Origin of the sequence: Pseudomonas sp. P7759 (assembly GCF_013386445.1) — a bacterium.
In the GTDB taxonomy this organism is placed as follows: Bacteria; Pseudomonadota; Gammaproteobacteria; order Pseudomonadales; family Pseudomonadaceae; genus Aquipseudomonas; species Aquipseudomonas azotoformans_A.
In genome coordinates this window covers 402,058-459,728 of sequence record NZ_JACART010000006.1, presented here as the reverse complement: position 1 = coordinate 459,728, position 57,671 = coordinate 402,058, and the positions used below count along the sequence as shown (strand labels likewise).

Below are 57,671 nucleotides of genomic sequence, written 5' to 3'. Positions count from 1 at the left end.
CGTTGCGGCGAGCCATGGCGCGCGACGGTCTGGCGCCAGGCCAGGGCCAGCACTTGTTCGAGAATCGCCTCGGCGAGCCAGGTGAGGTAGTCACTGACTTTCATCAGCGGCAGGCTGCCAGCGATTTCCGAAGCGGCCACGCGCAGGCGGTGGGCCAGCTTGAAGTGACGCAAGGCTTCCATCTGTTGCTCAAGATCGTCTTCCGGGATGCGCGTCAGACGCTCGCGCAACTCGGCGGCCAACTCAGGCGCCAATGGCGGTTTGAACAGGCGGCCTTCGTTGAGCAATTCGTCGAGCAACAGCGGGAAGCGAGTGATCTGCTCAGCGATCCACGGGCTGGCGGCGCACAGGGTCAACAGGCGACGCAGGGCGTCGGGGTTTTCCGTGAGCAGCACCAGATAAGCGGAACGCCGCGCGACAGCTTCGACCAATGGCAGCACGCGCTCCAGCACCAGGTCCGGGTTGGCGTGTTCCACCGCTTGGGCAAGCAGGCGCGGAATAAATGCATCCAGCCGCTCACGCCCCAAACGCTGCATGGCACGCAATTGCGGGCTGTTGCGCAGACCGGCCAACGCCTTGAGCGCCTTGGTCGCGTCGGTGAAGCCGCCCTCGGCCAATTGGCGGCAGGCGGCTTCTTCATCTTGGGATTCTTCCCACAGCGGCAACCACTCACCGCCCACCACCAACTCGCTTTCTTCGCCCTCTTCTTCGTCAGGATCGGCAATCACCTGGCGGAAATGCCAATCCACCCGACCGCGCCAGTACATCAGCCGTTCGTGGAAGGCGGCCCAGTCGGCAAAACCCAACATAAAGGCAATACGCGCCTGGTCTTCCGGGCTGTCCGGGAGCATTTGCGTCTGCCGGTCGGCAATCGCCTGGATCGCGTGTTCGGTGTAACGCAGGAATTCGTAGCCATTGCGCAATTCGGCGATCACCGCCGGCGGCAGGTAGCCCTGGCCTTCCAGCGTACCGAGCACTTTGAGCAACGGGCGCTGTTGCAGGCTCAGGTCACGACCGCCGTGGATCAGTTGGAAGGCCTGGGCGATGAATTCCACTTCACGGATGCCGCCCGAGCCCAGCTTGATGTTATCGGCCATGCCCTTGCGCCGCACTTCCTGCTGGATCAGCTGCTTCATGGTGCGCAGCGCCTCGATGGCGGAAAAATCCAGGTAGCGGCGGTAGACGAACGGTCGGAGCATGTCGAGCAGTTGCGCACCGGCCACTTGGTCGCCGGCAACAACCCGCGCCTTGATCATGGCGTAGCGTTCCCAGTCGCGGCCCTGGTCCTGATAGTACTGCTCCAGCGCATTGAAGCTGAGCACCAGCGCGCCGGCCGAACCGTAGGGGCGCAGGCGCATGTCGACACGGAACACAAAGCCGTCGACGGTCATCGGGTCGAGGGCCTTGATCAGTTTTTGACCCAGGCGGATGAAAAACTCCTGGTTGTCCAGGGAGCGTTTGACACCCACCGTTTCGCCGCCCTCGGGGTAGGCGAAGATCAGGTCGATATCCGACGACAGGTTCAGCTCCACCGCGCCGAGCTTGCCCATGCCCAGGATCACCATGTGCTGCGGCTCGCCGCTGCGCCGGCCGGTGGGCGTGCCGAACTGCACGCAGTGGCGTTGGTACAGCCATTGGTAGGCCTGGTCGATGCTGGCGTCGGCCATGTCGGAGAGGTCGCGGCAGGTTTGCACCAGGTCCGCCTGACGGGTCAGATCGCGCCAGATGATGCGCACCTGCTGGCGCGTACGTTGGCGACGCAGCACACGGCCCAGCTCATCTTCTGTTTCGGCTTGTTGCACGGCGCCAGCAATCTGCCCGCACAGCTCACCAGGGGCAAAACCACGGTCCAGCTCGCCCCACGCCACCAGTTCGAGCAACATCAAAGGGTCACGAACACTCTGTTCAATGACGAAATCACTGGCCGCGCAGACGCGGGCGAAGTCGGCCCACCGTTGCGGCGTCCACGCAGAAAGTCCATGATCGTCGTCCAGCGCGGCCACTGCGTCACGAAATGACTGCTCGGCCCGCTGGGCTTTTGGCAAGAGAATCGCCGGTAGTTCGGCGAGTGTTGGAAGGCTCATGGTCTATCCTTGTTCGGCGCGTAAATGGCGTGTGGCTGTGAACGCAAGAACCACGCTCTATGAAGGACTGTCGAACAAAGGTTAGAAATAGCTGAAATTAATTTCATTTTGGCAGCCAACATCAAACATTCACCTTTTCTTGTTCGCAAAAGATCAACAATAACGATTATGCTCACCAGCCAGACCGAGCCATACGCTCAGTCTTGTGTAGTTTTACTACTCGTATATACATTCGAAAGGCTGAAATGGCCGACGATTTGTAGTAAAACTACAGGACGCCGAAGCAACCTTCGGCCATCCAAGAATTTATGTCGTCTGCCCACAAGGCCAGTCGCAAACTTCAGGCAACCGATTCTGGTAGCCTTTCCGCCCTGGAGCAAGCCATGCAAGACCTCGATCCCGTCGAAACCCAGGAATGGCTGGACGCCCTGGAATCGGTTCTCGACAAAGAAGGCGAAGACCGTGCTCACTACCTGATGACCCGTATGGGCGAACTCGCGACCCGCAGCGGCTCGCAACTGCCTTACGCCATCACTACGCCATACCGCAACACCATCCCTGTTACCCACGAAGCACGCATGCCTGGCGACCTGTTCATGGAACGCCGCATTCGCTCGCTGGTACGTTGGAACGCCATGGCGATGGTAATGCGCACGAACTTGAAAGATTCGGACCTGGGCGGTCACATCTCCAGCTTCGCTTCCAGCGCAACCCTGTATGACATCGGCTTCAACTACTTCTTCCAGGCCCCGACCGACGAACACGGCGGCGACCTGATCTACTTCCAGGGCCACACTTCTCCAGGCGTTTACGCCCGTGCGTTCATGGAAGGCCGCATCACCGAAGAACACATGAACAACTTCCGCCAGGAAGTGGACGGTAACGGCCTGTCGTCGTACCCGCACCCTTGGCTGATGCCTGATTTCTGGCAGTTCCCGACCGTTTCCATGGGTCTGGGCCCAATCCAGGCGATCTACCAGGCGCGCTTCATGAAGTACCTGGAAGCCCGTGGCTTCATCCCTGAAGGCAAGCAGAAAGTCTGGTGCTTCCTGGGCGACGGCGAGTGTGACGAGCCGGAATCCCTGGGCGCCATCTCCCTGGCTGGCCGCGAGAAGCTGGACAACCTGATATTCGTCATCAACTGCAACCTGCAGCGCCTCGACGGCCCGGTTCGCGGCAACGGCAAGATCATCCAGGAACTCGAAGGCGTGTTCCGCGGTGCTCAGTGGAACGTGACCAAAGTCATCTGGGGCCGCTTCTGGGACCCACTGCTGGCCAAAGACGTCGACGGCATCCTGCAACGTCGCATGGACGAAGTCATCGACGGCGAGTACCAGAACTACAAAGCCAAAGACGGCGCGTTCGTGCGTGAACACTTCTTCAACACGCCTGAACTCAAGGCAATGGTTGCAGACCTGTCCGACGACGAGATCTGGAAACTCAACCGTGGCGGCCACGACCCGTACAAGGTCTACGCGGCGTATCACGAAGCGGTCAACCACAAAGAACAACCGACCGTCATCCTGGCCAAGACCATCAAGGGTTATGGCACCGGTGCCGGCGAAGCGAAGAACACTGCGCACAACACCAAGAAAGTCGATGTCGACAGCCTGAAGTTGTTCCGCGACCGCTTCGACATCCCGGTCAAGGACGAAGAGCTGGAGAACCTGCCGTTCTTCAAGCCGGAGCCGAACAGCGCCGAAGCCCGCTACCTGGCCGAACGTCGCGCCGCACTGGGTGGTTTCGTGCCTCAGCGTCGCGCCAACAGTTTCAGCGTACCGACGCCAGACCTGAGCACCCTCAAGGCTATCCTCGACGGCTCGGGCGACCGTGAAATCTCCACCACCATGGCTTTCGTGCGCATCCTGGCGCAGCTGGTCAAGGACAAGGAAATCGGCCCGCGCATCGTGCCGATCATCCCGGACGAAGCCCGTACCTTCGGTATGGAAGGCATGTTCCGTCAGTTGGGCATCTACTCCTCCGTCGGCCAGCTCTACGAGCCAGTCGATAAAGACCAGGTGATGTTCTACAAGGAAGACAAGAAGGGCCAGATCCTCGAAGAAGGCATCAACGAAGCGGGCGCCATGAGCTCCTTCATCGCTGCCGGTACTTCGTACTCCAGCCACAACCAGCCGATGCTGCCGTTCTACATCTTCTACTCGATGTTCGGCTTCCAGCGCATTGGCGACCTGGCGTGGGCAGCAGGCGACAGCCGTACCCGTGGCTTCCTGATCGGCGGCACCGCTGGCCGGACCACGCTGAACGGCGAAGGCCTGCAACACGAAGACGGTCACAGCCACATCCTGGCTGCCACCATCCCGAACTGCCGCACCTTTGATCCAACCTACGGCTATGAGCTGGCGGTGATCATCCAGGACGGCATGAAGAAGATGACCGAAGAGCAGCAGGACGTTTTCTACTACATCACCGTGATGAACGAGTCCTACCAGCAGCCAGCCATGCCGGCTGGCGTGGAAGAAGGCATCATCAAGGGCATGTACCTGCTCGAAGAAGACACCAAGGAAGCAGCGCACCACGTACAGCTGATGGGCTCCGGCACCATCCTGCGCGAAGTGCGCGAAGCGGCGAAGATCCTGCGTGACGAGTTCAACGTCGGCGCCGACGTATGGAGCGTGACCAGCTTCAACGAACTGCGTCGCGACGGCCTGGCCGTAGAGCGTCACAACCGCCTGCACCCTGGCCAGAAGCCACAGCTCACCTTCGTTGAAGAGTGCCTGAACGGCCGTAAAGGTCCGGTGATCGCTTCGACCGACTACATGAAACTGTTTGCTGAACAAATTCGCCAGTGGGTCCCGTCCAAGGAATTCAAAGTCCTGGGCACCGACGGTTTCGGTCGCAGTGACAGCCGCAAGAAGCTGCGTCACTTCTTCGAAGTCGACCGTCACTTCGTGGTGTTGGCAGCCCTGGAAGCCTTGGCTGACCGTGGTGAGATCGAACCCAAGGTGGTGGCAGACGCTATCGTCAAGTTCGGGATCAACCCGGAAAAACGCAACCCACTGGACTGCTGAGGAGACTTTTTGTGAGCGAACTCATTCGCGTACCTGACATCGGCAGCGGTGAAGGTGAAGTAATCGAGCTGTTTGTGAAGGTCGGCGACACCGTCGAAGCCGACCAGAGCATCCTGACCCTGGAATCGGACAAGGCGAGCATGGAAATCCCTGCTCCCAAGGCCGGCGTGGTCAAGAGCCTGAAAGTGAAGCTGGGCGACCGCCTGAAAGAAGGCGACGAGCTGCTGGAACTGGAAATCGAAGGTGCCGCTGATGCGGCCCCTGCGGCGGCGCCTGCTGCCGCTGCTGCACCTGCGCCTGCTGCTGAAAAGCCGGCTGCCGAGGCCGCTCCGGCCCCGGCTGCTGCACCTGCCGCTGCCAGCGTCCAGGACATTCACGTCCCGGACATCGGTTCGTCGGGCAAGGCCAAGATCATCGAGCTGCTGGTCAAGGTCGGCGACACCGTCGAAGCCGACCAGTCGCTGATCACCCTGGAGTCCGACAAGGCCTCCATGGAAATCCCTTCGCCGGCTGCCGGCGTGGTGGAAAGCATCGCGGTCAAGCTGGAAGACGAAGTCGGCACTGGCGACTTCATCCTCAAGCTGAAAGTACAAGGCGCTGCACCGGCTGCTGCGCCCGCTCCGGCCGCCGCTCCCGCCGCCAAGGCTGAAGCTGCACCGGCTGCTGCTACGCCTGCGCCTGCTGCAAAAGCCGAGGCAGCTCCAGCGCCTGCTGCTGCCGCGCCTGCGCCAAGCGGTGCCAAGGTTCACGCTGGCCCTGCCGTGCGTCAGCTGGCCCGTGAGTTCGGCGTTGAGCTGAACGCTGTGTCGGCCACCGGCCCTCACGGTCGCGTGCTGAAGGAAGACGTGCAGGTCTACGTCAAGGCCATGATGCACAAAGCCAAGGAAGCTCCGGCTGCCGGCGCTGCTACCGGTGGTTCGGGCATTCCGCCGATCCGTACCGTGGACTTCAGCCGCTTCGGCGAGACCGAAGAAGTGCCGATGACCCGCCTGATGCAAATCGGCGCGGCCGGTCTGCACGCCAGCTGGCTGAACATCCCGCACGTGACTCAGTTCGACCAGGCCGACATCACCGACCTGGAAGCTTTCCGCGTTGCGCAGAAAGCCGTGGCCGAAAAAGCCGGCGTGAAACTGACCGTGCTGCCGCTGCTGCTCAAGGCCTGCGCGCACCTGCTCAAGGAACTGCCGGACTTCAACGCTTCGCTGGCGCCAAGCGGCAAGGCGATCATCCGCAAGAAATACGTGCATATCGGCTTTGCCGTCGACACCCCGGATGGCCTGCTGGTACCGGTCATCAAGAACGTCGACCAGAAGAGCCTGCTGCAACTCGCTGCCGAAGCCGCTGCACTGGCTGCCAAGGCCCGCGACAAGAAGCTCACCCCGGACGACATGCAGGGCGCGTGCTTCACCATCTCCAGCCTCGGTCACATTGGCGGAACTGGCTTCACGCCAATCGTCAATGCGCCGGAAGTGGCGATCCTGGGCGTGTCCAAGGCCACCATCCAGCCTGTGTGGGACGGTAAAGCGTTCCAGCCGAAGCTGATGCTGCCCCTGTCGCTGTCCTACGATCACCGTGTGATCAACGGCGCCGCGGCTGCACGCTTCACCCAGCGCCTGAGCCAGTTGCTGAACGACATCCGCACCATCCTGCTGTAAGCACGAACAGGCCTCCCGTTCACCCGGGAGGCCTGGTTGCACCGATTTTCGAGCGCCACGCTCGTACCTCAACCCCGCCACTTGGCGGGGCTTTTTTTGCCCATTTATTGGACAACAAAAACAGGCTTGTACACCTTCCATCACCCCGACTGTAGAAATCCCCTCCGCGGCCGATAACCCCCTTATAGCACTTAGCCTTCATCCTCTCTTGTCAGCCCGCGCCGCATGATGCAACCTTGCCGCAGGCAACAGAAAAGAGGGCGTGAGCCCGGCGCCGTGCGCGTAATTTCAAGTGAGTTTCCCCCATGAAAAGCCAACCCGATGTCGCCCGTATGGCGGCCGAGGTAGTGACGCAGTTACCGGTGCCTTCGCGCCTCGGTATGCTGCGTTTCGAGCGGCTGAATGAGGCAAGCTGGGCCCTCCTTTATCTCGACCCCAATTGCGAGCGCCAATTCGGCCTGCCGGCGGTCGAGCTGTGTGCCTTGATCGGCACGCCTTACGCCAGCCTGATGGAGCCCCAGGCGCGTTATCAACTGCACGACGCCATCCAGCAACAACTGACCCAGAGCCCGCATTACCTGGTGCGCTACACCCTGCACACCAACGACGGGCCGCTGAGCCTGCTGGAGATGGGCGAATCCTATAAACAACACAATCGTCACCTGCTGCGCGGCTACCTGATGGTGGTCGACGGCTTGTTCAGCGAAGTCCCCGTTGCAGCCCCGACAGCCGACCTGGAGAACCAGAACAGCCGCCTGCAGATCGCCCTGGAGCTCAACCAGCGCGCCCAGCAGGAACAATTGCAGCATCTGGAACGGGTGCGCGCCCAGCAGGAGCTGATCCTGCTGCTGGCCCGCCAGCGCTACACGACCAACAACTCGCTGCAAGAAGCCGCCGAGCTGATCACTCGCAGTGCCTGTGATATCTACCAGATCGACTGCGCCAGTATCTGGAACCTCGAAGGTCAGCGCCTGGTGCCGATCTCGGCCTACCACCGCGCCGACGGGCAGCACCACCTGCCTGAGTCCATCGATGCCAGCTGCTTCCCGGACTACCTGGAAGCCTTGCACAGCAGCCGGGCGATCGACGCCACCAACGCGTTGCGCGACCCTCGCACCCGGGAAATGGCCGACAGTTTGCGCGACAAAGACATCCACGCCATGCTCGACGCGAGCATTCGCGTCGACGGCCATGTGGTGGGTGTGCTGTGCCTGGAACAAAGCGGCAGCACCCGCGCCTGGCAGGCTGACGAAATCGCCTTTGCCGGCGAGCTGGCCGACCAGTTCGCGCAGGTCATCAACAACCACAACCGCCGTACGGCGACCAGCGCCCTGCACCTGTTCCAGCGCGCCGTGGAACAAAGCGCCAACGCCTTTCTGCTGGTCAATTGCGACGGCGTGGTCGAGTACGTCAACCCAAGCTTTACCGCGATCACCCAGTACAGCGCCGAAGAGGTCCACGGCCATCGTCTGGCCCAGTTGCCGGCGCTGGAAAACCTCAGTGAATTGCTGTTCGATGCACCGTCAGCCTTGGCCAAGAGCAACAGCTGGCAGGGTGAATTCAAGAGCCGCCGCAAAAACCTCGAACCCTACTGGGGCCAGCTGTCGATTTCCAAGGTGTACGGCGACAACCGCGAGTTGACCCACTACATCGGCATCTACGAAGACATCACCCAGACCAAGCTGGCCCAACAGCGCATCGAGCGCCTGGCCTACACCGACAACCTGACCAACCTGGGCAACCGCCCGGCGTTCATCCGCAACCTTGATGAGCGCTTTGCCCGCGACAGCGACAGCCCGATCAGCCTGTTGCTGGTGGACATCGACAACTTCAAGCGCATCAACGACAGCCTCGGCCACCAGACCGGCGACAAGCTGCTGATCAGCCTCGCGCGGCGTTTGCGCAACAGCCTGAGTGCCGGTGGCAGCCTGGCGCGGTTTGCCAGTAACGAATTCGCGGTGCTGCTCGATGACACCGACCTGGAGAGCGGCCAGCAGGTTGCCAGCCAGTTGTTGGCGACCCTCGACAAGCCGATGTTCGTCGACAACCAATTGATCAGCGTCACCGGCTCCGTGGGCCTGGCCTGCGCGCCACTGCATGGGCGCGACCCGCAGACCCTGATGCGCAACGCCGGCCTGGCCTTGCACAAGGCCAAGGCCAACGGCAAGCATCAGGTCCAGGTGTTTACCGAAGCGCTGAACGCCGAGGCCAGCTATAAGCTGTTCGTCGAGAACAACCTGCGCCGCGCCCTCACCCAGAACGAGCTGGACGTGTTCTACCAGCCCAAGCTGTGCCTGCGCAGCGGCCGCCTGCTGGGTATGGAAGCGCTGCTGCGCTGGAACCACCCGGAAAAGGGCATGATCCGCCCCGACCAATTCATCAGCGTGGCGGAAGAGACCGGCCTGATCATCCCGATCGGCAAATGGATCGCCCGCCAGGCCTGCCGCATGAGCAAGCAACTGAGCGCCGGCGGCATGGGCAACTTGCAGGTGGCAATCAACCTGTCGCCCAAGCAGTTTTCCGACCCGGACCTGGTAGCCTCGATTGCCGCGATCCTCAAGGAAGAACAGCTGCCGGCCAACCTGCTGGAGCTGGAGCTGACCGAAGGCTTGCTGCTGGAAGCCACCGAAGACACACGCCTGCAGCTTGATCAACTGAAAAGCTTTGGCCTGACCCTGGCCATGGACGACTTCGGCACCGGCTACTCGTCGCTGAGCTACCTGAAAAAATTCCCCATCGACATCATCAAGATCGATCGCAGCTTCATCCACGAAATCCCGGACAACCAGGACGACATGGAAATCACCTCGGCCGTGATCGCCATGGCCCACAACCTCAAGCTCAAGGTCGTGGCCGAAGGCATCGAGACCGCCGAACAACTGGCGTTCCTGCGCCGGCACCGTTGCGATGTCGGCCAGGGCTACCTGTTTGACCGGCCGATCCCCGGTGCAGAGCTGCTGGCGATGCTCAAACGCTACCCGCGCGGGCCAATCGCCTGACAGCGCCGTAACACTCGGGCACACTGGCTGTCTGAATTCTTACCCAACTCAATCTGACTGAGAGGACTGATCATGGTCTTGCGCTCGGAAATTCTGGTGAACAAAAACGTGCTGCCCACTCAAGAACAAGCTCTGCCTGGCCGTGAAACCCCGATGAACCTGCCGGAAACGCATTTCGTCAACGGCAACCCGTTGCTCGGCCCCTTCCTGGATGACGTCGGCTTTGCGATCTTCGGCCTGGGCTGCTTCTGGGGTGCGGAGCGCAAGTTCTGGCAGCGCGATGGCGTGGTCAGCACCGTGGTCGGTTACGCCGGCGGCTACACGCCGAACCCGACCTACGAAGAAGTCTGCTCAGGCCTGACCGGCCACAGCGAAGTGGTGTTGGTGGTGTATGACCAGGCCAAGGTGAAATACGAAGACCTGCTTAAGATGTTCTGGGAACTGCACAACCCGACCCAGGGCATGCGCCAGGGCAACGACATCGGCAGCCAGTACCGCTCGGTGATCTACGCGACCACGCCGGAGCAATTGGCGGCGGCGCAGGCGAGTGCCGAGGCTTATCAGGGTGAATTGACCAAGGCTGGCCTGGGCACCATCACCACCGAAATTGACCAGGCGCCGACGGTGTACTTCGCCGAAGCGTACCACCAGCAATACCTGGCGAAGAATCCGCAGGGGTATTGCGGCATCGGTGGCACAGGTGTGACCTGCCCGATCTGACCCGATCTTGTGCTTACACAAATCCCCTGTGGTGAGCGAGCTTGCTCGCGCTGGGGCGCGCAGCGGCCCCAACAAGGCCGCTGCGGTTTCCAGATAGACCATAGTGACGGATTTTGGGGCTGCTACGCAGCCCAGCGCGAGCAAGCTCGCTCACCACAACAGCCCGGACGCTGCAGACTATTCAGCGATCAACCAATCCATCTGCCACCCGCCCTGAGTCTGCCCAAGCTGCTTGGACAACCACGGCAGCAGCTCGCGCAACTCCTCTTCCAAACCCCACGGCGGGTTGGCAATCGCCAGGCCTGAGCCCGTCAGGGTGTTGGGTGTGTCCAGCGGATGCACCAGCAATTCCACGCGCAGCAACTTCGGCGCGCCGGTGCCGGCCAGGTCCTGGTAGAAACGGCGCAACATGCGCTGGTCTTTCACCGGGTACCAGATGGCGGCGACGGTCTGGCGCATGCGGCTCACGGCTTCCTTGAGGGAAGCGGCGCAGCGTTGCATCTCGTCGAGTTTTTCGAACGGCGGGTCGATCAGCATCAACGCGCGTTTTTCCGGCACCGGCAGCAAAGCACGCGGCACATGCCAACCTTCACCCAGGTGCACCTTCACCCGACGATCACCTTTCATGTTGTCCTTGAGCAGCACGCCGTCTTCCGGGTGTTTTTCATTGAGCAACACGCGGTCCTGAGGCCGCGTGAGGCGGCGCGCCAGCTCCGGCGAGCCGGGGTAGTAACGCAACTGGCCGTCCGGGTTCATCTCGTGCAGCACGCGCATGTAATCAGCGGTCAACGGCGGCAGGTCACTTTGGCCCCACAGGCGCGCAATGCCTTCCAGGTATTCACCCGTGCGGTTGGCCTGGTCGCCCTGCAGGTCGTACAGGCCGATCCCGGCGTGGGTGTCGAGGTAGGCGAACGGCTGCTCCTTGCGCGACATCAGGGCGATGAGGCGGGTCAAGGTCAGGTGTTTGAAGACATCGGCGTGGTTGCCGGCGTGAAAGGCGTGACGATAATTCATGGTTGCTCCTGCGCAGGGGGCGAAGTTTACCTTTTACGCGGGCGTTGGTGCAGTGGGGTGTGCCGGGCGGTGCTTAAGTCGAAGGGGCGCGCTGGGTTCAACTCATCTCTGAAGCCAGATAAGCCGCCAAACCCTGATGGCTGACATCCCGGCGACGCGCGAAGTAGGCGACCTTGTGCCGCAGGGTCGTCGGCAGGAACGCGGTGTGGAGGTCGGGGCGCTGCTCTTCGAGCCCTTGCAGGAGGTTATCGATCAGGGTTTGCGGCGATTGCTCGGCCAGATGTTGCAGTAAAGGCGCAGGCACTCGCCACCACGGGCTCGCTTTGGCGGCTGTGACTGGGCCAGAAGTGACGTTCAGCGACTGGCCATTGATCACGTAGCGCTGGAACACCGGCAATAGCTCATCGCCCGCCTGCTGAAGAATCGGCAGGAATTGAGCACCATCCCAGAACCGTAAGAACACATCCTGACCATCGGGCAGGTAAACCTTGGTCAGTCCTTGCAGGTGTGCAATCACGGTTTCCAGCGGGTAGGTCGATATGGCCAACCACCCCCAATCCGTAGCATCAGTGGAGGCAGCCCATTCCAGGAAAGGGCTGCCCGGCTCGACGATGCCTACATAGGGCATGACCTCGTCCCATGCCGCATAGGCCGTGCCGGCCCAAACGGGGTGCAGGGCGGCCCCGGAGGCGAGCGCCCGCCAAGCGTCAAGGGGTTTGGCGTCGCTGGCAGCGCCCAGCACTGCAAACATTTGTTCGCCAGGCAGCAAAGGTTGATGCATCTTCGTAAATCCCTTTAAAAGTCAGATGGGGCCGCACTGGCCGTTTTTGCAACGCTCGCATTCCTCGCAAAACGGCGCGCTGCGCTTCAGGCTGGCCACTTGTACGCGGCTGAGCGGAGCGGGAATCACCGCCAGCAATGTTTCCTTCTGTCCAGGCGTTAACGGCGCTGCAGCAACAGCAGGCGCACCGCCAAGCTGGATCGGCACACTGCTGTAAATCCCGCCCGCAGACAGCGTGATCGACTGCCCGCCCGCCTGAATCGTGACGGTTGCGCCACCCTCGATCACAACGCTTTGCCCCGCGCCTATCTGAATGGTCTGCCCTGCCCTTACCTGCCGTGAGCCGCCCACCATCAAGTGGTCGTCTTGCTTCAGGTCGGTCAGACGGTTGCCATGGATGATGCGCTGCTCCTCACCTTGCATTTCGTGATGCGACTCACCGTCCACCTTTACCCGAAGGTCATGCAGCACGTGCTGCGTCCAATCCCGCTGGGCGCGCAGGTAGATTTCCTCGGCCCCCTTGCGGTCCTCGATGCGCAGCTCGTTGTAGCCACCCCCACCGGGACTGCTCTGGCTGCGGAAGATGCTGCGGGTCTTGTCCGCCGGCAGGTCGAGGGGAATCTGGGTGGCCGCATTGGGCAGGCAGCCCATGACCAGCGGCATATCCATGTCGCCGTTGACGAAGCCCACCAGCACTTCCATACCCACCCGAGGGATCAATACCGACCCATAACGATCATGCGCCCAGCCGCTGGCAACCCGCAGCCAGCAACTGGAATGGTCGTTGTGTTCGCCGTCGCGATCCCACGCCAACTGCACCTTGACCCGCCCGTATTCGTCGCAATGGATTTCGCTGTCGGCAGGGCCGGTCACCACTGCGTTCTGGTAACCCGCTATTTGAGGCCGAGACATAATCAGAGGTGTTCGAAACGCTATGTCCCAAGGCGTTACAACAAAGTCATTGCTGTAGCCTTGAGGCGACTCATCGCCCACAGACTCCTCAAGCACCTGAGGTTGGTGCCCTACATGGTGCACCTGGGTAACCAGCCACAAATCATTCCATTCCTGACGCGGGTGCCCAGTCATCCTCAAGAACTGCCCTGTCACCAACGCCGGCTGGTCACTAGCGCCACTGGCCTGGCAGTAATCGCTGCGATGACGCTCCAGCAGTCGTTGCGCCAGGTACTTGCCACGCTCACGATCCGTGAAGTGCCCAGGGTAGTGCTGGTCATCCAGGGTGGGCCGTAGCCGACTGGATGCTTCGCTTTCCAACGTCAGGCCCGGCTTCTGGAAATCGTAGTCCCGCAAGCTAACGCCAGTGGTACGCGTCTTCAGTCGCAGGATAAAGCGCTTGATCGCTGGCTCGTCGGCAACCATCCCGGTACCAGGCGAATACGGCGTGGCTTGATCCGGTCTGGCAAAAACGCTTTGATCGTCGCCAAATACCAACAGGTGCCGTTCGGGGCTGTGCTGGAAGTGATAGTGAATGCCCGATTCGGCACATAGACGCTGAATGAACTCCAGATCGGTTTCACCGAACTGAACACAGTATTCACACTGCGGATACTTGCCGCTCAGTTGAAACGCAAAGGCATCACTTTGGATAGCCTGAGCTTCCAATACCTGCGCAATGATCTCGGGCACCGTTTTCTTCTGGAAAATCCGCTGGTGCGTGCTGTGTTCCAGATAAGCCAACTGCGGCACCAGAGTGATCTGGTAACGGGTAAGGCGTCTGCCCGAATCGCCCTGCGCCACCCGATACACCAGGCCATGAATCCCATGACCATGGGCGTCAAACCCCAGGAACGCTTGGCGGTGTAGCAGGCTCTCAAGGTCTTGATCGGATTGTTCGCTGACCAACTCAAGGTCAAAGCGAAAAGGCAGGCTGATGAACTCATCCCCCATAAACCCGTGGACCTGGAATTCACTGGGCTCCCCATCGAGGGTCAGGGTAAAGGCGCTTTGATTGGCAGGAGCGAACATCCGGTGTTTCTCTGCTAGGTGTGGAGGACCGATTCTGCATCACGGCTCCCCCTGGCTGAGCATGCCCCGGATAAATCAGTAAAGCCCTACACAGACGCGTCTGAATCCTCTTCGGAGCGGCGTAAAACGCACGTAAAAAAAGGCCCGCAATCCGTAGGACGCGGGCCTTTCTTTCAACTCACCTGGCACTAAACGCCCAGCGAATTACTTATTGAGGTTGTAGTCTTTTTCCGCAGCATCAAAACGCTCGACCATACCGGCAGTCGGTGCGCCCATCTTGCTCACGAAGTAGATCGCCAGGCTGGCGAAGATGAAGCCTGGGATGATTTCGTACAGACCCAACAGTTCGAAGTGTTTCCACACAATCACAGTAATCGCGCCGACCAGGATACCGGCCAGTGCGCCGTTGCGGGTCATGCCTTTCCAGATCACCGAGATCAGCACCACAGGACCGAACGCGGCACCGAAGCCAGCCCATGCGTAGCTCACCAGGCCCAGTACGCGGTTTTCCGGGTTGGCAGCCATGGCGATGGCGATCAGTGCAACCAGCAGCACCATCAGGCGGCCGACCCATACCAGCTCAAGCTGGGAGGCGTTCTTGCGCAGGAAGGTCTTGTAGAAGTCTTCGGTCAGGGCGCTGGAGCACACCAACAGTTGGCAGCTCAAGGTGCTCATCACCGCCGCCAGAATGGCCGACAGCAGTACGCCTGCAATCCACGGGTTGAACAGCAGCTTGGCCAGTTCGATGAACACACGCTCGTGGTTCTCGGTCACGGGACCTGCCACTTCCGGATGCGCCGAGAAGTAGGCAATACCAAAGAAGCCTACGGCCACGGTGCCGCCCAGGCACAGGATCATCCAGGTCATGGAAATGCGACGTGCCTTGGCAATCGACTTCACCGAATCCGCCGCCATGAAACGCGCAAGGATGTGCGGCTGGCCGAAATAACCCAGGCCCCAACCCATCAGCGAGATGATGCCGATGAAGGTGGTGTTTTTCAGCATGTTGAAGTTGTCAGGGTTCTTGGCTTCGATCGCCAGGAACGTGGTGTCGACGCCACCGGTGGCCAGCAGCACGATGATCGGCGTGAGGATCAGCGCGAAAATCATCAGGGTGGCTTGTACGGTGTCGGTCCAGCTCACGGCCAGGAAACCACCGACGAAGGTGTAGGCAATGGTCGCTGCAGCACCGGCCCACAGGGCAGTCTCGTAGGACATGCCGAAGGTGCTTTCAAACAAACGGGCACCGGCGACGATGCCGGAAGCGCAGTAAATGGTGAAGAACACCAGGATCACCACGGCGGAGATGATCCGCAGCAGGCCGCTCTTGTCTTCGAAACGGCTGGAGAAGTAATCCGGCAGGGTCAGGGCGTCACCGTTGTGCTCGGTCTGGACCCGCAGGCGACCGGCAACGAACAGCCAGTTGAGGTAGGCACCGACGATCAGGCCGATGGCGATCCAGCTTTCCGACAAGCCAGACATGTAGATCGCGCCCGGCAGGCCCATCAACAACCAGCCGCTCATATCGGAAGCGCCGGCCGACAAGGCAGTCACCACGCTACCGAGGCTGCGACCGCCCAGGATGTAATCGGAAAGGTTGTTGGTGGAGCGATAGGCCATGAAGCCGATCAGCACCATTGCTGCGATGTAGATCACGAACGTGATCAGGGTTGGATTACTAACGCTCATAAGAGTGACGCCCTGGCTTTGTTTTTATGTAGCAGCGGTCTGTCAGACGGCCACCCACTGGAAGTAGGTAGACGTAGCTGCGTGCCGCGCATTTATGACTGACGTTTCCCCAGGAAAGCCGTCAGCCGATGAACCGACTCGTTGAGGTGGTTGCACCTTGGGCGCGAATGCTATTCAACAAAGCAAATAAGGTGCAACCAGTTTCGTGAGAATAAGTTGCACCTGGATATGTTTTGCGGAAAACAGCCTGTTTTTGCTCCTTTTCGGAGCAAGAACAGCCGATCTCAGAAGCAAACGCACCAAGGAGGAGCGGAATCCGTCGACGGTGTGTTTCTTTCCCGATCACGATCGAAATTTTCCTGAATAAAAAGGGTTGCACCCGGTTGCACCTATGCATGCGCAAAGCTAATCTTGCCGCCAGCTGATGCCACTCGGTAGTGGCACCCATGAGGATAAGAAAATGGCTACGACCACCCTTGGGGTCAAACTCGACGACCCGACCCGCGAGCGCCTGAAGGCTGCCGCGACCTCCATTGATCGCACGCCGCACTGGCTGATCAAGCAGGCGATTTTCAATTACCTGGAGAAACTGGAGGGTGGTGCAACCCTGACCGAACTCAATGGTTTGAGCAGCAAGGACGTTGACGACGCAGGCGAGGTCCAGACCGACCACGCCCACCAATGCTTCCTTGAGTTCGCCGAGAGCATCCTGCCGCAATCCGTATTGCGCGCCTCGATCACCGCCGCTTACCGCCGCCCTGAGCCGGAAGTGGTGCCGATGCTGATCGAACAGGCTCGCCTGCCAGCGCCAATGGCCGAAGCCACCAACAAGCTGGCCGCCTCGATCGCTGAAAAACTGCGTAACCAGAAGAGTGCCGGCGGCCGTGCCGGTATTGTTCAGGGCCTGCTGCAGGAATTTTCCCTGTCGTCCCAGGAAGGCGTGGCACTGATGTGCCTGGCCGAGGCGCTGCTGCGTATCCCGGACAAGGGCACCCGCGACGCACTGATCCGCGACAAGATCAGCACCGGCAACTGGCAGCCGCACCTGGGCAACAGCCCGTCGCTGTTCGTCAACGCCGCGACCTGGGGCCTGTTGCTGACCGGTAAACTGGTCGCCACCCACAACGAAGCGGGCCTGACCTCGTCCCTGAGCCGCATCATCGGCAAGAGCGGCGAGCCGATGATCCGCAAGGGCGTCGACATGGCGATGCGCCTGATGGGCGAGCAGTTCGTCACCGGCGAAACCATTGCCGAAGCCCTGGCCAACGCGAGCAAGTTCGAAGCAAAAGGCTTCCGCTATTCCTACGACATGCTCGGTGAAGCCGCGCTGACGGAACACGACGCGCAGAAGTACCTGGCCTCGTACGAACAAGCCATCCACTCGATCGGCAAAGCGTCCCACGGCCGTGGGATTTATGAAGGCCCGGGCATTTCCATCAAGCTGTCGGCCCTGCACCCGCGCTACAGTCGTGCGCAATACGAGCGCGTGATGGACGAGTTGTACCCGCGCCTGCTGTCCCTGACCCTGCTGGCCAAGCAATACGACATCGGCTTGAACATCGACGCCGAAGAAGCCGACCGTCTGGAGCTGTCCCTGGACCTGCTCGAACGCCTGTGCTTCGAGCCGCAACTGACCGGCTGGAACGGCATCGGTTTCGTGATCCAGGCCTACCAGAAGCGTTGCCCGTATGTGATCGACTACGTCATCGACCTGGCACGCCGCAGCCGCCATCGCCTGATGATCCGCCTGGTAAAAGGCGCGTACTGGGACAGCGAAATCAAACGCGCCCAGGTTGAAGGCCTGGAGGGCTACCCGGTCTACACCCGCAAGGTGTACACCGACGTTTCCTACATTGCCTGCGCACGCAAACTGCTGTCGGTGCCGGAAGTCATCTACCCGCAGTTCGCCACACACAACGCCCACACGCTGTCGGCCATCTACCATATCGCCGGTCAGAACTATTACCCCGGCCAGTACGAATTCCAATGCCTGCACGGCATGGGCGAACCGCTGTACGAACAGGTTGTAGGCAAGGTTTCCGAAGGCAAGCTGAACCGTCCGTGCCGTGTGTACGCACCGGTTGGCACCCACGAAACGCTGCTGGCTTACCTGGTGCGTCGCCTGTTGGAAAACGGCGCGAATACCTCGTTCGTCAACCGCATTGCCGACCAGTCCATCTCCATTCAGGAGCTGGTGGCCGATCCAGTGGCCAGCATCGAGCAAATGGCCACGCTGGAAGGCGGCTTCGGCCTGCCGCACCCGCGCATCCCCTTGCCGCGTGACCTGTACGGCAGCGAGCGCGCCAACTCGGCCGGTATCGACCTGGCCAACGAACACCGCTTGGCGTCGCTGTCCTGCGCCTTGCTGGCCACCGCGCACAACCACTGGAAAGCGGCGCCGATGCTCGGTTGCGCCTCCAGCGAGCAACCCGCAGCACCGGTACTGAACCCGTCCGACCTGCGTGACGTGGTCGGTCATGTGCAAGAAGCCACCGTTCAAGACGTCGACAACGCTATCCAGTGCGCCATCAGCGCTGGCCCGATCTGGCAGGCCACCCCGCCCGCCGAGCGCGCTGCGATCCTGGAACGTGCCGCCGACCTGATGGAAGGCGAGATCCAACCGCTGATGGGCCTGCTGGCTCGCGAAGCCGGCAAGACCTTCGCCAACGCCATCGCCGAAGTGCGTGAAGCCGTGGATTTCCTGCGCTACTACGCGGTGCAGGCACGCAACGACTTCACCAACGACGCCCACCGCCCGCTGGGCCCGGTGGTCTGCATCAGCCCGTGGAACTTCCCGCTGGCGATCTTCAGCGGCCAAGTCGCCGCCGCATTGGCTGCTGGCAACCCGGTACTGGCCAAGCCTGCCGAGCAAACCCCGTTGGTCGCCGCGCAAGCCGTGCGCATCCTGTTGGAAGCCGGTATTCCGGAAGGCGTGCTGCAATTGCTGCCGGGCCAAGGCGAAACCGTCGGTGCCCGCCTGGTGGGTGATGATCGCGTCAAAGGCGTGATGTTCACTGGCTCCACCGAAGTGGCGCGCCTGCTGCAACGCAACGTCGCCGGTCGTCTGGATGCCCAGGGCCGTCCGATCCCGTTGATCGCTGAAACCGGTGGCCAGAACGCGATGATCGTCGACTCCTCGGCGCTGACCGAACAAGTGGTCATCGACGTGGTGTCCTCGGCCTTCGACAGTGCAGGCCAACGCTGCTCGGCCCTGCGCGTGCTGTGCCTGCAGGAAGATTCGGCAGACCGTGTCATCGAAATGCTCAAGGGCGCCATGGCGGAATGCCGCTTGGGTAACCCGGAGCGCCTGTCCGTCGACATCGGCCCGGTGATCGACGCCGAAGCCAAGGCCGGCATCGAGAAACACATCCAGGCCATGCGCGACAAAGGCCGCAATGTGTACCAGGTAGCGATTGCCGACGGTGAAGAGATCAAGCGTGGCACCTTCGTGATGCCGACCCTGATCGAGTTGGAAAGCTTCGACGAACTGCAACGCGAGATCTTCGGCCCAGTGCTGCACGTGGTGCGCTACAAGCGCAAAGAGATCGACCAGCTCATCGGCCAGATCAACGCTTCCGGCTATGGCCTGACCCTGGGCGTGCACACCCGTATCGACGAGACCATCGCCAAGGTGATCGACAACGTCCATGCCGGTAACGTCTATGTGAACCGCAACATCGTCGGCGCTGTGGTCGGCGTGCAACCGTTCGGCGGCGAAGGCCTGTCGGGCACTGGCCCGAAAGCCGGTGGCCCGCTGTACCTGTACCGCCTGCTGTCGACGCGTCCTACGGATGCCATTGAGCAATCCTTCGTACGCGGCGACGCCTTGGCCGCACCGGACGTGCGCCTGCGTGACGCCATGAGCCAGCCGCTGACCGCCCTGAAAACCTGGGCCGACAGCAATAAGTTCAGCGACCTGAGTGCCCTGTGCAGCCAGTTCGCCGCGCAATCGCAAAGCGGTATCACCCGCCAACTGGCTGGCCCGACCGGCGAACGCAACAGCTACGCCATCCTGCCCCGCGAGCACGTACTGTGCCTGGCGGAAGTGGAAGGCGATCTGCTGACGCAGCTGGCGGCAGTGTTGGCTGTGGGCGGCTCGGCGGTATGGCCCGAATCCGACCTGACCAAGGCCTTGTTCCCACGCCTGCCTAAAGAGATTCAGGCGAAGATCAAGCGCGTGGCCGACTGGACCAAGGACGACGTGGTGTTTGACGCTGTTCTGCATCACGGTGATTCCGATCAATTGCGTGCGGTGTGCCAGCAAGTGGCGCAGCGTGGTGGTGCGATTGTCGGCGTGCATGGCTTGTCGCAGGGCGAGACGGCGATTGCGCTGGAGCGCTTGGTGATCGAGCGGGCATTGAGCGTTAACACCGCTGCGGCGGGCGGTAACGCCAGCCTGATGACCATCGGCTAACCCTGTGGGAGCGGGCTTGCTCGCGAATGCGGAGTGTCAGTCACCTAATGTACTGACTGATCCACCGCTTTCGCGAGCAAGCCCGCTCCCACATTGACCGTGTTCCACCTTCCGACCGCGTTTTGTCCTTCCATCACCCAAATCAATCTTGCTATCCACCCTCCATTCGCGCACTTAGACTCAGGCCAATTCCTCTAAAGGTAAGCCGCCATGTCCGAGACGCTGCTCAGTTCCCGCAATCTGGCTTTCGAGCTGTATGAAGTCCTCGATGCCGAGGGTCTGACCCAGCGCGAGCGGTTTGCCGACCACAATCGTGAAACCTTCGACGCGGCCATCAGCACCGCGCGCACTATCGCCGAGAAGTATTTCGCGCCCCACAACCGCAAGAACGACGAAAACGAACCGCGCTTTGAAGACGGCAAGGCGATCCTGATTCCGGAAGTGAAACCGGCGGTGGATGCTTTTCTGGAAGCCGGCTTTCTCAACGCCGCGCGCAGTTTCGAAGCCGGTGGCATGCAACTGCCGACCCTGCTGTCCCAAGCCTGTTTTGCGCATTTCCAGTCGGCCAACGCCGCATCCACGTCCTACCCGTTCCTGACCATGGGCGCCGCCAACCTGATTGAAAGCTTCGGCACCGAGGATCAGAAACAACGCTTCCTGCAACCGATGATCGACGGCCGTTTCTTCGGCACCATGGCCCTCACCGAACCCCACGCCGGTTCTTCGCTGTCAGATATTCGTACACGCGCAGAGCCTGCGGCTGACGGCAGCTATCGACTCAAAGGCAACAAGATCTTCATTTCCGGCGGCGACCACCCGCTGTCGGAAAACATCGTGCACATGGTGCTGGCCAAACTGCCGGACGCGCCGGCCGGGGTGAAGGGCATTTCGCTGTTTATCGTGCCCAAGTTCCTGGTCAACGACGACGGCAGCCTGGGCGAGCGCAACGATGTGTTGCTGGCGGGGCTGTTCCACAAGATGGGCTGGCGTGGCACCACGTCTACCGCGCTGAACTTCGGCGATAACGGGAATTGCGTCGGCTATCTGGTGGGCAAGCCGCACCAGGGGTTGAGCTGCATGTTCCAGATGATGAACGAGGCGCGGATTGGTGTCGGCATGGGCGCGGTCATGCTCGGTTACGCCGGCTACCTCTACTCCTTGGAGTACGCCCGCGAACGCCCGCAAGGTCGCCTGCCCGACAGTAAAGATCCCACGACCGCACCGGTCTCGATCATTCAGCACGCGGACATCAAGCGCATGCTGCTCACCCAAAAATCCTACGTGGAAGGCGCCTTCGACCTCGGCCTCTACGCTGCGCGGCTGTTCGACGACACCACCACCCTAGGCACCGAAACCGAGCGCAAGCAAGCCCACGAACTGCTCGACCTGCTCACGCCCATCGTCAAATCCTGGCCGTCGGAGTTCTGCCTCAAGGCCAACGAACTGGCGATCCAGATTCTCGGCGGCCATGGCTACACCCGCGAATACCCGGTGGAGCAGTACTACCGCGACAACCGCCTGAACCCGATCCACGAAGGCACCCATGGCATCCAGTCCCTGGATCTGCTCGGGCGCAAACTGGCGCAGAACGGCGGCGCGGGCTTGAAGCAACTCATCCGAATGATCGCCGAAACCGGCGCCCGCGCCCAGGAATACCCAAGCCTTAACGCGCTGAGGGAGCCGCTGGAACAACTGGTCAACCGCCTGCAAAGCGTCACCCTCGGTTTGCTGACGGATCTCGCCCACGGCAAGGTCAACAGCAGCCTGGCGAATTCGGCGCTGTACTTGAAGGTGTTCGGGCATACGGTGATTGGCTGGCGCTGGCTGGAACAGGCGATTCGCGCCGAAGCCGGCTTGGCCAAGGGCAATGCGGCGGATGTGGCCTTCTATAAAGGCAAGCTCCAGGCCGCCCGGTACTTCCTGACCTGGGAAGTGCCGAGCTGCCATCATGAACTGGCAATCTTGGAGGCCCGTGATGACACGTGCCTCGGCATGCAAGATGAGTGGTTCTAAGGCGTTCCGATCGCCTTGGAAATCACATCGACCGTGGCGCTGACTTGCTCTTGGTAACGGTCGAGTTCCTGCTGGTGCGCCTGCTGCATTTCGATCTGCTCGGCGCACAGGTTCAGCGCCGCCAGCACCAGTAGCTTGTCACCAATCAGGGTCGGGTACTTCTTCTTGGTGGTGGCCAGGGACGCCTTGAGCAGGGTCACGGCGTGCATCAGGGTTTTCTCTTCCCCGGCCGGAGCCTTGATCGAGTAATCCTCTCCGAGAATCGAAACGACCTTTATCCCTTCACTCATGCGCCGACAGGCCCTGCGCTCACACGCTCAACCAGCGCCTGGATACGTGCGGCGGTGGCGCCGTGCTTTTCTTCCTGTTCCATCAGGTTCAGTTGCAGGCTGTCGTTCTCGTCCTTGGCGCGGGCCAGTTCCGCCTTGAGGGATTCGTTGGTGCCCAGCAGGTCCTGGTTCTGCTGTACCAGGTCGCTGACCAGTTGTTCCAATTGGCTGAGGGATGCTTCTAACATTTTGATTTCTCGGGCTTTTTCAAAGGGCGGTGACGATAAAGAAAATTCACCTCGGATGCCAGGGTTATCCCCGGCGCGCAGCCCGATTTTTAAGGGCCGGGCCGCACTTTCGAGCCTTAGTGACTGCATTTACCGGATCTGGTTCCTGAATCGGCCAAAACCCTCGTCAGATGCGACAAAACCGCACACGCCCCTTTAGACTTTAGTCGTACGACCGATAGAGAGGGACACCCCGTCTCATGGCCGCACGGATCGCGCTTCTCCCCCAGGATTCCCGCATGTCGCTTCGTAATATGAATATCGCTCCGAGGGCCTTCCTCGGCTTCGCGTTTATTGGCGCGCTGATGTTGTTTCTCGGTGTGTTTGCCCTGAACCAGATGAGCAAGATCCGTGGCGCCACCGAAGACATCACCCTGTCCAGCGTGCCGAGCATTCGTGCCCTCGATGAATTTACCCAGCTGACCCTGCGCCTGCGGGTGCTGTCGTACCGCCTGCTGACCAACCGCGAGCCGGAGGTTCAGCAAAAGACCCTGGAAGCCTTTGAACTGCGTAACCAGCAGATTCGCGCGGCCCAGGGCATCTACGAAAAACTCATTGAAAGCAGCGAAGAGCGCTCGACCTACGACGAATACGTGCGCCTGCTGGGCCAATACCATCAGATTGAAGAGCGCATGAAGAGCCTGTCGCGCGCCAATCAAGTGGAGGAACTGCGCGCCCTGCTCAACACCGAGCTGCTGAGCAACTCCGAGCAGGTCAACGCCGTGCTCACCCGTCTGCTGGACATCAACAACAAGATGGCCCTGGCTACCAATAAAGACGCCGAAGACCAATACAACATGGCCTTCAACATGGTGGTGAGCCTGCTGGTGATCGCCACCCTGCTGACCCTGCTGTTTGCGTGGCTGCTGACCCGCAGCATCACCCTGCCCATTTCCCAGGCACTCGAAGCCGCCGAAGAAGTGGCCGAAGGCAACCTGACGCGGCCGATCAAGGTCGACGGTAACGACGAAGCCGGGCGCCTGCTGGCCGCCATGGCCAAGATGCAGGACAAGCTGCGCGACACCCTGCAACGCATCGCCGGGTCAGCGACCCAGTTGGCGTCGGCTGCCGAGGAACTGAACGCCGTCACGGACGAAAGCGCCCGTGGCCTGACCCAGCAGAACAACGAAATCGAACAAGCCGCCACGGCGGTGAACGAGATGACCAGCGCCGTCGAAGAAGTCGCCCGCAATGCGGTGAGCACCTCCGAAGCTTCGCGCAATGCCACCACCTCCGCCGGCGATGGCCGTGACCTGGTGCAGGAAACGGTCAGCGCCATCGAACGCATGAGCGGCGACGTGCAGGCCACGGCCACGCTGATTGGCGACCTGGCCAACGAGTCGCGCGACATCGGCAAGGTGCTGGATGTGATTCGCGGCCTGGCCGACCAGACCAACCTGCTGGCCCTGAACGCAGCGATTGAAGCGGCGCGTGCCGGTGAAGCCGGTCGCGGTTTTGCGGTAGTGGCCGATGAAGTGCGCGCCCTGGCCCATCGCACGCAGCAATCGACCAGCGAGATTGAGCGGATGATCGGCAGTATCCAGGCCGGCACCGAGCACGCGGTGGATTCGATGCGCAACAGCACCGAACGCGCCGAATCGACGCTGAACATCGCCAAAGGAGCGGGGATGTCGCTGGATACCATCAATACCGCTATCGTCGAAATCAACGAACGCAACCTGGTGATCGCCAGCGCAGCGGAAGAGCAGGCCCAAGTGGCGCGGGAAGTGGATCGCAACCTGGTGAATATCCGCGATCTGTCGGTGCAATCAGCGACCGGCGCCAGCCAGACCAGTGCGGCGAGCAGTGAGCTGTCGCGCCTGGCGGTGGATTTGAACGGGATGGTCGGCCGCTTCCGCCTGTAACTGACCCCGACCGACTGTAGTGAGCGGGCTTGCCCCGCGCTGGGCTGCGAAGCAGCCCCAAAACCAGTCACCGCATACTGTCTGTAACCATGAGGTGTACCTGTTGGGGCTGCTCCGCAGCCCAGCGCAGGGCAAGCCTGCTCACTACAAGGGCCCTGCCCACCACAGCAAGCCAGCTTCCACATTAACCCTGCACGAATCAGAAAAAGCTTTTTGACAGCGCAGCAATTCAACAGGTTAGAATCGCTGGCACGCAGACTGCATGGTCAGTTTGCGCCCCGTCTTGTTTGCTCATGGAGTACTGCCTTTGAATGCGACGACCATCAACAGCCTGTTCTTGATCGGCGCGTTGCTGGTGAGTGCGAGCATTCTGGTGAGTTCTCTTTCGTCCCGCCTGGGTATCCCGATCCTGGTGATCATCCTGGCCGTGGGCATGGTCGCCGGCGTCGATGGCGGCGGCATCATCTTTGATAACTACCCAACCGCCTACCTGGTGGGCAACCTCGCCCTGGCCGTGATCCTGCTCGATGGCGGTTTGCGCACACGGGTGGCGAGTTTCCGCGTGGCACTCTGGCCGGCGTTGTCGCTGGCCACGGTGGGGGTGTTGATTACCACCGGCCTCACCGGCATGGCTGCGGCCTGGCTGTTTGACCTCAATATCATCCAAGGCCTGTTGATCGGTGCAATTGTCGGCTCCACGGACGCCGCGGCGGTGTTCTCGCTGCTCGGCGGCAAGGGCCTCAACGAACGGGTCACTGCCAGCCTGGAAATCGAATCCGGCAGCAACGACCCCATGGCGGTGTTCCTCACCGTCACCTTGATCGACATGCTGGCCAGCGGCCAGACCGGCCTGCACTGGAGCCTGCTGACTCACTTGGTGCGTGAGTTCGGCATCGGCGGCGTGGTCGGCCTGGGTGGCGGCTGGCTGATGCTGCAAATGGTCAACCGCATCAACCTGGCCACCGGCCTGTACCCGATCCTGGTGATCGCCGGCGGCCTGTTCGTATTCGCCGTAACCAACGCCCTGCACGGCAGCGGCTTCCTCGCCGTGTACCTGTGCGGCCTGGTGATCGGCAACCGCCCGGTGCGCAGCCGTCATGGCATTTTGCACATGCTCGACGGCATGGCCTGGCTGGCGCAGATCGGCATGTTCCTGGTGCTGGGCCTGCTGGTCACGCCCCATGATCTGCTGCCCATCGCCCTGCCAGCCCTGGGCCTGGCGCTGTGGATGATCCTGTTTGCACGGCCATTGTCGGTGATGGTCGGCCTGCTGCCGTTCAAGGCGTTCCACGGTCGTGAGAAAGCCTTTATCGCCTGGGTCGGCCTACGCGGCGCGGTGCCGATCATTCTGGCGGTGTTCCCGCTGATGGCCGGCCTGCCCCATGCGCAGCTGTACTTCAACCTGGCGTTCTTTATCGTGTTGGTGTCGCTGCTGGTGCAGGGCACGAGCCTGCCGTGGGTGGCCAAGCTGCTCAAGGTCACCGTACCGCCGGACCCGGCGCCGATTTCCCGTGCCGCGCTGGAAGTGCACGTCACCAGCGAGTGGGAGCTGTTCGTCTATCGCCTGGGCGCGGAAAAATGGTGCATCGGCGCTGCCCTGCGTGAGCTGAAAATGCCCGAAGGCACGCGGATCGCCGCGCTGTTCCGTGGCCAGCAGCTGCTCCATCCGTCGGGTAGTACCGTGCTGGAAGTCGACGATTTGCTCTGCGTGATCGGCCATGAACACAACCTGCCGGCCCTGGGCAAACTGTTCAGCCAGGCCCCGCAACGCGGTCTGGACCTGCGTTTCTTCGGCGACTTCGTGCTGGAAGGCGACGCCCAGCTGGGCGCGGTTTCCGCGCTGTACGGCCTGAAGCTGGAGGGCATCGACCCGGACATGCCGCTGAGCAGTTTCATCACCCAGAAAGTCGGCGGCGCGCCCATCGTCGGCGACCAGGTGGAGTGGAACAACACCATCTGGACCGTCGCGGTCATGGACGGGAACAAGATCGGCAAAGTGGGCGTCAGATTCCCCGAAGGAAGTCGCCCGGGCCCCGGACTCTTCCTCTAAACTGCGGGGCGACGACGCCCCGATTCTTCACCTTGCAAGACCGGTCTCTATGCCTACCCTGCGCACGTTCCTCGCCACCGCCCTGCTGGGCTTGACCCTTTGTGTCGGCACCGTTCACGCGGCCGACCCGCCCAGCGCCGACGCCATCCAGCAAACCCTGGACAAGCTGCCCGACCGCAAGCTGCCCGACGCAGACATGAAGGCCCTGCAGACCATCCTGCAGCAGACCCTGACCTACCTGGGCAACCAGCAGGATTACGAGCAGCGCCTGGTCGACCTCAAGCGCCAACTGGAAGACGCGCCGCGCCAGACCGCCGACAACCAGCGCGAGCTGACCCGGCTCAAGGCCACCAAAATCATCCCGGTCGCCCAGCGCTACGCCACCCTGCCGGTGCCGCAACTGGAGCAACTGCTGGTGCAGCGCACCACCCAACAAGGCGACCTGCAAAAAGAACTGGCCGACGCCAACAGCCTGTCCATCGCCGCCCAGACCCGCCCCGAACGCGCCCAGACCGAAATCAGCAGCAGCCAGACGCGCATCCTGCAGATCAATTCGATCCTCAAGGCCGGCAAAGACAACGGCAAGGCTCTCAGCGGCGACCAGCGCAACCAACTCAATGCCGAGCTCGCCGCCCTCAACGCACTGATCCCGCTGCGCCGCCAGGAACTGGCCGGCAACAGCCAACTGCAAGACCTGGGCAACAGCCAGCACGACCTGGTAATGGAAAAAACCGCGCGCCTGGAACAAGAGATCCAGGACCTGCAAACCCTGATCAACCAGAAACGCCTGGCCCAATCCCAACAAACGGTGACCCAGCAGTCCATCGAAGCGCAAAAAGCCGGCGGCAGCAGCCTGCTCGCCACCGAGAGCGCGGCCAACCTGAAGCTGTCCGACTACCTGCTCAAAAGCACCGACCGCCTCAATGACCTGACCCAGAAGAACCTGAAAACCAAGCAACAACTCGACACGGTGACCCAGAGCGACTCGGCCCTGGACGAGCAGATCAACGTGCTCAAGGGCAGCCTGTTGCTGTCCAAGATTCTCTATAAACAGAAACAAGCCTTGCCACGCCTGACCGTGGACCGCGACTTGGCGGACGACATTGCCAACATTCGCCTGTACCAGTTCGAGGTGAACCAGCAGCGCGAACTGATCAGTTCGCCCAGCGCCTATGTGGATAACTTGCTGGCGAACCAAGCGCCGGAAGACGTCACCCCGCAACTGCGCCGCACCCTGCTGGAATTGGCGATCACCCGCAGCGACCTGCTGGAGCGCCTGAGCCGTGAGTTGAGCGCGCTGCTCAATGAATCCATCACCCTGCAACTGAACCAGAAACAACTGCTCAGCACCGCCACCACCCTGCGCGCGACGCTGGATGAGCAGATGTTCTGGATCCCCAGCAACAAGCCGCTGGACACCGAATGGCTGGAAACCGTGCCGGCGCACCTGAGCAAGCAAGTCGCCACCCTGCCCTGGGCCTCCAGCGTCAGCGAGCTGTATGACGGCCTGACCCAGCGCCCGCTGCTGTTCCTGCCGCTGCTGCTGTTGATTGGCGCGCTGCTATGGCGCCGTAAAAACCTGTACCAGCGCCTGAACAAGGTGCATCTGGATATTGGCCACTTCAAGCGCGACAGCCAGTGGCACACGCCCCAGGCCATCCTGATCAATATCCTGCTGGCGATGCCGGTGTCCCTCGGCCTGGCGCTGTGCGGCTACGCGCTGCAGATCGACGCCCGTGGGCAGAACGCCAACCTTGGTTCGGCCCTGCTGCAGATCGCCCAGGCCTGGCTGGTGTTCTATACCGCTTATCGCATCCTGGCGCCGGGTGGCGTGGCCGAGTTGCACTTCCGCTGGGAAAAACCCCAGGTCGAATTCCTGCAAGGCTGGGTGCGCAAACTCGGGCTGGTGGTATTAGCCCTGGTGGCCGTGGTGGCCATTGCCGAGCACCAACCGGCAGCGCTGGCCGACGACGTGCTGGGCATCGGCGTGGTACTCACCTGCTACGCACTGATGGCCTGGCTGCTCGGCCGCCTGTTGCTCAACAGCCCGACCCATGAAAAAGCCTCGCTGTTCCGCAAGGCCGTGGGCCTGTTGTTTACCGCGCTGCCGGTCGCGTTGTTTATCGCCGTGTGCTTTGGCTACTACTACACCGCGCTCAAGCTCAGTGACCGACTGATCAACACCCTGTACCTGCTGATGTTCTGGCTGGTGATCGAAGCCACCTTCGTTCGCGGCCTGGGCGTTGCCGCCCGGCGCCTGGCCTATGCGCGTGCCCTGGCCAAACGCCAGGCCGCCAAGGAAGCCGGCGACGGTGAAGCGGTGATCGAAGAACCGACCCTGGACATCGAACAGGTCAACGAACAGTCCATGCGCCTGATCCGCCTGGCCTTGCTCGGCGGCTTTATCGCGGCGCTGTACTGGGTGTGGTCGGACCTGATCTCGGTGTTTTCGTACCTGGATAACGTCACGTTGTACGAATACACCAGCGGCACCGGCGCCAATATCAGCATGGTGCCGATCAGCATCGGTGACCTGCTCGGCGCGCTGATCATCATCGGCATCACTTTCGCCCTGGCGCGCAACCTGCCCGGTCTGCTCGAAGTGCTGGTGCTGTCCAAGCTGGACCTGGCCCAAGGCAGCGCCTATGCGACCACCACGCTGCTGTCGTATGTGATTGCCGGCGTCGGCTTCGTCTCCACCTTGTCCACCCTCGGCGTGAGCTGGGACAAGTTGCAATGGCTGGTGGCGGCGCTGTCGGTGGGCTTGGGCTTTGGTATGCAGGAGATCTTCGCCAACTTTATCTCCGGCATCATGATCCTGTTCGAACGCCCGGTGCGCATCGGCGACACCATCACCATCGGCAACCTGTCGGGTACGGTGAGCAAGATCCGCATCCGCGCCACCACGATCACCGACTTCGATCGCAAGGACATCATTGTCCCGAACAAAACCTTCATCACCGGGCAACTGATCAACTGGTCGCTGACCGACACCATCACCCGCGTCACCCTCAAACTGGGCGTGGACTACGGCTCAGACCTGGACTTGGTGAAGGAATTGTTACTCAAGGCCGCCAGGGAAAACCCGCGGGTCCTGAAAGAACCAGAACCGCACGTGTACTTCCTCAATTTCGGTGAAAGCACCCTCGACCACGAACTGCGCATGCACGTGCGCGACCTGGGTGACCGCAACCCGGTGCTGGACGAGGTCAACCGCTACATCAACCGCGAATTCAAGAAGCAGCACATCAACATCTCGTTTCGGCAGATGGAGGTGTACCTGAAGAACATGCACGGCCAGGAATACAAACTGGTGCCGGTCGAAGATGACCGCAAGACCCTCGTCGGACCTGCGACAGAGCAAGATGCCCCCGAGCCGCCACCCGGCAAAGTCGACGACGCGCCTGAACCGCCGCCGAGCAAACTCGACTAACCGCGCTATCCCCAGCAGAATGCTCGGACATTCTGCTGGAGATGGCCGGTGAAAGCCCTCGACGAACTGACCTTCGACAACCGCTTCGCACGCCTGGGCGACGCGTTCTCGACCCACGTGTTGCCTGAGCCCCTCGACGCGCCGCGCCTGGTTGTAGCGAGTGAGGCCGCGATGGCCCTGCTCGATCTTGACCCCGCTGTTGCCCAAACGCCGGTATTTGCCGAATTGTTTGGCGGGCACAAATTGTGGGCCGAAGCGGAGCCCCGGGCGATGGTCTATTCCGGGCATCAGTTCGGCGGCTACACCCCGCAACTGGGCGACGGCCGTGGCTTGTTGCTCGGCGAGGTGTACAACGAAGCGGGCGAGCACTGGGACCTGCACCTCAAGGGCGCCGGCATGACGCCCTACTCACGCATGGGCGATGGACGCGCCGTGTTGCGCTCCTCAATCCGCGAGTTCCTGGCCTCCGAAGCGCTGCACGCGCTGGGCATCCCCAGCAGCCGCGCGCTGTGCGTGATCGGCTCCGACACACCCGTGTGGCGCGAGAAGCAGGAACGCGGCGCGATGGTATTGCGCATGGCACACAGCCATATCCGCTTCGGGCATTTCGAATACTTCTACTACACCAAAAAGCCCGAACAGCAGGCACTGTTGGCCGAACACGTGTTGAACCTGCACTACCCCGAGTGCCGCGAACAGCCCGAGCCGTACCTGGCGATGTTCCGCGAAATCGTCGAGCGCAATGCCGAGCTGATCGCCAAGTGGCAGGCTTATGGCTTCTGCCACGGCGTGATGAACACCGACAACATGTCGATCCTGGGCATCACCTTCGACTTCGGGCCGTTTGCGTTTCTGGATGACTTTGACGCGCACTTCATCTGCAACCACTCGGACCATGAAGGGCGCTATTCCTTCAGCAATCAGGTGCCAATCGGACAGTGGAACTTGAGTGCATTGGCGCAAGCACTGACGCCGTTTATCAGCGTCGACGCCTTGAAAGAAGCGCTTGGGCTGTACCTGCCGCTGTATCAAGCGAACTACCTGGACCTGATGCGCCGCCGCCTGGGACTCACCACCGCCGAAGACGATGACCAGCAGCTGGTCGAGCGTTTATTGAAGCTGATGCAAAACAGCGGCGTGGATTACACCCTGTTTTTCCGCCGCCTGGGGGATGAGTCGGCGGCGTTGGCCGTGGCGCGGTTGCGCGATGACTTTGTCGACCTGGCCGGGTTTGATGCCTGGGCCGAACAGTACAAGGCGCGTGTTGCACGGGATGGGGACTACAGCGAGGAACAGCGCCGTGCGCGGATGCACGCGGTGAACCCGCTGTACATCTTGCGCAACTATCTTGCGCAAAACGCCATCGCAGCCGCTGAATCCGGGGATTACAGCGAGGTGCGGCGGCTGCATGCGGTGCTTTCAAAGCCGTTTGAGGAGCAAGCGGGGATGGAGCAATACGCACAGCGTCCGCCGGATTGGGGGAAGCATTTGGAGATTAGTTGTTCGTCGTAGGAGGCCTATCCAGAAGATCGCCCACCGCCTTGATCGTGATCAGATGAACATATCCACAGGGACCTTGAAGAACTCCGCCAGCCAACGAATCTGCCGAACGTTCAGCTGGCGTTTTCCACTCAGGATTTCTGAAACAACCGACTGAGCGCCGACCCCAGGCAGGTCACTTTGCGTCAAGCCATGCTCCTGCATCATTGAGCGCAATACATCGACACCGCTCGCCTCAGGTATTGGCCAATGCTCTAAGTCGTAGGCCTCAACCCAGTCACCGATGATATCGACCAGCCCCATCAGCGGATGGGTTTCATCGTCCCCCACGATATCCAGCAATTCATCGAGTGCCTCTACCAACACATCGTAATCAGCCTCGGTTTTCGGCTTACGCAACAAGGGTGATACGAACTGCCAATGCTCGGCGACTTGCTCGATCAATACACTCATTTTTCCCATGACTCCTTCCATTTACCCTTGTCGTATTCACGATGGTCCAAAACATGCCGGATATAGAGGCGCTGCATTCGATAGCGCACGATGGCAACAAGGCGGAGCTTGTTACCTCCAATATTGAACACATGCAGTGCCCCAACTTTATCCACAGCAGGGAAAACGGCTCTCAACGTCGCAAAATCTTCAGGGCTGATGACTTTGACCTTTCGATGCCACTCATCCAGAGCACTGGCTGAGTGAGGCCATTTTTCCTTGGCATTTCGTATTTGCTTCGCACTGATCACTCGCATGCAACATCCCTATCGCATCTTGCTATGAAGGTTATACCCGAACACTGACTATCGCAATTTGCTATAGAGCCGATCGGACCGGTGGCGCTTTGTCGAGCACGCTTTCACAGCCTAGATAGGCGCGCGCAATCGACGCGCAAAAATCTGTGAGCATATGCAACTCCGCTTCAGAACTTGATAACACCTGCGCCCGACTCCACATTGAGCTTCACTGACTGCTTTCGTTGGAGCTCCACCATGTCCGAACCTCTCGTCATCCCCTGCCCCCACTGCAACGGGCTCAACCGCATCCCCGGTGAACGCCTGGGCGATGCGCCCAAATGCGGGCGCTGCAAGCAGCCGGTTTTACTGAACAAGCCGTTTGAGCTGAAGCAAGGCGACTACGCCAGCCAGGTCAAAGGCGATCTGCCGTTGCTGGTGGATGTATGGGCCGACTGGTGTGGCCCGTGTAAATCGTTTGCGCCGGTGTTCGAGCAGGCGGCCGGGCAGTTGGCGGGTAAGTGCCGGCTGGCCAAGCTGGACAGCGAGGCCAATCAGCAGTTGTCGGTGCAGTTGGGGATTCGCTCGATTCCCAGTTTGATTCTGTTCAAGAACGGCCGCGAAGTGGCGCGCCAGAGTGGGGCGTTTCCGTTGCCGCAGTTGATGGCCTGGCTACGCAGCCAGGGCGTGTAAATCGCCTCTAAGAACAACACCAACCTAATGTGGGAGCGGGCTTGCTCGCGAATGCGTGTGTCAGTCAATGCATAGGCTGAATGACACACTGCATTCGCGAGCAAGCCCGCTCCCACATTTTTTGACCGCGTTTTAGCCTCAGGCCTGCGGGACTTCACGGTCCATCATCTGGCCGACCAGCAGTACACCCAGTTCGCTCAATTGGTGGATCGCCAGTGCCACGTCGCGGTGTTCGCCGGTGAGGTCGTTGGACAAGTTGAGCAACAGGGTGCGGACGGAGGAGAAGGTTTCGTAGCTGTTGAGGACGAGGGTTTCGGTGGGGAGGTTGGGTGCCACATTGAAAAGATTAATAGACATGCATTTGTTCTCTGATAGGGCTGCCACCTTTTCGCTACTAAACGAAGGGCGGCAGCTGTACGCAGGTTAGTAGACCGGAGAACAAAGCAAAGACCGGCGCACCCGAAAGTGCCCTGCGCACAGCCACCATAAGATAGGCGATAAAACGCCATGCTTTTAGGGCGGTGTAAATGCTTTGGTCGGTTGGGCTACTAAACCCGATCACTGAACATTCAGTGACCGAAGAACCTTAAGAGACATCCCTCCAGACGCACAAGCCAGCGGATTCTGGAGTACCTGTAGGCAACGTTACAAGGCTTAACCCCTATAGCCAGACCCTTCCTACACCCCCTGTAAGAAGGATCGACATCAATCACGCGTTTTCCAGCAGGTTATGCAACTCCACAAACTGCTGCGTCAGCTTATGCCGTGGGTCCAGGTGGATCAGCGGCTTGCTCTCCTGGTGCGACTCACGCATGCGCACGGAGCTGGCCAGGTACACCGGCAATACCGGCAAGCCTTCTGCAATCAACTCATCAAGCATTTGCTGTGGCAAGGTCGCCCGGGCCTGGAACTGGTTGACCACGATGCCTTCCACTTCGAGGCCTTCGTTGTGGTCTTCCTTCAGCTCTTCGATTTCCGCCAGCAGGCCGTAGAGGGCTTGGCGCGAGAAGCTGTCGCAATCGAAAGGGATCAGCACGCGATCAGCGGCAATCAGCGCCGAAACCGCATAAAAATTCAGGGCTGGCGGTGTATCCAGGTAGATCCGGTCGTAATCCTCGCTCAGATCATCCAGCAGCTTTCGCAGCTTGTTGATCTTGTGCTTGGCCTCAAGCTTGGGCTGCAGGTCGGCCAATTCCGAGGTTGCGGTGATGACGTGCAGGTTGTCGAACGGGGTTTCGTAGATATCTACCTTGTTCTTCTTGGAAAACGGCCCGGAAGACAGGGTTTGCTTGAAAAAATCCGCGATACCCATGGGGATATCGTCGCCGGTCAGCCCCGTGAGGTACTGGGTTGAGTTGGCTTGTGCATCGAGGTCCACCAACAGGGTTCGATAACCTTCGCTGGCGCTGACTGCCGCCAGGTTGCAGGCAATGCTGGACTTGCCAACCCCGCCTTTCTGATTGAACACCACACGCCGCATGGAAAAACCTCCGTGTATCAATGAATGTCCGAGTGTAGAGGGCAAAAGCGCCTGTTAGCTACCTCGTTCATCCATGCACTGCTGCATCACGGGCGATGGGCGACTTGTCTGTCATACGCAACCGACAGATTAAAAAGAACGGTCCGACAATCCAATCAGGCCCCTGGTAAAGGACAATCTGTAAATCCTTTCCACTATTTTGTAATCAACCGTGCACAAATCTTTACCAAAGTTTGCTAGAACCCCACGGCACCGGGATAATGCGCGCCATTCGACTATTGCTCCCTGTCCCGGTATTCGGGGCCAAAAGTCGCACATGGAAGCCCGCAGGGGCGGGATAACTTCTCAGTGATCAACTTCAACATCGCCCAATGGCGCGCCTGGGCCCCAGGGCTCGATAGCGTGGACGACTGGCGCGCCTGGTGCCAGGCCCCGGTGTTGCTGCCCGCCAGCGATGCCAGCCCTGATGTGTCGTTCCTGCCGGCCATGCAGCGCCGCCGCCTGAGCCGCCTGGCGCGCATGGCGTTCAGCGTGGGCTGGCCACTGGCCGAGGGTTTGCAGGACCTGCCGCTGGTGTTTGTCTCCCGGCATGGCGAGACCCCGCGCACCCTCGACATCCTCAGTGACCTGGCCAACGACCAGCCGCTGTCGCCGACCCAGTTCAGCCTGTCGGTGCACAACGCGGTGATTGGCCTGTGGTCGATCCTGCGCAATGAAACCAGCGAAATGACCGCCCTCGCCGCCGCGGGCGATGGTCTGGAACACGGCATGCTCGAAGCCGCCGCCCTGCTCAACGAAGGTGCCCCGGCCGTATTGCTGGTGATCACCGAAGAACAGCCGCCCGAGGCGTATGCCAGCTGGATTGTCGACGTGCCCTTCCCCTACGCCCTTGGCCTGCTGCTAACGCCGGGCGACGAGTGGCAGCTGGAACTGAACAGCGGCACTGTCCAACCCACTCAAACCCAGTGGCCCCACGCCCTGAACCTGCTGCGCACCCTGCTCACCGAACAGGTCGCCTGCCAACATGCCTGGAAGAACCGTGTATGGAATTGGCAACGCAAGCCCTGAACGAAAAACCACGGGACGCCTACTACTGGCGCCTGTTCGCTACCGCCGCCAGCTTCGCGCTGTTCGGCTTCGGCGGCCTGTGCCTGCGTTTGCTGGTGTTTCCGTTGCTCAGTTGCCTGCCAGGGGACGCTGCCAAACACCGCAACCGCGCCCGCCACACGATCAGTTGGCTGTTCTGGTTCTTCATTCGCCTGATGCAGCGCGCCGGCGTGCTCACCTACAGCGTCGAAGGCGCGGAAAACCTCGGCCGCCCAGGCCAGATGATCATCGCCAACCACCCGTCGTTGATCGACGTGGTGTTCCTGATCGGCCTGGTGCGCCAGGCCAATTGCGTGGTCAAGCAAAGCCTGTGGCAGAACCCCTTCACCCGTGGGCCGGTGCGCGACGCGGGCTATATCAGCAACGACGGCAGCGCCGAAATGCTTGATGCGGCGGCGGATGCCCTGCGCGGCGGCCAGACCCTGATCATCTTTCCCGAAGGCACCCGCACCACACCCGGCGCGGCGCCTGCCTTTCATCGCGGCGGCGCCGCCATTGCACTGCGCGGTGCGACAATCATCACCCCCGTGGTGATCAAGGTCAGCCCCACTACGCTGACCAAGGCCGAACCCTGGTATCGCATCCCAAAATGCCGCGTGCACTTCAGTTTGCGGGTGGGTGCCGATATAGAACCACAGGCGTTCGCATCAAAGGGGCCCGCGCCCCAGGCCTCACGCAAGCTCAACGATTACCTGCACCACTATTTTACTAAGGAGCTCGCCGAAGATGAGCGACCAACACCGCCTTGAGCACGACATAAAGACGCTGATCATCGAGGCCCTGGGCCTGGAAGACATCAGCGTCGACGACATCGGCAGCGAGCAGACCCTGTTCGGCGAAGGCCTCGGCCTGGATTCGGTAGACGCCCTGGAATTGGGCCTGGCGATCCAGAAAAAGTACGGCATCAAGATCGATGCCGACGCCAAGGACACCCGCAATCACTTCACCAACGTGGCCAGCCTTGCGGCGTTCGTCACGGCCAGACAGGCAGCTTGAGACCGGACCATGCAAACTCGTGACGATATTTTCAACACCTTGCGCGATGCCTTGGTGGAACTGTTTGAACTGCCGCCGGAACGCGTCACCCTTGACGCCAACCTGTACCAGGACCTGGAAATCGACAGCATCGACGCCGTCGACTTGATCGACCACATCAAGCGCCAGACCGGCAAAAAGATCGCCGCCGAAGAATTCAAGGCCGTGCGCACCGTCAACGACGTGGTTGAGGCGGTGTACCGTCTGGTCCAGCCTGCCGCATGAGCCGGCTGATCGGCCTTGGCCTGTTGTTGGCGGGGCTGCTGTACCCCTTTGCGGTGTATTACGGCACCGAACACTTCGCACCGTGGCAATTCGGCCTGCTGCTCGGCAGTTTGTGGCTGCTGCGCGCGCTGACCGGTGCGCGACGCCCCGGCAGCCGCTGGATGGCAGTGGCGGTGATCGTGTTCTGCCTGCTGCTGGCCTGGTTCGACAACCCGCACTTGCTGCGCTGGTACCCGAGCCTGGTCAGCGGGTTCATGCTGGCGTTGTTCGGCTTGAGCCTCAAATACGGCCCGCCGATGGTCGAGCGCCTGGCGCGCATGACCGACCCGGTGCTGCCCCCGCATGCCATTGTGTATACCCGCCAGGTCACCGTGGTGTGGAGCGTGTTTTTTCTGTGTAATGGCCTGCTCGCCGCCGCCCTCACCCTGTGGGCGCCGCTGAGCTGGTGGACGTTGTACAACGGCCTGATCGCCTACGGGCTGATGGGGCTGTTGTTTGCCGTGGAATGGCTGGTACGACAAAGGGTTCGAGGCCGCGTATGAATGGGTTGAAACTTGAGCACTTGCTGCTTGAGCCGCTGGAACAGCGTCCGGTCACCACCGAACCTGCAATGAATCATGCCCAGCTGTGGGAACAGTCCCTGAGCCTGGCCGCCGGCCTGCAAGCGCGTGGGATCCAGCGCATGGCCGTGTACCTGGAAGACGCCGGTCTGCTGGCGATTGCCCTGCTGGGCGCCTGGCGCGCCGGGGTCAGCGTATTGCTGCCCGCCGACCTGCAACCTCAGACCCGCCAACGCTGGGACGAGGCCGTCGATGCCTGGCTGACCGAAGCGGCAGACCTGGACGCGCTGTACCAGGCGCCACTGACCGCTGCCGCACTTGATCTGGACGCTTGCCACCTGAGCCTTTGCACCTCCGGTTCCAGCGGCGAGCCCAAGCGCATCGACAAGACCCTGCGCCAACTGGCCAACGAGGTCGAAGCCCTGGAAACCCTGTGGGGACCGGACCTCAAGGACGCCTGCATCATCGGCAGCGTCGCCACCCAGCATATCTACGGCTTGCTGTTCCGCGTGCTGTGGCCGCTGTGCGCTGGCCGTACCTTCGTGCGCAAGCAACTGGCCTTCCCTGAAGACTTGCAGCGCGCCAGCCGCGAGCAGGCCCGGTTCGCCTGGGTCGCCAGCCCGGCGTTGCTCAAGCGCATGGGCGACAACCTCGACTGGCCGGCGCTGAGCCAGGTGTCACGGGTGTTTTCCTCTGGCGGCGCATTGCCGGTGGAAGCCGCTGGCAGCCTGTACGACCGTTTGCAACAGTGGCCCACAGAAATCCTCGGCAGCTCGGAAACCGGCGGTATCGCCTGGCGCCAGGGTGCGCAGCCGTGGCAGCCGTTTGCCGACGTGCACCTGAGCCAGGACGCCGACGGCGCCCTGCGCATCGCTTCACCGTATCTGCCTGAAGGGCACGTCGAACAAACCGCCGACGCTGCGCGCATCCATGCCGATGGCCGTTTCGAGTTGCTCGGGCGCCTGGATCGCATCGTCAAGCTGGAAGAAAAACGCATCTCCCTGCCCATGCTCGAACACGCATTGATGACCCACCCGTGGGTCGCGGAAACGCGCCTGGGTGTGGTGCAGGAAAACCGCGCGTCCCTTGGCGCCCTGGTGGTGTTGAGTGCCGAAGGCCTGCACGCCTTGCGCAATCAGGGGCGGCGCACGCTCACCCAAACCCTGCGCCAACACTTGAGCCAACATTGCGAAGCCCTGGCGCTGCCGCGGCGCTGGCGTTTGCTGAGACAGTTGCCGCTGAACAGCCAAGGCAAACTGCCCCAGGCGCAGGTCGAGGCGCTGTTGTTGGCACCACGACCGAAAGCCCCGGAAGTACTGGAGCAGGTCGAAGCCGATGGCGAATGGACCTTGCAACTGAGCGTCCCGCCAGACCTGGCCTATTTCAGCGGGCACTTTCCGGTCACCCCAGTATTGCCGGGCGTGGTGCAGGTGGAATGGGCGTTCAACCTGGGCCAGCAACTGCTCGATTTACCGGCAACGTTTGCCGGGATGGAAGTGCTCAAGTTCCAGCAATTGGTCCGCCCCGGCGATGCAATAGAGCTGCATCTGCGCTTCGACCGGGAGCGCGGCAAGTTGTACTTCGCCTACCGCAACGGCGTCGCGGCCTGCTCCAGCGGCCGGATTTTGCTGGAGGCCGCGCATGCATAACCCCTGCGCCCTGATCCCGGTCTACAACCACGAAGCCGCCGTACCCGCCGTGGTCCGGAGTCTGTTGAACAGTGGCCTGCCCTGCCTGCTGGTGGACGATGGCAGCAGCCCGGCCTGCGCCGCCGTGCTGGCGCAATTGGCCACCTTGGAAAACGTCACGCTGCTGACCCTGCCCACCAACCAGGGCAAGGGCGGTGCCGTGATGGCCGGTTTCCGCGAGGCCGCACGCCTGGGCTTCAGCCACGCCCTGCAAGTCGACGCCGACGGCCAGCACGATCTGCGCGAGGTCGAGACCTTCCTCGACACCTCGCGCCGACATCCCGACGCCATTATCTGCGGCTACCCCGAATACGACGACAGCGTGCCCAAAGGCCGCCTGTACGCGCGCTACCTGACCCACGTGTGGGTATGGATCAACACCTTGTCGCTGCAAATCCGCGACTCGATGTGCGGCTTTCGCGTGTACCCGCTGGCGCCGGTGCTGGCACTGATGGACTCGGCCTACATCGGCACACGCATGGATTTCGACTCCGACATCCTGGTGCGCCTGGCCTGGCGCAACCAGCCGATGCGCTGGCTGCCGACCCAGGTGCACTACCCGGCCGACGGCCTGTCACACTTCCGGTTGTTCCGCGACAACGTACGCATCTCGGCCATGCACACCCGGTTGTTCTTCGGCATGTTGGTGCGCGCGCCGATGATCCTGTGGCGGCGGTGGCAGGCATGAGCGACAGCGGCAAACACTGGGCCGACCGCGAGGAACGCGGCAGCTATTGGCTGATGAAACTCACCGCCTTCGCCGCCAAGGTCCTTGGCCGCCGTCTGCTGAGCCCGGTGCTGTACGGCATTGTGTTGTACTTCTTCCTGTTTGGCCGCACCGCGCGCAGCAGCGCCTGGCAATACCAGCAGCGCCTGGCCGACTGGAGCGGGCGCGACGAGCTGCGCCCCAGCCACTGGAAAGTCTTCGGCCAGTTCATGGCGTTTGCCGACTCGCTGCTCGACAAACTCGACGTGTGGAACGGCAAGCTGCGCCTGGAGCAGATCGAGATCAACGACCCGGCGCAATTGCGCGGGCAACTACGCGGCGAGCGCGGGCAGATGCTGGTGGGCGCGCACCTGGGCAACCTGGAAGTGTGCCGCGCCCTCGCCGAGATTGGCGAGCAAGTCACCATGAACGTACTGGTGCACACCAAGCACGCCGAGCAATTCAACCGCCTGCTGGGCGAAGCCGGGGCAACCCACTTGCGCCTGATCCAGGTCAGCGAGTTGGACCCGGCCACCATGCTGCTGCTCAGCCAGCGCCTGGACGACGGCGAATGGCTGGCAATCGCCGGCGACCGCGTGCCGCTGCACGGCGGGCGCACGGTGCGCGTGGACTTCCTCGGCCACGACGCCGCCTTCCCCCAAGGCCCATGGCTGCTGGCCGGCCTGCTCAAATGCCCGGTGAACCTGCTGATGTGCCTCAAGCACAACGGCCGCTACCGCCTGAGCATTGAGCCGTTCGCTGAATTGATCGAATGGAAACGCAACACCCGCGAGCAGGTCATAGCCCTGTGGACCGCGCGCTACGCCGCACGCCTGGGCCAGTTCTGCCTGGAAGCGCCCCAACAATGGTTCAACTTTTACCCTTTCTGGAAGACCGATGACGACGCATCTTGAGCCGGTAACCTTTGGCGAACGCGCTTTGCGCATCGAAGACGTGCTGGCCCTGGCCAACCGTCAGGCGCCGACCCAATTGCAGGGCGACGCCGCGTATCGCCAGCGCATCGCCAAGGGCGCGCAGTTCCTCGATTCGCTGCTGGACAAGGAAGGCGTGATCTACGGCGTGACCACCGGCTACGGCGACTCCTGCGTAGTGGCCGTGCCGTTGCAGCACGTCGAAGCATTGCCGCGTCATCTGTACACCTTCCACGGTTGTGGCTTGGGCAAGTTGCTCGACGCCCAGGCCACCCGCGCGGTGCTGGCGGCGCGATTGCAGTCGCTGTGCCACGGCGTGTCCGGCGTGCGCGTGGAGTTGCTGGAGCGTCTGCAGGCGTTCCTCGAACACGACGTGCTGCCGCTGATCCCGGAAGAAGGCTCGGTGGGCGCCAGCGGTGATCTGACCCCGCTGTCCTACGTGGCCGCGACCCTGTCCGGCGAACGCGAAGTGATGTTCCGTGGCGAACGTCGCCAGGCGGCCGACGTGCACCGCGAGCTGGGCTGGGAACCGCTGGTGCTGCGCCCCAAGGAAGCCCTGGCCTTGATGAACGGCACCGCCGTGATGACCGGCCTGGCCTGCCTGGCCTTCGCCCGCGCCGACTACCTGCTGCAACTGGCCACGCGCATCACCGCGCTGAACGTGGTGGCGCTGCAAGGCAACCCGGAACACTTCGACGAACGCCTGTTCGCCGCCAAGCCGCACCCGGGGCAGATGCAGGTCGCCGCCTGGCTGCGCAAGGACCTGGCCATCGATGCACCGACCGCGCCGCTGCATCGCCTGCAGGACCGTTATTCGCTGCGTTGCGCGCCCCACGTCCTCGGCGTATTGGCCGACAGCCTGAACTGGCTGCGTTCGTTCATCGAGATCGAACTGAACAGCGCCAACGACAACCCCATCATCGACGCTGAAGAAGAGCGCGTGCTACATGGCGGGCATTTCTATGGCGGGCATATCGCCTTTGCCATGGACAGCCTCAAGACCCTGGTCGCCAACGTCGCCGACCTGCTGGACCGCCAGCTCGCGCTGCTGGTGGACGTGCGTTACAACCACGGGCTGCCGAGCAACCTGTCCGGCGCTCCGACTGACCGCGCCATGATCAACCACGGCTTCAAGGCCGTGCAGATCGGCACCAGCGCCTGGACCGCCGAAGCCTTGAAAAATACGATGCCGGCCAGCGTGTTCTCGCGCTCCACCGAGTGCCACAACCAGGACAAAGTGAGCATGGGCACCATCGCCGCCCGTGATGCGATCCGCGTGCTGGAGCTGACCGAACAGGTCGCCGCCGCCACGCTGCTCGCCGCCAATCAAGGCGTGTGGCTGCGCGCCCAGGCCGAAGATGCGCGACCGTTGCCGCCCGCATTGGCGGCGATGCACGAAGAGCTGGCCAGGGACTTCCCACCCGTCATTGAAGACCGCGCCCTCGAAGGTGAGCTGCGCCTGTGCCTGCAACGTATTGCCGAGCAACACTGGAGGCTGCATGCGTAGCCAGGGCGTGCTGCATTGCGACACTGAAATCCTCGTGCCGTTTTTTGACGTCGACACCATGAATGTGGTGTGGCACGGGCATTACGTGAAGTACCTGGAAGTGGCGCGCTGCGCGTTGCTGGACAAGATCGGCCACAACTACACGGCAATGCTCGACTCCGGCTACGCCTGGCCGGTGATCGACATGCAGCTGCGCTACGTGCGCGGCGCGGTGTTCGGCCAGACCCTCAACGTGCGCGCCAGCCTGGTGGAGTGGGAGAACCGTTTGAAGGTCAATTACCTGATCACTGACCTGGCCAGCGGCGAGCGTCTGACCCGCGCCAGCACCGTGCAGGTGGCGGTGGAAATCGCCAGCCGCGAGATGCAGTTGGCCTCGCCCAAAGTATTCACCGACGCCGTCGAAAAGGCCCTGTCATGAAATGGATCACCTTTCTGGGTGCGCTGCTGCTGTCGCTGCAAGCCCACGCCTTCGATCTGCAACAGCTCAGCGAGCAGTTGGCCAAACACAGCGTGATCCACGGCAGCTTCACCCAGGAAAAACACCTGCGCGCCCTGCCCCAGCCCTTGGTCAGCAAAGGCACCTTCGTCCTCGCCAAGGACCACGGCCTGCTGTGGCTGCTGAAAACCCCATTGCAACAGGACTACCGCATCAGCGCCCAGGGCATTGCCCGCCGTGACGCCAATGGCTGGCAACTGCTGCCGAACAAGAGCGCCGGCGCCGAGCAGAATCGCCTGTTCCTCGCCGTGCTCCAGGGCGACAGCAGCGGCTTGCAGCGTGACTTCGACTTGCAGCTGCAAGGCGAGGCGAAGCAATGGAAGCTCACGCTGATCCCGCGTTCACTGTTGCTCAAGCAGGTGTTCACCCAGATCAACATCGACGGTGGCGACTTGGTGCAGACCATCGAACTGCTGGAAACCCAAGGCGACAGCACTGTTTTGCGCATGCAGGACAGCACCGCCGGCCAACCCCTGAGCGAAGCGGAGCAACACGACTTTGCCCAGTGAGCGCCTGCTGCCGCGCCTGTTCCTGATCCTGCTGGTGGCCGTACTGGCCCTGGCCGGCTGGCAGTGGCGCCATGGCGCGCCGTTGTCGGCCAACCTGATGGAACTGGTGCCGGGCAACACGCCGGACGCCCTGGAACAGCAAGCCGAACAGCGCATGCAGGAACCGCTGAACCGCGAGATGCTGGTACTGGTAGGCCATGCCGATCGCCAGCAAGCCGTGGCAGTCGCCCAACAATTGGGCGAGCGCTGGCAGGCCAGCGGGCTGTTTGAAAAAGTGCAGTGGAACCTGCAAGCCGACTTGCCGGCACTGCGCGAGCAATTGCTGCGCGGGCGCCTGGCGATGCTCTCGACCAAGGACCGCGAGCAGTTGATCGAACAGCCTGACGCGTTTATCCAACAGCGCGTGCAAGCGCTGTTCGACCCCTTTACCGGCTTCAGCCTGGTGCCGAGCCAGGACGACTGGCTGGGCCTCACCGGGCGTATCCAGAACAGCCAGCCGCAGCACGGCTCGGTGCAGCTGGATATCGGCAGCGGCGCGTTGATCGCCGATGCCGACGGCAAGAGCTGGGTACTGCTGCGTGCGCGCACCACCGGCAATGCCTTCGACATGAAACTGCCGCTGCAAGTGGCGGATTTGCTCCAGGCCAGTCGCGCGCAGGCCAGCGAACACGGCGCGCAATTACTCGCCGCCAGCGGCTTGCTCTACGCCGCCAATGGTCAGCAGCAAGCCACGCGGGAAATCACCTGGGTCGGCGGCGGCGCAACCGTCGGCATCCTGTTGTTGCTGTTGCTCGCCTTCCGCCGCTGGCGGGTGTTGCTGGCCTTTGTGCCGGTGCTGGTGGGCATGCTGTTTGGCGCGGTGGCCTGCGTGGCGCTGTTCGGCCATATGCACGTGATGACGCTGGTGCTGGGTTCCAGCCTGATTGGCGTGGCGGTGGATTACCCGCTGCATTACCTGTCGAAAAGCTGGAGCATGCAGCCGTGGCGCAGTTGGCCGGCGCTTCGCATCACCTTGCCGGGGTTGAGCCTGAGCCTGGCGACCAGTTGCATCGGCTACCTGGCGCTGGCCTGGACGCCATTCCCGGCATTAACGCAAATCGCCATCTTCTCAGCCGCCGGCCTGGTCGGTGCCTACCTGTCCGCCGTGTGCCTGTTGCCGGCGCTGCTCAAGGGCGTCGAGTTGCGCCCGGCGCAATGGCCGCTGCGCATCGCGCAATGCCTGTGGTTGGTGCGCGAATCGCTGCTCAAGCGCGTGCCGAGCGCGGTCCTGCTGGCGCTGGTGCTGCTGTTTTGCGCCGGTGGCCTGTGGCACTTGAACAGCAAAAACGATATCCGCCAATGGATCGGCGCGCCGCCGCAGCTGCTGCAAGAAGCACAGGCCGTGGCGCGAATCACCGGGTTCCAGCCCACCAGCCAGTTCTTCCTGGTACGGGCGGACAACCAGCAACAGCTGCTGGAGCGTCAGAGCGCGTTGGCGCAGCGCCTCGATCAGTTGGTGAACATGGACAAGCTCCAGGGCTACCTGGCGCTCAATCAATTGGTCAGCCAGCCTGCCGAACAGCAACAACTGCGTGATGCGCTGAACAACCTGGCGCAACACTGGCAGCCGCTACTGGACCTCGGCGTACCCGCCAGCGCCCTGCAAGCTGAAGTCGCGCACCTGCAAGCGCTGCCCACCCAAGACATCGATGCCGCGCTGGCCGGCCCGATGGCCGAGCCTTGGCGCACGCTGTGGCTCGGCAAAGTCGAGGGCGGCGTGGCGGCCATGGTCAGCCTGCAAGGCTTGAACAACCCCGCCTTGCTGCGCGTACAGGCTTTGGATTTACCGGGCGTGCAACTGGTGGATCGCCTGGGCGACTTGAACCGGGTGTTCGCCGATACGCAGATCAGCGCCGCTGAATTGAAGTTGATGTCTTGCGTGCTGATCGTGTTGCTGCTGATCCTGCCGTTCGGTTTCGGCGGGGCCTTGCGCATCGTCGCCTTGCCGCTGCTGGCAGCCCTGTGCAGCCTGGCCAGCCTCGGTTGGCTCGGCCAGCCGCTGACGCTGTTCAGCCTGTTCGGCCTGCTGTTGGTCACGGCCATCAGCGTCGACTACGCGATCCTGATGCGCGAGCAAATCGGCGGTCCTGCGGTCAGTCTCTTGGGAACATTGTTGGCAGCAGTGACGACCTGGTTGTCGTTTGGGCTGCTGGCGGTGTCCAGTACACCGGCGGTGAGCAATTTCGGCTTATCGGTCAGCCTGGGCCTGGCATTCAGCTTTATGCTGGCACCCTGGGCCGGGCAACAGAAACACGCCTTATGAATGTGATTATCGCCAATGTGGCAAGGAGCCCTCGTGCCCACAGTTGAAATGGAACGTCGCCAGGTGGTGGTGATCGGTGCCGGACCGTCCGGGGCCATCGCCGCCGCGCTGTTAAAGCGCAAAGGGCATGATGTATTGATCATCGAGCGCCAGCATTTCCCGCGCTTCTCGATTGGCGAAAGCCTGCTGTCCCACTGCATCGACTTCATTGAAGAAGCCGGCATGCTCGACGCTGTGCAGGCCGCGGGGTTCCAGGTGAAAACCGGCGCCGCGTTCGCCTGGGGCGAGCGCTACAGCGCATTTGATTTCAGTGACACCTTCAGCAACGGCAAGCCGACCACCTTCCAGGTGCAGCGCGGCGAGTTCGACAAGTTGCTGGCCGATCAAGCCGCGCTGCAAGGCGTGGAGATCCGCTACGGCGAAACCATCGTCGGCGTGGACTTCCAGGGCGAATCCCGTTACCTGCACGTCCGCCGCGAGAACGGCACCGAGTACCACCTCAAGGCCAAGTTTGTGCTCGACGCCAGCGGCTATGGCCGCGTGCTGCCGCGCCTGCTGGACCTGGATCTGCCGTCCGACTTCCCCGTACGCCAGGCGGTGTTCACCCACGTCGAAGACCGCATCGAACATCAAGGCTTTGATCGCAGCAAGATTCTGGTGACCACCCATCCAACCCAGCGTGATATCTGGTTCTGGACCATTCCGTTCAGCAACGGGCGTTGCTCGGTGGGCGTGGTCGCGGCCAAGGAGCATTTCGACGGCCGCGATGGCGACCTCGACGCCTGCCTGCGCGGCTTTATCAATGAAACCCCAAGCCTTGCCGGCGTGCTGCAAAACGCCGTGTGGGACACCCCGGCGCGCACCCTCGGCGGCTACGCGGCCAACGTCAAAACCCTGCACGGGCCGGGCTTTGCCTTGCTGGGCAATGCGGCAGAATTCCTCGACCCGGTGTTTTCGTCCGGGGTGACCATCGCCATGCGTTCGGCAAGCATGGCGGCCGCTGTGCTGCACCGTCAGCTCAAGGGCGAAGCCGTGGACTGGGAGAACGAGTTTGCCGTGCCCTTGAAACGCGGCGTGGACACGTTCCGCTGCTACGTCGAAGGCTGGTACGCCGGGACGTTCCAGGATGTGATCTACCATCCGGACAGCTCGCCGGAGATTCGCCGGATGATCTGCTCGATCCTCGCCGGCTACGCGTGGGATGAGCGCAACCCGTTTGTCAGCGAGCCCAAGCGGCGGTTGCGGATGCTGTCGGAGATTTGTGCGAGTGAGCCGGTATGACTAGCCAGTACCTGAGTAAAAACTACGTCGAAGAAACCAGGTTCGGCTTCTGGTTCCTGCGCAGCCACACCTGGCAGCACCATGTGCTGCGCGTGGCGATCAACGACCTGCGCGGCCTGTTTACCGACCCCTTGCCAGAGGCGCCGGTATTGCTCGACGCTGGTTGTGGCCAGGGCAAGTCGTTCCAGTACTTGCAGCAGGTGTTCGCCCCCGAGCGCCTGATCGGCCTGGACGCCGACCCGCACAGCCTGGAGCTGAGCCGTGAAGAAGCCCAGCGCCAAGGCTTGGCCATCGAACTGATCGGCAGCGACTGCGCCACCTTGCAAGTGCCGGACGCCAGCGTCGATATCCTGTTCTGCCACCAGACCTTCCACCACCTGGTCGAGCAGCACCGTGCGCTCAAAGAGTTCTACCGCGTGCTCAAGCCGGGCGGATACCTGCTGTTTGCCGAATCCACCGAAGCCTATATCGACACCTGGGTGATTCGCTGGCTGTTCCGCCACCCGATGCATGTGCAGAAAAGCGCCGAAGAGTACCTGGAGATGCTCCGCGAGCAGGGCTTTGAATTTGGCCCGCAGAACGTCTCGTACCCGTACTTGTGGTGGAGCCGTTCCAGCGATTTCGGCCTGCTGGAACGTTGGGGCCTGCGCAAGGCGCCGCCAGTAGGCCAACGCGAGGAAACCCTGGTCAACTGCGTGGCACGCAAACCGCTGACGAGTGCCGCCCCATGATGCGCATGCTGTTGATCGGCTGCCTGTTGCTGCTGAGCGCCTGCGCCAGCCAGGCGCCGCTGCCTGAGAAAACCCCAGCCCTGATCTTGCCGCTGCAATTGCATGTGCAGCGCCTGGCCGACGGGCAGAGCCAGGACTGGCTGTTGGTGATCCAGCGCGAAAGCGGCGGCATTCGCTGGTCGATGATGGACCCGCTGGGCATCCCCCAGGCCCGACAAAAACTGATCGATGGCGAGTGGCAGGCCGACGGCTTGCTGCCGCCCAATCCCCAGGCGCGCGAGCTGTTTGCCGCGTTGCTGTTTGCCCTGACGTCGGCGGACGACGTGCGCGCGCTCTACCCCAGCGCCCAGGCCATGGACCTGACGCGCACCCTGCCGGGGCATTGGCAGATCGTGTATCAATCGTCCGAGGTCTTCAGCGTGAACATGACCGGCCAGCCGTTGAGCTACCGCATCACGCCGCTCGGGGCCGCCCGATGAGCGCCTACCTCAACGCCCTGGGCGTGATCTGCGCCCTCGGCCGAGGCCAGGATGAAGTCAGCCGCAGCCTGTTTGCCGGTGACTGCTCCGGCATGCGCGCCGAAAGCGGCTGGGTGCCGGAACGCGTGTTGCCGGTAGCCGGTGTGCACGGCGAGCTGGCGACCATCCCCGCCGAACTGGGCCAGCAAAGCAGCCGCAATAACCAGTTGCTGCTGGAAGCGGCGTTGCAGATTGAAGGCGATATCCGCCAGGCGATCCACACCTACGGCGCATCGCGCGTCGGCGTTGTACTCGGCACCAGCACCTCGGGCATCGACGAAGCCAGTCGCGGCATTGCGCATTTTTTGCGCGAGCACCAGTTCCCCGGCGACTACGACTACCAGCAGCAGGAACTCAGCGCCCCGGCGAATTTCCTCGCCGACTGGCTGCAACTGAGCGGCCCGGCCTATGTGATCTCCACCGCCTGCACCTCCAGCGCCCGCGCCTTGATGAGTGCCCAGCGCCTGCTGGACCTGGGTGTGTGCGATGCGGTGATCTGCGGCGGCGTCGACAGCCTGTGCAAGCTGACCCTCAACGGTTTCAGCTCATTGGAAGCGGTCTCGAACGAGCGCTGCAATCCGTTCTCGGTGAACCGCAACGGCATCAACATCGGCGAAGCGGCCGTGCTGTTCCTGATGAGCAAGGAACCCGCGCCCATCGCCCTGCTGGGCAGCGGTGCCAGTTGCGATGCGCACCATATCTCCGCGCCAGAACCCACCGGCAAAGGCGCGTTGCAATCCATGCGCAAGGCCCTGGCGAGCGCCCGATTGCAGCCTGAGCAGATCGGCTACCTGAACCTGCACGGCACCGCCACCCAACATAACGACGCCATGGAAAGCCTGGCCGTCGCCAGCCTGTTTCCGAACGGCGTGGCCTGCTCATCAACCAAACCCATGAGCGGCCACACCCTGGGCGCAGCCGGGGCGCTGGAAGCGGCGTTCTGTTGGTTGAGCCTGGCTCACAACCGTGTCCCACCCCACGTGTGGGACGGCCAGGCCGACCCGGCCCTGCCCGCCTTGCAGTGGGCGCAGGCCTCGGAAACCCTGGGAAAGCGCTGCCTGATGAGCAATTCATTTGCCTTCGGCGGCAACAACGTCAGCCTGATTATCGGAGAGGCCCCATGATTGCTTGGCCACTCGCTGAACTGCTGCCCCATGCGGGCGACATGATCCTGATCGACCAGGTGCTGTCGTTCGATGAAGAGCAGATCCACACCCGCGTCACCGTCAAACCTGGCGGCCTGTTCAACCGCGCGGACGGCAGCCTGCCGGCCTGGGTCGGCATCGAGTTGATGGCGCAAAGCGTCGCCGCCTACGCCGGTTGCCGCGCGCGCCAGAAAGGCGAAGCGGTGGAACTGGGCTTCCTGCTCGGCACACGTAAGTTCGAGTGCAACGTGGAGTACTTCCCGGCCGGCGCCGAGCTGGCGATCCACAGCCTGCGCTCCCTGGAAGACGACAACGGCATGGGTGTGTTCGAATGCCACCTGACCGGCGACGGGATCCAGGCCAGCGCCCGCTTGAATGTATTTCGACCGCCCCAGGCGGCCAACTATTTAGATGAATCGAAGGACGTAACGCCATGACTGAATCCGTACTGGTCACCGGCTCCAGCCGTGGCATCGGCCGCGCCATCGCCCTGCGCCTGGCCCAGGCCGGGCATGACATCGTGCTGCATTGCCGCAGCGGTCGTAGCGACGCCGATGCAGTGCAGACCGAGGTTGAAGCCCTGGGCCGCAAGGCGCGGGTGCTGCAATTCGATGTGGCGGATCGGGCTGCGTGCAAGGAAATCCTCGACGCTGACGTCGAGCAACACGGCGCTTATTACGGCGTGGTGCTCAATGCCGGCCTGACCCGTGACGGCGCCTTCCCGGCCTTGTCGGAAGACGATTGGGACGTGGTGATGCGCACTAACCTCGACGGTTTCTACAACGTGCTGCACCCGGTGATGATGCCGATGATTCGTCGTCGCGCGGCCGGACGCATCGTGTGCATCACCTCGGTTTCCGGACTGATCGGCAACCGTGGCCAGGTCAATTACAGCGCCTCCAAAGCCGGTCTGATTGGTGCGGCCAAGGCCCTGGCCATCGAGCTGGGCAAGCGCAAGATCACCGTCAATTGCGTCGCCCCCGGCTTGATCGACACGGCCATGCTGGATGAGAACGTGCCGGTGGAAGAACTGATGAAGATGATCCCGGCACAACGCATGGGCACGCCGGAAGAGGTGGCCAGTGCGGTGAACTTCCTGATGTCGGCCGAAGCCGGTTACATCACGCGCCAGGTCTTGGCCGTGAATGGAGGCCTGTGCTGATGAAACGCGTCGTAGTGACCGGCATGGCCGGCATGACTTCCCTGGGCGGCGATTGGGCGACCATTTCCGCCAACTTCCGCGCCAACCGCAGCGGCATCCGACGCATGGACGAGTGGGACCGTTTTACCGAACTGAACACGCGCCTGGCCGGGCCGATCGACGATTTTGTCGTACCCACGCACTGGACGCGCAAACAACTGCGCAGCATGGGCCGGGTCTCGCGCCTGGCAGTGTGGGCGGCCGAGCAGGCGTTGCAGGACGCGGGCTTGCTGGGCGACGAGTCGATCAAGGACGGCCGCATGGGCGTGGCCTGTGGCTCGTCCACCGGCAGCACCGACGAGATCAAGGCGTTCGGCAACATGTTGCTGAACTCGGTGGCCGAGGGGCTGAATGCCAACTCCTATGTGCGCATGATGCCGCACACCACGGCGGCGAATATCAGCATCTTCTTTGGCCTGACCGGGAGGCTGATCCCCACGTCCAGCGCCTGCACCAGCGGCAGCCAGGGCATTGGTTACGCCTATGAAGCGATCAAGTTCGGCCGTCTGCCGTTGATGCTCGCCGGTGGCGCCGAGGAGCTGTGCCCCACCGAAGCCATGGTGTTTGACGCGCTCTACGCCACCAGCCTGAAAAACGACGCGCCGCAGACCAGCCCACGCCCCTACGACAGCGGCCGCGATGGCCTGGTGATCGGCGAAGGCGGCGGCATGCTGGTACTCGAAGAACTGGAACACGCATTGGCCCGTGGTGCGCATATCCACGCCGAGCTGGTCGGTTTTGGCAGCAACGCCGACGGCCAGCACACCACCCGCCCGGAACAGAAAACCATGCGCCGCGCGATGGAACTGGCCCTGGAGGATGCCGGGCTGGAACCCTCCGCAATCGGCTATGTGAACGGGCATGGCACCGCCACCGACCAAGGCGACATCGCCGAAACGCTGGCGACCAGCAGCCTGTTCGGCAGCCGCATGCCTATCAGCTCACAGAAGAGTTTCCTCGGTCACACCTTGGGCGCGTGCGGCGCGCTGGAGTCGTGGTTCAGCATCGAGATGATGAACCGCAACCAGTACGTGCACACCTTCAACCTGGATTCGATCGACCCGCAATGCGGCGAGCTGGATTACCTGCAAGGTGAGTTCCGCGAGATGCACCACGACTACGTGATGAACAACAACTTTGCCTTTGGCGGCGTCAACACCTCGCTGATCTTCCGCCGCTGGTCCTGACTGTTAAATCGATTGGAGAATACGGAATGTCTTCCTTGCTACGCGTTACCTTGATCACCCTGGCCCTGTTGGTCACCGCCGGTTGTACCAACAAGCCGGTCCTCAACACCCAGCACGACCTGCCGGCCGACGCCCAGGTCAGCGAAGAAAAGTTGAAAACGGTGATCGTCAACGCCCTGCAAAAGCGCGAATGGACGGTACAACGCCTGAGCCCGCAGCTGGTACAGGCCGAGATCACCGTGCGTAACCAGTTTTACGCAGCCATCGACATCCGCTACACCCGCAACAGCTACGCCATCACCTACCGCGACAGTCGCGACCTGGGCTACAAGGACGGCAAGATCCATCGCAACTACAACCGTTGGGTGAACAACCTGGATAGCGACATCATGGCGGGGTTGCGCAGCAATGGCGTGAATGAGGCGGGGTCGGCGGCGCAGTTGTTTGAACAAACCGGCACCACCAAGTAAACCGGGACCGCCCCCTGTGGCGAGGGAGCTTGCTCCCGCTGGGCTGCGCAGCAGCCCCAGTAAGATCACCGCGACTGTTCCGGCAGATCGCGGTGTCAGGTTTTAGGGCTGCTACGCAGCCCAGCGGGAGCAAGCTCCCTCGCCACCAGCAACTCCACAAACGCCTCTGCCATCGGCGTCTGCGCGCCCTTGCGCTGCACCAGCCATACTGCCGTCACCGCGTCCTCATCCAGCAACGTGCGATAGACCACGCCATCAATGCGGATGCGCTGGTATGACGCCGGGAGCACCGACACGCCCAACCCCGCCGCCACCAGGCCGATGATGGTCATCGCCTCCCCGGCCTCTTGGGCAAAGTGCGGGCTGAAGCCGGCATCACGCGCCAGGCTGAGCAACTGGGCATAGAGACCACTGCCGTAGGTGCGGGGGAAAAATACAAACGGTTCCTGTGCCAATTGCGCCAGGTGCAAGCCCCGTTCACTGCCCTCCACCAACGGATGACCGGCATTCAGCACCGCCACCAGCGGCTCACGCATCAACTCGACCACACTCAGCGAATCCGGTAACGGCAACGGCCGCATCAGGCCCACCTGAATCGAATCATCCACCAGCGACTCAGCCACTTCGGTGCTGCTCATCTCCTGGAGGTTCAGATGCACCGCCGGAAACGCCTGGCGAAACGCAAAGATCGCCTGGGGAATGCTGGAGTTGAACGGCGCCGACGAGGTGAAGCCAATCTTCAATTCGCCCAGTTCACCCAACTGCGCCCGGCGCGCTACGTCCGCCGCCTTGTCGACCTGTGCCAGCACCAACCGTGCCTCGTGCAGGAACAACCGTCCCGCCTCGCTCAGCTCGACCCGACGATTGGTACGCTCAAACAACCGCGCCCCCACTTCCTGCTCCAGCGCCTGGATCTGCTGGCTCAGCGGCGGTTGCGAGATGCCCAGCACCTGCGCGGCCCGGCCGAAATGCAGTTCTTCGGCGACGGCGATGAAGTACCGCAAGTGACGCAATTCCATGGGAGCCTCATTAGGTCGTTAAAGCTATCAAACAGGTCGAACAATATATTGGAAAGAATCATTAGGGAGCTATATTCTTTTTTGCATTGCCTGTCCTGGCACGCTCTTCCTCCCCGAGGTCCCCGTGAAAGCTGCTGTTGCTCCACTCGCTCAAGACGTACCGCCCACCGCTCTGGATGAGGTGGTGGCCCAGCTCAATGACGAGTTCATCGAAAAAGGCACACCGATGTTCATGCGCACGGTGCTGGCGCTTTTCTCCGGTGGTTTCGCCACCTTTGCGCTGCTGTATTGCGTACAGCCGATGATGCCGGCGCTGTCCCAGGAGTTTTCCATCAATGCGGCACAAAGCAGCCTGATCCTGTCGGTGGCCACGGCGATGCTGGCGTGCGGTTTGTTGATCACCGGACCGATTTCCGACCGCCTGGGGCGCAAGCCGGTGATGGTCTCGGCGCTGTTCTGCGCCGCGCTGGCGACCATCGCCAGTGGTTTGATGCCGACCTGGGAAGGCATTCTGTTCATGCGCGCGCTGGTAGGCTTGTCACTGAGTGGCCTGGCCGCAGTGGCGATGACCTACCTGAGCGAAGAAATCCACCCGCAGCACATCGGCCTGGCCATGGGTTTGTACATCGGCGGTAACGCGATTGGCGGCATGAGCGGGCGCCTGATCATCGGCGTGTTGATCGACTTCGTCAGCTGGCACACCGCTATGCTGATCATCGGCGCCCTGGCGTTGATCGCCGCAACCGTGTTCTGGAAAATCCTCCCGGAATCGCGCAACTTCCGCGCCACCAGCCTCAAGCCGCGCAGCCTGGTGGATGGCTTCGTCATGCACTTCAAGGACGCAGGCCTGCCCTGGCTGTTCCTCGAAGCGTTCCTGCTGATGGGCGCGTTCGTGACGATGTTCAACTACATCGGCTATCGCCTGCTGGCCGATCCCTACGACCTCAGCCAGGCGTTGGTCGGCTTGTTGTCGCTGGTGTACCTCTCGGGTATCTACAGCTCGGCAAAAATCGGCTCCCTCGCAGACCGCCTCGGCCGCCGTCGTGTGCTGTGGGGCACCATCGTATTGATGCTGGCCGGCATGGCCCTGACCCTGTTCACCCCGCTGTGGCTGGTGGTGCCGGGCATGCTGATCTTCACCTTCGGCTTCTTCGGCGCCCACTCGGTAGCCAGCAGCTGGATCGGCCGCCGCGCGGTGAAAGCCAAGGGGCAGGCGTCGTCGCTGTACCTGTTCTGCTACTACGTGGGGTCGAGTATTGCGGGAACGGCGGGCGGGTTCTTCTGGCACTTTGCCGGATGGAATGGGATTGGGGCGTTTATCGTGGCGCTGCTGATCGGCGCGTTGCTGGTGGCGTTGAAGTTGGCGAAGTTGCCGCCGTTGGGGAATGTGCAGGCCTGATACGGTGCTGCTTTAAAGTGGGAGCGGGCTTGCTCGCGAAGGCAGTGTATCAGTCATGAATAAATCAACTGACACTCCGCCTTCGCGAGCAAGCCCGCTCCCACATTTGTTTTGCGTGTTATTCGTGATACTGCGCCGACAACTCATGCACCGCACGCAGGAACGCGCCGGCATGCTCCGGGTTCACTTCCGGCGTGATGCCATGGCCCAAGTTGAACACGTGCCCGCTGCCCTTGCCGTAGCTGGCGAGGATGCGGCCGACTTCGCTGCGGATCGCTTCTGGCTTGGCATACAGCACGGTCGGGTCCATGTTGCCTTGCAGCGCGACGCGGTTGCCCACGCGTTGGCGGGCTTCGCCAATGTCACAGGTCCAGTCCAGGCCCAGGGCGTCGGCACCGGCGTCGGCAATGCTTTCCAGCCACAGGCCACCGCCCTTGGTGAACATGATGACCGGCACTTTGCGGCCTTCGTGTTCGCGGATCAGGCCGCTGACGATTTTGCGCATGTAGGCCAGGGAGAATTCCTGGTACGCCGCCGCCGACAGGTTGCCGCCCCAGGTGTCGAAGATCTGCACCGCTTGCGCACCGGCCATGATCTGGCCGTTGAGGTAGGAGGTAACCGACTGCGCCAGCTTGTCCAGCAGCAGGTGCATGGCTTGCGGGTTGTCGTAGAGCATGGCCTTGGTCTTGCGGAAGTCTTTCGATGAACCGCCTTCGACCATGTAGGTGGCCAGGGTCCATGGGCTGCCGGAGAAGCCGATCAGCGGCACGCGGCCGTTGAGTTCGCGGCGGATGGTGCTCACGGCGTCCATCACGTAACCGAGGTCTTTGTGCGGATCCGGGATCGGCAGCGCTTCGATATCGGCCAGGGTGCTGACGACCCTCTTGAAACGCGGACCTTCGCCAGTTTCAAAGTACAGGCCTTGGCCCATGGCGTCAGGGATGGTGAGGATATCGGAGAAGAGGATGGCCGCGTCCAGTTGTGGGTAGCGGTCCAGCGGCTGCATCGTGACTTCGCAGGCGAACTCCGGGTTCATGCACAAGCTCATGAAGTCGCCGGCGTTGGCGCGACTGGCGCGGTATTCCGGCAGGTAGCGACCGGCTTGGCGCATCATCCACACAGGGGTGACATCCACGGGTTGCTTGAGCAGGGCACGAAGGAAACGGTCGTTCTTGAGGGCAGTCATGTCGGCATCCGCAAAAAAAGTGCGGGCATTTTCTCAGAGCCAGACGCAAAAGGCACGGTATGCGCCGTGCCTTTTGTCTATCGGGTTGATTTGCAGCAATGTCTTGAATGTACTGGAACCAAATGTGGGAGCGGGCTTGCTCGCGAATGCGGTGGGTCAGTCGACACATTTGGTGACTGATCCACTGCATTCGCGAGCAAGCCCGCTCCCACAGTTTGATTGCATTCCAACCCGGATTGGGGTTAGACGCCCAGGTAATCCAGGATCCCTTCGGCAGCGTTGCGCCCTTCGAAGATCGCCGTCACCACCAGGTCGGAACCACGCACCATGTCGCCACCGGCGAAGATCTTCGGGTTGCTGGTCTGGTGCTTGAACTGGCCTTGTTCCGGGGCTACAACGCGGCCCTGGCTGTCGGTCTGGATCTGGAACTGCTCGAACCACGGCGCCGGGCTTGGGCGGAAACCGAAAGCGATAACCACAGCGTCAGCCGGGATGATCTCTTCGGAACCCGGGATCGGCTCGGGGCTGCGACGGCCACGGGCGTCTGGTTCGCCGAGACGGGTCTCGACCACCTTCACGCCTTCGACGCGGTCTTCACCGACGATAGCGATCGGCTGGCGGTTGTAGAGGAACTTCACGCCTTCTTCCTTGGCGTTCTTCACCTCTTTGCGCGAGCCCGGCATGTTGGCTTCGTCACGACGATAGGCACAGGTCACCGACTTGGCGCCCTGGCGGATCGAGGTGCGGTTGCAGTCCATCGCGGTGTCACCACCGCCGAGCACCACGACCTTCTTGCCTTTCATGTCGACGAAATCTTCCGGCGACTTTTCAAAGCCCAGGTTGCGATTCACGTTGGCGATCAGGAAGTCCAGCGCGTCATACACGCCCGGCAGGTCCTCACCGGCAAAACCGCCCTTCATGTAGGTGTAGGTGCCCATGCCCATGAACACGGCATCGTATTCCTCGAGCAGTTGCTCCATGGTGATGTCCTTGCCGATTTCGGTATTGAGGCGGAACTCGATACCCATGCCGGTGAACACTTCACGACGGTTGCTCAGGACGGTTTTTTCCAGCTTGAACTCGGGGATACCGAAGGTCAGCAGGCCGCCGATTTCCGGGTTCTTGTCGAACACCACCGGGGTCACGCCGCCACGCACCAGCACGTCGGCACAACCCAGGCCGGCAGGGCCGGCGCCAATGATGGCGACGCGTTTGCCGGTCGGCTTGACCTTGGACATGTCCGGACGCCAGCCCATGGCGAACGCGGTGTCAGTGATGTACTTCTCCACCGAACCGATGGTCACCGCGCCGAAGCCGTCGTTAAGGGTGCAGGCACCCTCGCACAGACGGTCTTGCGGGCACACCCGGCCGCACACTTCCGGCAGGGTGTTGGTCTGGTGCGACAGTTCGGCAGCGGCGAGGATGTTGCCCTCGGCCACCAGCTTGAGCCAGTTGGGAATGAAGTTGTGCACCGGGCACTTCCATTCGCAATACGGGTTACCGCACCCCAGGCAGCGGTGGGCCTGGTCGGCCGAGTGCTGGGGCTTGAAGGGTTCGTAGATTTCCACGAACTCTTTTTTGCGTTGACGCAACAGTTTCTTCTTCGGATCTTTGCGCCCGACATCGATGAACTGGAAGTCGTTATTCAGACGTTCAGCCATGTTAAAACCTCATCAAACTGTTCAGGCGCATATCACTGCGGGTTGGCACGGATGCTGGAAAGCAACGACTTCAGGTTGGCAGCCTTGGGCTTGACCAGCCAGAAACGACGCAGGTAATCA

General features: G+C 61.9%; 47 protein-coding genes and 1 pseudogene (2 of these 48 only partly in view). 33 read left to right on the top strand and 15 right to left on the bottom strand.

Annotation, left to right across the window (positions count from 1 at the left end; genetic code table 11):
* Positions 1-2,084: the 5' portion of a bifunctional [glutamate--ammonia ligase]-adenylyl-L-tyrosine phosphorylase/[glutamate--ammonia-ligase] adenylyltransferase gene (glnE, locus tag HX823_RS08040; protein ID WP_177074596.1), read on the bottom strand. 856 nt of this gene lie to the left of the window's left edge; the window shows 2,084 of its 2,940 coding nt (coding positions 1-2,084); its start codon is at positions 2,082-2,084; its stop codon lies off the left edge, out of view.
* A 383-nt stretch (positions 2,085-2,467) separates the two neighbouring features.
* Here glnE and aceE point away from each other — a divergent pair, with 383 nt between their 5' ends.
* The 4 genes from aceE to msrA all read left to right on the top strand — a co-directional run bounded on the left by aceE (position 2,468) and on the right by msrA (position 10,487).
* Positions 2,468-5,113, top strand: coding sequence for a pyruvate dehydrogenase (acetyl-transferring), homodimeric type (gene aceE / locus HX823_RS08035; RefSeq protein ID WP_033897804.1), 2,646 nt, complete (start codon positions 2,468-2,470; stop codon positions 5,111-5,113).
* 11 nt (positions 5,114-5,124) lie between these two features.
* Positions 5,125-6,768 carry a dihydrolipoyllysine-residue acetyltransferase gene (aceF, locus tag HX823_RS08030; RefSeq protein WP_177074595.1) on the top strand — a complete coding sequence of 548 codons (1,644 nt, stop codon included), beginning with the start codon at positions 5,125-5,127 and terminating at the stop codon, positions 6,766-6,768.
* Positions 6,769-7,073: 305 nt separating this feature from the next.
* Positions 7,074-9,767 (top strand): bifunctional diguanylate cyclase/phosphodiesterase, encoded by a 2,694-nt coding sequence (locus HX823_RS08025; RefSeq protein WP_177074594.1) that lies wholly within the window; start codon positions 7,074-7,076, stop codon positions 9,765-9,767.
* Positions 9,768-9,839: 72 nt separating this feature from the next.
* Entirely contained in the window at positions 9,840-10,487 is a 648-nt protein-coding gene (gene msrA, locus HX823_RS08020) for a peptide-methionine (S)-S-oxide reductase MsrA (protein WP_038844390.1), read from the top strand.
* Positions 10,488-10,664: 177 nt separating this feature from the next.
* On the opposite strand, the gene HX823_RS08015 is transcribed toward msrA, so the two are convergent.
* The 4 genes from HX823_RS08015 to putP all read right to left on the bottom strand — a co-directional run bounded on the left by HX823_RS08015 (position 10,665) and on the right by putP (position 15,954).
* Entirely contained in the window at positions 10,665-11,501 is an 837-nt protein-coding gene (locus HX823_RS08015; protein ID WP_038844388.1) for a 23S rRNA (adenine(2030)-N(6))-methyltransferase RlmJ, read from the bottom strand.
* A gap of 97 nt (positions 11,502-11,598) precedes the next feature.
* Positions 11,599-12,282: a DUF4123 domain-containing protein gene (locus tag HX823_RS08010; protein WP_177074593.1), complete on the bottom strand. Its 684-nt coding sequence runs from the start codon at positions 12,280-12,282 to the stop codon at positions 11,599-11,601.
* 21 nt (positions 12,283-12,303) lie between these two features.
* Positions 12,304-14,265: a type VI secretion system tip protein VgrG gene (locus tag HX823_RS08005; protein ID WP_177074592.1), complete on the bottom strand. Its 1,962-nt coding sequence runs from the start codon at positions 14,263-14,265 to the stop codon at positions 12,304-12,306.
* 204 nt (positions 14,266-14,469) lie between these two features.
* Positions 14,470-15,954: a sodium/proline symporter PutP gene (gene putP / locus HX823_RS08000; RefSeq protein ID WP_038844382.1), complete on the bottom strand. Its 1,485-nt coding sequence runs from the start codon at positions 15,952-15,954 to the stop codon at positions 14,470-14,472.
* 460 nt (positions 15,955-16,414) lie between these two features.
* Between putP and putA the strand changes: the two genes are divergently transcribed.
* A complete protein-coding gene (gene putA / locus HX823_RS07995; RefSeq protein ID WP_177074591.1) occupies positions 16,415-20,368 on the top strand; it encodes a trifunctional transcriptional regulator/proline dehydrogenase/L-glutamate gamma-semialdehyde dehydrogenase in 3,954 nt (1,317 codons plus the stop codon).
* 210 nt (positions 20,369-20,578) lie between these two features.
* Positions 20,579-22,381 (top strand): acyl-CoA dehydrogenase, encoded by a 1,803-nt coding sequence (locus HX823_RS07990; RefSeq protein WP_177074590.1) that lies wholly within the window; start codon positions 20,579-20,581, stop codon positions 22,379-22,381.
* Here HX823_RS07990 and HX823_RS07985 read toward each other — a convergent pair.
* The gene (locus tag HX823_RS07985; RefSeq protein WP_016977202.1) at positions 22,378-22,671 is read right to left on the bottom strand and encodes a cell division protein ZapA; all 294 of its coding nucleotides are present in this window, start codon (positions 22,669-22,671) and stop codon (positions 22,378-22,380) included. The two genes, HX823_RS07990 and HX823_RS07985, sit on opposite strands and share 4 nt — an antisense overlap.
* Positions 22,668-22,898 (bottom strand): hypothetical protein, encoded by a 231-nt coding sequence (locus HX823_RS07980; protein ID WP_016977201.1) that lies wholly within the window; start codon positions 22,896-22,898, stop codon positions 22,668-22,670. The genes HX823_RS07985 and HX823_RS07980 overlap by 4 nt, the downstream gene beginning before the upstream one ends.
* 239 nt (positions 22,899-23,137) lie before the next feature.
* Here HX823_RS07980 and HX823_RS32275 point away from each other — a divergent pair.
* The 5 genes and pseudogenes from HX823_RS32275 to selO all read left to right on the top strand — a co-directional run.
* Positions 23,138-23,899, top strand: a pseudogene (locus tag HX823_RS32275) (MCP four helix bundle domain-containing protein); the annotation flags it as partial.
* Positions 23,900-23,929: 30 nt separating this feature from the next.
* A complete protein-coding gene (locus HX823_RS32270) occupies positions 23,930-24,802 on the top strand; it encodes a methyl-accepting chemotaxis protein (RefSeq protein ID WP_370694346.1) in 873 nt (290 codons plus the stop codon).
* A 307-nt stretch (positions 24,803-25,109) separates the two neighbouring features.
* Positions 25,110-26,852, top strand: a complete 1,743-nt coding sequence (locus HX823_RS07970) for a potassium/proton antiporter (RefSeq protein WP_038846484.1) — start codon at positions 25,110-25,112, stop codon at positions 26,850-26,852.
* Positions 26,853-26,901: 49 nt separating this feature from the next.
* Complete coding sequence (gene mscK, locus HX823_RS07965; RefSeq protein WP_177074588.1) at positions 26,902-30,285, top strand: mechanosensitive channel MscK; 3,384 nt, start codon at positions 26,902-26,904, stop codon at positions 30,283-30,285.
* A 48-nt stretch (positions 30,286-30,333) separates the two neighbouring features.
* Positions 30,334-31,797, top strand: a complete 1,464-nt coding sequence (selO, locus tag HX823_RS07960; RefSeq protein ID WP_177074587.1) for a protein adenylyltransferase SelO — start codon at positions 30,334-30,336, stop codon at positions 31,795-31,797.
* A 39-nt stretch (positions 31,798-31,836) separates the two neighbouring features.
* On the opposite strand, the gene HX823_RS07955 is transcribed toward selO, so the two are convergent.
* Both HX823_RS07955 and HX823_RS07950 read right to left on the bottom strand, forming a co-directional pair.
* Positions 31,837-32,238, bottom strand: coding sequence for a type II toxin-antitoxin system HigA family antitoxin (locus HX823_RS07955; protein ID WP_038846491.1), 402 nt, complete (start codon positions 32,236-32,238; stop codon positions 31,837-31,839).
* The gene (locus HX823_RS07950) at positions 32,235-32,534 is read right to left on the bottom strand and encodes a type II toxin-antitoxin system HigB family toxin (protein ID WP_016979221.1); all 300 of its coding nucleotides are present in this window, start codon (positions 32,532-32,534) and stop codon (positions 32,235-32,237) included. Before HX823_RS07950 ends, HX823_RS07955 begins: the two co-directional genes overlap by 4 nt.
* A gap of 237 nt (positions 32,535-32,771) precedes the next feature.
* Between HX823_RS07950 and trxC the strand changes: the two genes are divergently transcribed.
* The gene (gene trxC, locus HX823_RS07945; protein ID WP_177074586.1) at positions 32,772-33,206 is read left to right on the top strand and encodes a thioredoxin TrxC; all 435 of its coding nucleotides are present in this window, start codon (positions 32,772-32,774) and stop codon (positions 33,204-33,206) included.
* A 138-nt stretch (positions 33,207-33,344) separates the two neighbouring features.
* On the opposite strand, the gene HX823_RS07940 is transcribed toward trxC, so the two are convergent.
* Positions 33,345-33,563, bottom strand: coding sequence for a DUF6124 family protein (locus HX823_RS07940; RefSeq protein WP_177074585.1), 219 nt, complete (start codon positions 33,561-33,563; stop codon positions 33,345-33,347).
* A 352-nt stretch (positions 33,564-33,915) separates the two neighbouring features.
* Positions 33,916-34,686 carry a ParA family protein gene (locus HX823_RS07935; protein WP_177074584.1) on the bottom strand — a complete coding sequence of 257 codons (771 nt, stop codon included), beginning with the start codon at positions 34,684-34,686 and terminating at the stop codon, positions 33,916-33,918.
* A gap of 348 nt (positions 34,687-35,034) precedes the next feature.
* Between HX823_RS07935 and HX823_RS07930 the strand changes: the two genes are divergently transcribed.
* From HX823_RS07930 to HX823_RS07835, 20 genes are read left to right on the top strand one after another with little or no spacing between them, the layout of a single operon-like run.
* Positions 35,035-35,754: a beta-ketoacyl synthase chain length factor gene (locus HX823_RS07930; RefSeq protein WP_038846469.1), complete on the top strand. Its 720-nt coding sequence runs from the start codon at positions 35,035-35,037 to the stop codon at positions 35,752-35,754.
* Complete coding sequence (locus tag HX823_RS07925; protein WP_038846467.1) at positions 35,730-36,542, top strand: 1-acyl-sn-glycerol-3-phosphate acyltransferase; 813 nt, start codon at positions 35,730-35,732, stop codon at positions 36,540-36,542. The genes HX823_RS07930 and HX823_RS07925 overlap by 25 nt, the downstream gene beginning before the upstream one ends.
* Positions 36,520-36,789: a phosphopantetheine-binding protein gene (locus HX823_RS07920; protein ID WP_014716603.1), complete on the top strand. Its 270-nt coding sequence runs from the start codon at positions 36,520-36,522 to the stop codon at positions 36,787-36,789. Before HX823_RS07925 ends, HX823_RS07920 begins: the two co-directional genes overlap by 23 nt.
* Before the next feature lie 9 nt (positions 36,790-36,798).
* Positions 36,799-37,053, top strand: a complete 255-nt coding sequence (locus HX823_RS07915) for an acyl carrier protein (RefSeq protein ID WP_003187949.1) — start codon at positions 36,799-36,801, stop codon at positions 37,051-37,053.
* Positions 37,050-37,595 carry a hypothetical protein gene (locus tag HX823_RS07910; protein ID WP_177074583.1) on the top strand — a complete coding sequence of 182 codons (546 nt, stop codon included), beginning with the start codon at positions 37,050-37,052 and terminating at the stop codon, positions 37,593-37,595. Before HX823_RS07915 ends, HX823_RS07910 begins: the two co-directional genes overlap by 4 nt.
* Positions 37,592-39,262, top strand: a complete 1,671-nt coding sequence (locus HX823_RS07905) for an acyl-CoA synthetase family protein (protein WP_177074582.1) — start codon at positions 37,592-37,594, stop codon at positions 39,260-39,262. Before HX823_RS07910 ends, HX823_RS07905 begins: the two co-directional genes overlap by 4 nt.
* Positions 39,255-39,989, top strand: coding sequence for a glycosyltransferase family 2 protein (locus tag HX823_RS07900; RefSeq protein WP_033897782.1), 735 nt, complete (start codon positions 39,255-39,257; stop codon positions 39,987-39,989). Before HX823_RS07905 ends, HX823_RS07900 begins: the two co-directional genes overlap by 8 nt.
* The gene (locus tag HX823_RS07895; RefSeq protein ID WP_177074581.1) at positions 39,986-40,921 is read left to right on the top strand and encodes a glycosyl transferase; all 936 of its coding nucleotides are present in this window, start codon (positions 39,986-39,988) and stop codon (positions 40,919-40,921) included. Before HX823_RS07900 ends, HX823_RS07895 begins: the two co-directional genes overlap by 4 nt.
* Positions 40,905-42,446 carry a histidine ammonia-lyase gene (hutH, locus tag HX823_RS07890; RefSeq protein ID WP_177074580.1) on the top strand — a complete coding sequence of 514 codons (1,542 nt, stop codon included), beginning with the start codon at positions 40,905-40,907 and terminating at the stop codon, positions 42,444-42,446. The genes HX823_RS07895 and hutH overlap by 17 nt, the downstream gene beginning before the upstream one ends.
* Positions 42,439-42,864, top strand: a complete 426-nt coding sequence (locus HX823_RS07885; RefSeq protein WP_177074579.1) for a thioesterase family protein — start codon at positions 42,439-42,441, stop codon at positions 42,862-42,864. Before hutH ends, HX823_RS07885 begins: the two co-directional genes overlap by 8 nt.
* On the top strand, positions 42,861-43,451 hold the full coding sequence (locus HX823_RS07880) for an outer membrane lipoprotein carrier protein LolA (RefSeq protein WP_038846454.1): 591 nt from the start codon (positions 42,861-42,863) through the stop codon (positions 43,449-43,451). Before HX823_RS07885 ends, HX823_RS07880 begins: the two co-directional genes overlap by 4 nt.
* Complete coding sequence (locus HX823_RS07875) at positions 43,441-45,753, top strand: MMPL family transporter (RefSeq protein WP_177074578.1); 2,313 nt, start codon at positions 43,441-43,443, stop codon at positions 45,751-45,753. The genes HX823_RS07880 and HX823_RS07875 overlap by 11 nt, the downstream gene beginning before the upstream one ends.
* A gap of 33 nt (positions 45,754-45,786) precedes the next feature.
* Positions 45,787-47,034: a tryptophan 7-halogenase gene (locus tag HX823_RS07870; RefSeq protein ID WP_177074577.1), complete on the top strand. Its 1,248-nt coding sequence runs from the start codon at positions 45,787-45,789 to the stop codon at positions 47,032-47,034.
* Positions 47,031-47,765 (top strand): class I SAM-dependent methyltransferase, encoded by a 735-nt coding sequence (locus HX823_RS07865; protein WP_177074576.1) that lies wholly within the window; start codon positions 47,031-47,033, stop codon positions 47,763-47,765. The genes HX823_RS07870 and HX823_RS07865 overlap by 4 nt, the downstream gene beginning before the upstream one ends.
* Positions 47,762-48,244 carry a hypothetical protein gene (locus HX823_RS07860; RefSeq protein ID WP_177074575.1) on the top strand — a complete coding sequence of 161 codons (483 nt, stop codon included), beginning with the start codon at positions 47,762-47,764 and terminating at the stop codon, positions 48,242-48,244. Before HX823_RS07865 ends, HX823_RS07860 begins: the two co-directional genes overlap by 4 nt.
* Positions 48,241-49,407, top strand: coding sequence for a beta-ketoacyl-[acyl-carrier-protein] synthase family protein (locus HX823_RS07855; protein ID WP_177074574.1), 1,167 nt, complete (start codon positions 48,241-48,243; stop codon positions 49,405-49,407). The genes HX823_RS07860 and HX823_RS07855 overlap by 4 nt, the downstream gene beginning before the upstream one ends.
* Positions 49,404-49,865: a hotdog family protein gene (locus tag HX823_RS07850; protein ID WP_177074573.1), complete on the top strand. Its 462-nt coding sequence runs from the start codon at positions 49,404-49,406 to the stop codon at positions 49,863-49,865. Before HX823_RS07855 ends, HX823_RS07850 begins: the two co-directional genes overlap by 4 nt.
* Positions 49,862-50,590 (top strand): 3-ketoacyl-ACP reductase FabG2, encoded by a 729-nt coding sequence (locus HX823_RS07845; RefSeq protein WP_177074572.1) that lies wholly within the window; start codon positions 49,862-49,864, stop codon positions 50,588-50,590. The genes HX823_RS07850 and HX823_RS07845 overlap by 4 nt, the downstream gene beginning before the upstream one ends.
* On the top strand, positions 50,590-51,816 hold the full coding sequence (locus HX823_RS07840) for a beta-ketoacyl-ACP synthase (protein ID WP_177074571.1): 1,227 nt from the start codon (positions 50,590-50,592) through the stop codon (positions 51,814-51,816). The genes HX823_RS07845 and HX823_RS07840 overlap by 1 nt, the downstream gene beginning before the upstream one ends.
* Positions 51,817-51,842: 26 nt before the next feature.
* Positions 51,843-52,286 (top strand): hypothetical protein, encoded by a 444-nt coding sequence (locus HX823_RS07835; protein WP_177074570.1) that lies wholly within the window; start codon positions 51,843-51,845, stop codon positions 52,284-52,286.
* A 95-nt stretch (positions 52,287-52,381) separates the two neighbouring features.
* On the opposite strand, the gene HX823_RS07830 is transcribed toward HX823_RS07835, so the two are convergent.
* Entirely contained in the window at positions 52,382-53,305 is a 924-nt protein-coding gene (locus HX823_RS07830; protein ID WP_177074569.1) for a LysR family transcriptional regulator, read from the bottom strand.
* 124 nt (positions 53,306-53,429) lie between these two features.
* On the opposite strand from HX823_RS07830, the gene HX823_RS07825 reads away from it, so the two are divergent.
* Positions 53,430-54,704 (top strand): MFS transporter, encoded by a 1,275-nt coding sequence (locus HX823_RS07825; RefSeq protein WP_080642388.1) that lies wholly within the window; start codon positions 53,430-53,432, stop codon positions 54,702-54,704.
* A gap of 118 nt (positions 54,705-54,822) precedes the next feature.
* Here the strand turns inward: HX823_RS07825 and hemE are convergent, their stop codons facing one another.
* The 3 genes from hemE to gltB all read right to left on the bottom strand — a co-directional run.
* Positions 54,823-55,890, bottom strand: a complete 1,068-nt coding sequence (gene hemE / locus HX823_RS07820) for a uroporphyrinogen decarboxylase (protein ID WP_177074568.1) — start codon at positions 55,888-55,890, stop codon at positions 54,823-54,825.
* A gap of 242 nt (positions 55,891-56,132) precedes the next feature.
* Complete coding sequence (locus HX823_RS07815) at positions 56,133-57,551, bottom strand: FAD-dependent oxidoreductase (protein WP_177074567.1); 1,419 nt, start codon at positions 57,549-57,551, stop codon at positions 56,133-56,135.
* A gap of 32 nt (positions 57,552-57,583) precedes the next feature.
* Positions 57,584-57,671 carry the 3' portion of a glutamate synthase large subunit gene (gene gltB, locus HX823_RS07810; RefSeq protein WP_038846427.1) on the bottom strand. Its footprint extends 4,358 nt past the window's final position, so 88 of the gene's 4,446 nt are visible here — the last part of the coding sequence; its start codon lies beyond the right edge, outside the window — the gene reads right to left on this strand; it ends in the stop codon at positions 57,584-57,586.

Coding starts and splice junctions, on each gene's coding strand:
- aceE (WP_033897804.1), top strand. CDS start 2,468: ATGCAAGACCTCGATCCCGTCGAAACCCAGGAATGGCTGGACGCCCTG.
- HX823_RS08025 (WP_177074594.1), top strand. CDS start 7,074: ATGAAAAGCCAACCCGATGTCGCCCGTATGGCGGCCGAGGTAGTGACG.
- msrA (WP_038844390.1), top strand. CDS start 9,840: ATGGTCTTGCGCTCGGAAATTCTGGTGAACAAAAACGTGCTGCCCACT.
- HX823_RS08015 (WP_038844388.1), bottom strand. CDS start 11,501: ATGAATTATCGTCACGCCTTTCACGCCGGCAACCACGCCGATGTCTTC.
- HX823_RS08010 (WP_177074593.1), bottom strand. CDS start 12,282: ATGCATCAACCTTTGCTGCCTGGCGAACAAATGTTTGCAGTGCTGGGC.
- HX823_RS08005 (WP_177074592.1), bottom strand. CDS start 14,265: ATGTTCGCTCCTGCCAATCAAAGCGCCTTTACCCTGACCCTCGATGGG.
- putP (WP_038844382.1), bottom strand. CDS start 15,954: ATGAGCGTTAGTAATCCAACCCTGATCACGTTCGTGATCTACATCGCA.
- putA (WP_177074591.1), top strand. CDS start 16,415: ATGGCTACGACCACCCTTGGGGTCAAACTCGACGACCCGACCCGCGAG.
- HX823_RS07990 (WP_177074590.1), top strand. CDS start 20,579: ATGTCCGAGACGCTGCTCAGTTCCCGCAATCTGGCTTTCGAGCTGTAT.
- HX823_RS07985 (WP_016977202.1), bottom strand. CDS start 22,671: ATGAGTGAAGGGATAAAGGTCGTTTCGATTCTCGGAGAGGATTACTCG.
- HX823_RS07980 (WP_016977201.1), bottom strand. CDS start 22,898: ATGTTAGAAGCATCCCTCAGCCAATTGGAACAACTGGTCAGCGACCTG.
- HX823_RS32270 (WP_370694346.1), top strand. CDS start 23,930: ATGGCCAAGATGCAGGACAAGCTGCGCGACACCCTGCAACGCATCGCC.
- mscK (WP_177074588.1), top strand. CDS start 26,902: ATGCCTACCCTGCGCACGTTCCTCGCCACCGCCCTGCTGGGCTTGACC.
- HX823_RS07955 (WP_038846491.1), bottom strand. CDS start 32,238: ATGAGTGTATTGATCGAGCAAGTCGCCGAGCATTGGCAGTTCGTATCA.
- HX823_RS07950 (WP_016979221.1), bottom strand. CDS start 32,534: ATGCGAGTGATCAGTGCGAAGCAAATACGAAATGCCAAGGAAAAATGG.
- trxC (WP_177074586.1), top strand. CDS start 32,772: ATGTCCGAACCTCTCGTCATCCCCTGCCCCCACTGCAACGGGCTCAAC.
- HX823_RS07940 (WP_177074585.1), bottom strand. CDS start 33,563: ATGTCTATTAATCTTTTCAATGTGGCACCCAACCTCCCCACCGAAACC.
- HX823_RS07935 (WP_177074584.1), bottom strand. CDS start 34,686: ATGCGGCGTGTGGTGTTCAATCAGAAAGGCGGGGTTGGCAAGTCCAGC.
- HX823_RS07925 (WP_038846467.1), top strand. CDS start 35,730: ATGGAATTGGCAACGCAAGCCCTGAACGAAAAACCACGGGACGCCTAC.
- HX823_RS07920 (WP_014716603.1), top strand. CDS start 36,520: ATGAGCGACCAACACCGCCTTGAGCACGACATAAAGACGCTGATCATC.
- HX823_RS07915 (WP_003187949.1), top strand. CDS start 36,799: ATGCAAACTCGTGACGATATTTTCAACACCTTGCGCGATGCCTTGGTG.
- HX823_RS07910 (WP_177074583.1), top strand. CDS start 37,050: ATGAGCCGGCTGATCGGCCTTGGCCTGTTGTTGGCGGGGCTGCTGTAC.
- HX823_RS07905 (WP_177074582.1), top strand. CDS start 37,592: ATGAATGGGTTGAAACTTGAGCACTTGCTGCTTGAGCCGCTGGAACAG.
- HX823_RS07900 (WP_033897782.1), top strand. CDS start 39,255: ATGCATAACCCCTGCGCCCTGATCCCGGTCTACAACCACGAAGCCGCC.
- HX823_RS07895 (WP_177074581.1), top strand. CDS start 39,986: ATGAGCGACAGCGGCAAACACTGGGCCGACCGCGAGGAACGCGGCAGC.
- hutH (WP_177074580.1), top strand. CDS start 40,905: ATGACGACGCATCTTGAGCCGGTAACCTTTGGCGAACGCGCTTTGCGC.
- HX823_RS07885 (WP_177074579.1), top strand. CDS start 42,439: ATGCGTAGCCAGGGCGTGCTGCATTGCGACACTGAAATCCTCGTGCCG.
- HX823_RS07880 (WP_038846454.1), top strand. CDS start 42,861: ATGAAATGGATCACCTTTCTGGGTGCGCTGCTGCTGTCGCTGCAAGCC.
- HX823_RS07865 (WP_177074576.1), top strand. CDS start 47,031: ATGACTAGCCAGTACCTGAGTAAAAACTACGTCGAAGAAACCAGGTTC.
- HX823_RS07860 (WP_177074575.1), top strand. CDS start 47,762: ATGATGCGCATGCTGTTGATCGGCTGCCTGTTGCTGCTGAGCGCCTGC.
- HX823_RS07855 (WP_177074574.1), top strand. CDS start 48,241: ATGAGCGCCTACCTCAACGCCCTGGGCGTGATCTGCGCCCTCGGCCGA.
- HX823_RS07850 (WP_177074573.1), top strand. CDS start 49,404: ATGATTGCTTGGCCACTCGCTGAACTGCTGCCCCATGCGGGCGACATG.
- HX823_RS07845 (WP_177074572.1), top strand. CDS start 49,862: ATGACTGAATCCGTACTGGTCACCGGCTCCAGCCGTGGCATCGGCCGC.
- HX823_RS07840 (WP_177074571.1), top strand. CDS start 50,590: ATGAAACGCGTCGTAGTGACCGGCATGGCCGGCATGACTTCCCTGGGC.
- HX823_RS07835 (WP_177074570.1), top strand. CDS start 51,843: ATGTCTTCCTTGCTACGCGTTACCTTGATCACCCTGGCCCTGTTGGTC.
- HX823_RS07830 (WP_177074569.1), bottom strand. CDS start 53,305: ATGGAATTGCGTCACTTGCGGTACTTCATCGCCGTCGCCGAAGAACTG.
- hemE (WP_177074568.1), bottom strand. CDS start 55,890: ATGACTGCCCTCAAGAACGACCGTTTCCTTCGTGCCCTGCTCAAGCAA.
- HX823_RS07815 (WP_177074567.1), bottom strand. CDS start 57,551: ATGGCTGAACGTCTGAATAACGACTTCCAGTTCATCGATGTCGGGCGC.